The sequence below is a fragment of the Pilimelia anulata genome (assembly GCF_014647895.1).
In the GTDB taxonomy this organism is placed as follows: domain Bacteria; phylum Actinomycetota; class Actinomycetes; order Mycobacteriales; family Micromonosporaceae; genus Pilimelia; species Pilimelia anulata.
Map to the genome: position 1 here is coordinate 344568 of NZ_BMQB01000002.1, position 56268 is coordinate 400835.

The window sequence follows — 56268 nt, forward strand, 5'->3', positions numbered from 1 at the left end:
GAGCCGGTGATCGTCCTGGACCACTCTCGCCCGGCCGCCGGTGTAGTCGGCGGTCGCCCGCGCGGTCCCCGCGTGGATCGCCAGGCCCGCCGGGTTCCCGGCGTCGTCGACCACGTCGACCAGGTGGCCGGGCGGCAGGTGCAGGCGGAGCCACAGCCGGAAGTCCGGCTCGGCCGGGACCGCGGCCGGCACGTCCGTACCGCCGACCCCCGTCGTACCGGTCGGCGGGTCCTCGCCCGTCGGATAGTCGTCGGACAGCGCGCGGTCGGCCGCCCGCAGCGGCATGAACCACGCCTGCTCGGCATGCAGGCGCCCGGTGACGGCGCCGGTACCGTCACCGTCCAGGACGGCCAGCGCGCCGCCGAAGGTGAACGGCGCCACGATCCGGCCCGCCGGGGCGAGCTGCTCGATCCAGGCCGCCGGCACCCGCGCCGCCGCGCCCGTGGCGATGATCCGGTCGAACGGCGCCGCGCCGGCCACCCCCGCCGCGCCGTCGCCGGTGTCGATCCGCGGGTGCAGGTCCAGCGCCGCGAGGCGCTGCGCCGCCGCGGCGGTCAGGTCGGGGTCGATGTCGACGCTGACCACGTTCGCGGCGCCGAGGCGGTGGCAGAGCAGGGCGGTGTGGTACCCGCTGCCGGTGCCGATCTCCAGCACGCGCTGCCCGTCGGCCACCGCCAGGGCGGTCAGCATGACCGCCACCAGCGACGGCAGGGACACCGAACTCGTGATGATCCGGTCCCCGGCCGGGCCCGGCCGCCAGTGGGTCGCCAGGAAGCGGTCGGCGTAGCAGGCGTCGAGCCACGCGCCGCGCTGCGCCGGATCGGCCCCGTCGACGAGCCGGGCCGGGCGGTTGTACCCGTCCAGCTCCCAGAACCGGGGGACGAAGTGGTGCCGGGCACCCCGGCGAACGCGGCCCGCCAGCGGGGATCCGGGAGTACCCCCGCGACGCCGAGGTCGGCGGCGAAGCGCGCCGCGCGCGGGCCCGGCTCGGTCATGCGCCGCCCTCCATCAGCGTGTCGGCGATCGCGGACGTGATGGGCAGGCCGGTCGCGTCCTCGATGAACCCCACCTGGCCGGCGGGGTTGCACTCCAGGAACCACCATCGCCCGCGCCGGTCCACCGCGAAGTCCAACGCGCCGAAGGCGAGCCCGAAGTGGGCGAGGAACGCGGCCACCCCGGCGGCCACCTCCGGCGGGGTCGGCACCACCCGGTACGTCAGGCTGGCGTAGTCGGCCCGGAAGTCCACCCGGCCGGCGTCGCTGCCGGCACTGACCGCATCGGCGGCTCACCCGGCGGCGGACGCCGGCGGCTGACCCCGAAACGCCGAGGACCGCCGCCGGCGGCGTCACTCCTCGGCGTCGGCGGCGTCCATCCGGGCGGCCTCGTCGGGGGTCGGTGCGGTGCCGTCCAGGTGGGCCGGCTGCCACCACCGCTCGCCCGGCTCCGCCGGCTGGTCGGCGTACTCGCGCTGCGCCCGGTCCAGCAGCGCCGTCATCCGCGCCCGCAGCTCCGCCGTGACCGCGTCCGGGGCGTCCCGGCGGCCGACCGCCATCGGCTCGCCGACGAGGATCGAGATCGGCACGTGGCGCTGGACGAGGCGGCGGGGGCGGCCCTTCGTCCAGAGGCGCTGGGTGCCCCAGACCGCCATCGGGATCAGCGGCACCCCGGTACCGGCGGCGAGCCGGGACGCGCCGATCTTCAGGTCCTTGATCGTGAAGGAGCGGCTGATCGTCGCCTCGGGGAAGACGCCGATGACCTCGCCGGCGCGCAGCGCCTGGAGGGCCGCCCGGAACGAGGCCGCGCCCGCCCGGCGGTCGACCGGGATGTGGTGCATGCCACGCATGAGCGGGCCGCCGATCGGGTGGGCGAAAACTTCCTGTTTCGCCATGAACCGTACGCGGCGTCCGGCCGGGCGGGCACCGTACCCGCTGAAGATGAAATCGAGGTAGCTCACGTGGTTGCACGCCAGCACCGCCCCGCCCGCGGCGGGTATGTGCTCGCTGCCGTCCACCCGAATGCGCAGGTCCAGCGCGCGGAACAGCAGGTTCGCGGCGGCGATCACGGGCGGGTACACCAGCTCTGGCATGCCCGCACGCTAGCCGCTGCGTCGCTGCCCGCACCGCCCGGGGCGGTAGCCTCACCGGTGTGAGGACGCTCGTGGTGGAGAACGACCCGACCGACGGACCCGGCCGGCTCGGCGGCTGGCTGGCCGAGGCCGGCCTCGAACCGGTGCTCTGCCGGCCGCACGCCGGCGAGGCGCTGCCCGCCGACCTCGACGGGTACGGCGCCCTGGTGGTGCTCGGCGGCGGCCAGCACGCCTACCCGGCGGCCGACGGCACCCCCGGCGCGCCCTGGTTCCCGGTGCTGGAGTCGCTGCTGCGCAAGGCCGTCCGGCACCGCGTCCCGACGCTCGCGATCTGCCTCGGCGGGCAGCTCCTGGCTACCGCCCACGGCGGCCTCGTCGCCCGCAGCAGCAGCGGGCCGGAGATCGGGCCGGCGCTGGTCGGCCGGCGGGACGCCTGCGACGACGACCCGCTGTGCGCGCCGTTGCCGTTCGCGCCGGACGTGCTCCAGTGGCACCACGACGAGATCGTCGAGCTGCCCGCCGGGGCGACGCTGATCGCCGCCTCGCCGCGGTACCCGCACCAGGCGTTCCGGCTCGGCCCGCGGGCCTGGGGCACCCAGTTCCACATCGAGTGCGACACCGCGATGTTCGCCGGCTGGGTCGACGACAACCGGCCGCTGCTGGCCGACCTCGGGCTGGACCCGGCGGAGCTGGTCGCGGCCGCCGACGCCACGATGGCCGACCTGGCCGACGTGTGGCAGCCGTTCGCCGCCCGGTTCGCCGCGCTCGCCCTCGGCGGCGACGCGACGCCGGTCCGGGACCGGCGCTCGCTGCCCATCGTCGGCCAGTAGCGGCGCCGCCGATGACCCGGACGCAGACGGGGCGGCTCACCCGGTACGGCTTCGACCCGGCCGGCGACGACCCGCGCGCCGCGGCCGCCGACCTGCTCGGGCCGGACGGCCTCGGCTGGTGGGACCCCGCGCGCCAGGCCCCCGTCGACGACCGGGCCGGCGCGCTGCTGGCCGCGCTCGGCCGCGCCGCCGACCCGGACCGGGCGCTGCGCCAGCTCCACCGCGTCGACGCCGCCGCCCGGCGGGCCGGGCTCGGGCCGCCGCCGCTGGCCGACGAGCGGCTGCGCGACCGGCTGTTCGCCGTCCTCGGGGCGTCCTCCGCCCTCGGCGACCACCTCGCCGCCCACCCGGACGACCTGGCCGCCCTCGACGGCGGGGTTGTCCGGCTGGACGGGGCGGCCGCGCGGCTCGGGCCGCCGACGACCGTCGCGGGGCTGCGCCGGGCGTACCGGTGCGCGCTGCTCGGCATCGCCGCCGACGACCTCACCGGCGAGCGGTCGGTCGAGCCGACCATGGCCGCGCTGTCGGCGCTCGCCGACCACACCCTCGGCGCGGCGTACCGGATCGCGGCCGGCGAGCAGGGCGGCGAGCCGCCGCGGCTGGCCGTGATCGCGATGGGCAAGTGCGGCGGCGGCGAGCTGAACTACGTCTCCGACGTGGACGTCGTGTTCGTCGCCGACGGCGACGCCGACCTGGCCGCCGGGACCCGGCTGGCCGTCCGGCTGATGGAGATCTGCGGGCTGGTGGCCTGGCCGGTCGACGCCGCGCTGCGGCCCGAGGGGGCGCGCGGGCCGCTGGTGCGGACGCTGGCCGGGTACGGCGCGTACTACGAGCGGTGGGCCCGCACCTGGGAGTTCCAGGCGCTGCTCAAGGCCCGGTACGCCGCCGGCGACGCCGACGTGGCCGCCCGCTGGCAGGCAGCCGTCGCGCCGCTGGTCTGGTGCGCGGCCGAGCGGCCGGAGGCCGTCGCCGACGTGCGGGCGATGCGCCGCCGGATCCTCGCCAACGTGCCGGCCGGCGAGGCCGACCGGGAGATCAAGCGCGGGCCCGGCGGGCTGCGCGACATCGAGTTCGCGGTGCAGCTCCTCCAGCTCGTGCACGGGCGGGCGGACGCGTCGCTGCGGGTGCCCGGCACGATGCCGGCGCTGCGCGCGCTGGTCGCCGGCGGGTACGTCGCCCGGACCGACGGCGAGGCGCTGCTGGCCGGGTACGGGTTCCTGCGCCGGGTCGAGCACCGGCTCCAACTCCAGGCGCTGCGCCGCACGCACACCGTCCCCGACGCCGACACCCCGGACGGCGCCGCGGCGCTGCGCCGGCTCGCGCACGCCCTCGGCTATCGGGCCGGGCCGGCGCGCAGCGCCGCCGGCGCGTTCCACGCCGACTGGCGGGCGCACGCCGCCGAGGTGCGCCGGCTGCACGCCAAGCTGCTGTACCGGCCGCTGCTGGAGGCCGTCGCCCGGGTGCCCGCCGCGGAGCTGCGGCTCACCCCGGCGGCCGCCGGGCGGCGGCTGGAGCTGCTCGGGTTCGCCGACCCGGCCGGCGCGCTGCGGCACATCGAGGCGCTGACCGGCGGGCTGTCCCGGCGGGCAGCGATCCAGCGCACGCTGCTGCCGGTCCTGCTCGGCGAGTTCGCCGACGCGCCCGAGCCGGACCGCGGGCTGCTCGCGTACCGCCAGGTGTCCGACGCGCTCGGCGCCACCGCCTGGTACCTGCGGCTGCTCCGCGACGGCGGCCCGATCGCGCAGCGGCTGGCCCGGCTGCTCGGCCTGGCCCGGTACGCCGTCGACCTGCTCACCCGCGACCCGGAGGCGCTGCGCCTGCTCGCCGACGACGCCGAGCTGCGCCCCCGCCCGGCCGCCGCGCTCGCCGAGAGCATGCTGGCCGCCGCCGGCCGGCACCTCGACGGCGCCGCCGGCGACCCGGTCGCCGCCGTCCGGGCGGTGCGGGCGCTGCGCCGCCGCGAGCTGTTCCGGGTCGCCGGCGCGGACGTGCTCGCCCACGCCGGCCCGCTCGCCCCCGCCGAGCCGCTGACCGCCGACGCGGTCGCCGCGGCGCTCACCGACATCGCCGACGCCACCCTGGCCGCCGCGCTGGCCGTCGCCCGCCGCGCCGCCGGGGCGCCGCCCGGCCTGCGGCTGGCCGTGATCGGGATGGGCCGGCTCGGCGGCCGGGAGCTGAGCTATCCGTCGGACGCCGACGTGCTGTTCGTCTACGAGGCGGCCCCGGACGTCCCCGACCCGGCCGCCACCGCGCACGCCGTCGCGCAGCACCTGCGCGACCTGCTCGCCATGCCCGCCCCCGACCCGCCGCTGGGCGTGGACGCCGACCTGCGGCCCGAGGGCCGGCAGGGCCCGCTGGTGCGCAGCCTGGACGCGTACGCCGCGTACTACGCCCGCTGGTCCCGGGTCTGGGAGGCGCAGGCGCTGCTGCGCGCCCGCCCGGTCGCCGGGGACGCCGGGCTGGGGGAGCGGTTCATCGCGCTGGCCGACGGCATCCGGTACCCCGACGGCGGCCTGAGCCCCGAGCAGCTCGTCGAGATCCGCCGGATCAAGGCCCGGGTGGAGACCGAGCGGCTACCCCGCGGCGCCGACCCGGCCACCCACACCAAGCTCGGCCGCGGCGGCCTCGCCGACGTCGAGTGGGCGGTGCAGATCCTGCAACTGCGGCACGGCGCGCGGCATGCCGGGCTGCGCACCACCGGTACGGTCGCCGCGCTCGCCGCCGCCCGCGCCGCCGGCCTGCTCGCCCCGGCCGACGCCGCGGCGCTGACGACCGCCTGGCAGCGGGCCACCGCGGTGCGCAGCGCGCTGACGCTGGTCCGCGGCAAGGCCACCGACCAGCTCCCCCGGCACGGGGTGGACCTGGCCGGGGTGGTCGCGCTGTTCGGCGCCGACGACCCCGGCGAGCTGCTCGACGGGTACCTGCGCACCGCCCGGCACGCCCGCGCCGCCGTCGAGCGGATCATCAATGGCTGACGCCGCGGCGCGGCGGATCCGGTACGGCGGGCTGGCCGGCGCCGCCCTGGTCGCGGCCGCGTCGTGGCTGGTCGGCGCCCTGCCGGCCGCACCGCCGCCGATCACCGCCGGCGCGTTCTGGCGGGACCCGGCCGGGCCGCTCGGGCTGGCCGCCTGGTTCGGCGGGGTGGCGCTGTGGGCGCTGGCGTGGTGGCGCGGGCGGGCGGTGCCGGGCGGGGCGCGGTGGGGCGCGGCGACGCTGGCGCTGTGGGCGGTGCCGCTGCTGCTGGCGGCGCCGCTGGGCAGCCGGGACGTGTACTCGTACGCCTGCCAGGGGGAGCTGGTCGCGCGGGGGCTCGACCCGTACGCGGCCACGCCGGCGACGCTGCCGTGCCGGTGGGTGGGGGCGGTGGCGCCGCTGTGGCGGGACACGCCGGCGCCGTACGGGCCGGTGTTCCTCGCGCTGGCGGGGGCGGCGGCCGTCCTGGGTGGCGGGTCGCTGTGGGTGACGATTCTGCTGCTGCGCCTGGCCGCGCTGCTGCCCCTGCTCCTGGTGGGGGTGTGCCTGGCCCGCCCGCCCGCGGGCGGCGGTTCTTTGCGCGTTGGTGGTCGCGGCTCCGCGTCCGTTGGTGGTGGCGGGTTTTCCTTCCGTACGGCCTGGCTCTTCCTCGGCTGCCCCCTGGTCGGGGCGCACCTGCTGGTCGGGGCGCACAATGACGCGCTGATGATCGGGCTGCTCGTGGCCGGACTGGTGCTGGCCGTGCGCGCCCTGGCGACGGGGGAGCGGGGCGGCTCGCGCCTCGGCTGGCTCGCGGGGGCCGGGGCGCTGGTCGGGGCGGCCGTGGCGGTCAAGGCCACCGCCGCGGTGGCGCTGCCGTTCCTCGCCCTGGGCGTCGTCGCCGCCTCCCGCCCGCCGGCGGGCGGGCCGGTCGGCGGGAAGGCGCTCGGCGCTCCGGATGGTGCGCTCCGTGGTCCGGATGGTGCGCTCGGCGGGTCGGGCGGCGTGTCCGGTGGTCCGGGTGCTGTGCGCGGTGCGGGTGGTCGGTGGTGGGTGGGCGCGGTGGGCGGGGCCGGGCTGCTGGTCGTGGTGGCGGCCGTGGTGCTCTGGGGCGCCGGGGTGGTCAGCGGGTTCGGGGTCGGGTGGGTGGCGGCGCTGCGGCACACCGGGGCGACGACGCAGTGGTCGGCGCCGTTCACCGCCGTCGGGATGGCGCTCGATCACCTGGGCGGGCTGTTCGGCGTGGGGCCGGGGGCGGTGCCGGTGGCCCGCGGCGTCGGGGTGGTGGTGTTCGCGGCGGTCGCCGGGGTGCTCGCCCTGGCGCAGTGGCGGGGGCGGCTCGGGCTGCCCGCCGCGGTCGGCGGGGCGCTGGCCGCCGCGGTGCTGTGCGCGCCGGTGCTCTACCCCTGGTACGTGGCGTGGCCGCTGGCCGCGCTCGCCCTGGCCGGCGGGGTCGCCGCCCGGCGGTGGGCGCTGCTCGGCGCGGCGGCGGCGCTGCTCGCGCTGCCCGACGGGGCCGGCGTGCCGGCGCTGACCAAGCCGCTGGCCGGGGTCGTCGCGGCGGGGCTGCTGGTCGCCGCGGGCCGGTGGCTCCGGCGCGGGTGTCGGAGCCACCGGCCGCGACCGGCCGGCTAGCGCCCCGCGCCAGTGGCCGACGCGGGGCGCGGGCGGGCGGCGTCTCCGGCGCCGCCCCGCGGCCGATGCGGGGCGCGGCGGCGGGCTCGTCCGCCCCGGCGCCGCACCCCGCCTCTCACCGGGTGTTGTTCGCGAGGGCGCGCAGCCGGTCCTCCGCGCCGTTGAACCAGTCGCGGTCCACGTCGGCGTTGATCCCGTCCACCCGGCCCTTGTCGGTGTACTGCCAGAACGAGTACACGCCCGCCCCCGGCGGCAGCGCCCCGGCGGCGTCCGCCCAGCGGGCCACCCACAGCGGGTGGTTGGCCCAGAACGAGCGGTCGTCGCCGGTGCACGTCCGCCACCAGTCGGTCGTGGTGTAGATGACGGCGTACCGGCCGGTGCGCGACCGGTACGTGTTCAGGAAGTCCGCCACCCAGCCGCGCATGGCCGCCTGGCTCAGCCCGTGGCAGCCGGCCTCCAGGTCGACCGCCGCGGGCAGGGTCAGGTTGTCCGCCGACCAGGCCCCGCCGTGGTCGGCGAGGAAGTTGGCCTGCGCCGCCCCGGACGACGCCGCCGGCCGGGCGAAGTGGTACGCCCCGCGCACGATCCCGGCCGCGTGCGCCCGCGGGTAGTTGTTGGTGAACTGCGGGTCCCGGAACGACGTCCCCTCGGTCGCCTTCAGGTACGCGAACCGGATCCCAGCGCCGTGCACCCGCCCCCAGTCGATGACCCCCTGGTGGTGGGAGACGTCGACCCCGGCCGTGCGGGCGGCGGGCGCGCGGGCGGTGGGCACCGGTGCCGCCGCGGCGGGCGCGGTGGCGAGCAGCAGCGGGGCGAGGACGGCGGCGGCGAGCAGCCGGAGCGTCACGGTTTCTCCTCGGGGCGCGGGGCCAGGACGGCCGGGCAGCGGTCGGCGGTGTGCACGTCGACGCCCGCGACCCGCCAGCCGCCGGCGGTGCCGGCCAGCCGGTAGACGAAGACGCTGACGCCGGTGTTGGGGTTCTCGGCGGGCGCGCCGGTGCCCCGGTGGTACATGCTGATCGCGCCCTGCCGGCTGCACGCCCCGACCTCGGCCGTGCGCCGCCCGGCGGCCAGTACGACCGGCGCCGCGGCGATCCGGCCGCGGCCGGCGAGGCCGTCGCGGCGCAGCGTCGCCGCGGTGGCCCGCAGGATGTCCCGCGCTGCCCCCGTGGCCAGCGCGAGACCCGCCCGCAGCGCCCGCTCGTCGGCGGGGTCGTGCAGGACGTCCTCGTAGGCCCGTTGGTAGGCCAGCGCGGCCCGGCCGAGCGCCGCCCCCGCGGCGGGCGACACCGCCGCGGGGGCCGACGGCCACGCCCGGTCGCCGGCGAGCCGGCGCTGGGTGCCGGGCTGCTGGCGGAACGCGCGGTCGGCAGCCGCCGCGTTCGGGTCGGGCTGCGGCGCCGCCGTACCGGTCGTTCCCCCGGACGCGCAGCCGGCCAGTCCCATCGCCACCAGCAGCCCGAGCACCACCGGGCCGCCCCCGCGGGGGCCACCGCGGCAGCGGCGACCCCCCGGGATCCGTACGGTCAGCACCAGCCCGCGGCGTCGGTCCGGTCGTTGGCGCCGTCGCCCGGCCAGCCGACGTTCTGGCCCGGGCCGAGGTTGCCGAGGATGATCCGGCTGCCGTTGACCCAGTCGAAGATGCACTCGCGCTGGTTCACGTTCTTGTTGGCCCAGCTACTGCCCTTGTCGTGCATCCAGCCCGGCACGTCGCTGTACTGGGTGTAGCCGCTCTTGGCCCAGTGCCCGCCGTTGAAGTTGGCGTCCACCCAGATGCAGGTGTGCCGGGCCGGGCAGTCGCCCAGCCCGGCGGCGGCCGGGGCGGCGGTGGCGAGGAGCGTCGCGGCGCCGAGGCCCAGCGCGGCGAGTCCGGTTGCGGCGATACGTCGCAGAGACATCGGTGTTCCCCTTCGGTGTGTCGCCCGTTCGCGGCTCTCCGCGATCGGCAGGGGCGACGCACTCAGAATCACCTCCGATGTGGACCCGCGCAGCATCCTTCGGCCGACGCCGAAGTGACGTACTTCTCTGCCGTCCGGCCGGGTCCGCCGGCCCGCCCGGCGCCCGCCCCCGGCCACCCGGCCGTCCCCGGCGGCCCGGCCGGGTCGCGCCCGCCGGCCGGTCAGGCCAGCGGCACCGCCGCCCCGGTCACCGCGACCCCGCCCGCGGCCGGCACGTCCACGGTGAGCCGGCTCGGCCGCCCCAGCTCGGCGCCCTGGTGCACGGTCAGCCGCGCGGGCGCCGCGACCAGCCCCGCCGCCCGCAGGTACCCGCCGAGCGCCGCGGCCGCCGCCCCCGTCGCCGGGTCCTCGTACACGCCGCCGGGCGGGAACGGGTTGCGCGCGTGCAGCACGTCCGGGCCGGCGCGGTGCACGAGGTTCACCGTCGTCCAGCCGCGGTCGGCCATCAGCGCACCCAGCCCCGCCACGTCGTAGCGCAGGTCGGCCAGCCGCTCCCGCCGGGCGGCGGCGAGGATCGGGTGCCAGGCGCCGGCGTACGCCAGCCCCGGCGGCAGGCCGGGGTCCAGCTCGCCGGGCGCCCAGCCGAGCAGCCCGCACAGCGCCGCCAGGTCGGCCGGGTCCAGTTCCGCCGTCCGCGGCTCGATGCTGGTCAGCGTCGCGGTGAGCACGCCGTCGGCGGCCGCGGTCCGCACCGGCACCGCCCCGGCGGCGGTGTCCAGCACCAGCGGGCCCGGGCCGTGCCGGTCGGCGTACGCGACGGCGGTGGCGATGGTCGCGTGCCCGCAGAACGGCACCTCGGCCAGCGGGCTGAAGTACCGCACCCGGTGCCGGCGCTCGGGGCCGGGCAGGAGGAACGCGGTCTCGGAGTAGCCGACGTCGGCGGCGACCCGCTGCATGGTCGCGTCGTCGGCACCGGTGGCGTCGAGGACGACGCCGGCGGGGTTGCCGCCGGCGGGGTCGGTGCTGAACGCGGTGTACCGCAGGATCTCCATGCCCCCCATGCTGGACCCTGCGCGGCCGCGGTGCCGAGAGCCAATCGGGAACGGGTGGAACGACGACGGCGGCGGGCCCGAACCGGGCCCGCCGCCACCACCAGAGGTGGGTTGCCTATCTCAATGGTCAGCAGTCGAAGTACATGGCGAACTCGTGCGGCGTCGGCCGCAGCCGGACCGGGTCCACCTCGTTCTCCCGCTTCCAGTCGATCCACGTCTCGATCAGGTCCGGGGTGAACACCCCGCCCTCCAGCAGGTACTCGTTGTCGGCCTCCAGCGCCGTCAGCACCTCGGGCAGCGAGCCCGGCACCTGGGCCACGTCGCCGAACTCGTCCGGCGGCAGGTCGTACAGGTCCTTGTCGATCGGCTGCGGCGGCTCCACCTTGTTCTTGATGCCGTCCAGGCCGGCCATCATCATCGCGGAGAACGCCAGGTACGGGTTGCACGACGGGTCCGGCACCCGGAACTCGACCCGCTTGGCCTTGGCGTTGCTGCCGGTGACCGGGATGCGGGTGCAGGCCGAGCGGTTGCGCTGCGAGTACACCAGGTTGACCGGGGCCTCGTAGCCGGGCACGAGCCGGCGGTACGAGTTGACGGTCGGGTTGGTGAAGGCCAGCAGCGACGGGGCGTGCTGGAGCAGGCCGCCGATGTACCAGCGGGCGGTGTCGGACAGGCCGGCGTAGCCGGTCTCGTCGTAGAACAGCGGCTCGCCGCCCAGCCACAGGCTCTGGTGGGTGTGCATGCCGGAGCCGTTGTCGCCGAAGATCGGCTTGGGCATGAACGTCGCCGTCTTGCCGGCCGCCCACGCGGTGTTCTTGATGATGTACTTGAAGAGCTGGAGCTGGTCGCCGGCGTGCAGCAGCGTGGAGAACCGGTAGTTGATCTCGGCCTGGCCGGCGGTGCCGACCTCGTGGTGGGCCCGCTCGACCGAGAAGCCGGTCTCGATCAGCTTGCGGCTCATCTCGTCGCGCAGGTCGGCGAAGTGGTCGACCGGCGGTACGGGGAAGTACCCGCCCTTGTACGCGGTCTTGTAGCCGCGGTTGCCGCCCGGCTCCTCGCGCCCGGAGTTCCAGGCGCCCTCGACGGAGTCGATGTAGTAGTACGCCCGGTGCGCGCTCGTCTCGTGCCGGATCGAGTCGAACACGTAGAACTCGGCCTCGGCCCCGAAGTACGCCGTGTCGGCGATGCCGGTGCTGGCCAGGTACGCCTCGGCCTTCTTCGCCACGTTGCGCGGGTCCCGGCTGTAGGCCTCGCGGGTGAACGGGTCGTGGATGAAGAAGTTCAGCGCCAGCGTCTTCTGCGCCCGGAACGGGTCGATGAACGCGGTGGCGACGTCCGGCAGCAGCAGCATGTCCGACTCGTGGATCGCCTGGAAGCCGCGGATCGACGAACCGTCGAAAGCCAGCCCCTCGGTGAAGAAGCTGTCGTCCACGCTCTCCACCGGCAGGTTGAAGTGCTGCATGACGCCGGGCAGATCGCAGAACCGGACGTCGACGAAGGCGACATCCTCGTTGCGGATGTACCGCAGCAGCTCGTCGGGGTTGCTGAACACGCGTCCTCCAGGCTCGTTCGTCGGGCGGGCGGCCGGGTACGACGGTATGGCGCCGTCGTTGCCCTCGCATGTCTGCCCTGTTTCACGCGTGTTACGCGTGCGCCGAACGGGCCCCGGGGGTCAGCGGCCGCGCTGGGCGCGGAAGGCGCCCTTGGGCGGGCGCATGTTGCGGGGGATCGCGCCCTTGGGCAGCTGCGGCCGCGCGGTCAGCGCCTTGAGCCGCTGGTCGAGCGCCCGGACGTCGCGGGCGGTGAGGTTGCGCGGCAGCCGGGTCAGGGTGAGCCGCAGCTTGCGCAGCGGCAGCTCGCCCTCGCCGCGGCCGACCAGGTAGTCGTAGATCGGGGCGCTGCCGACGACCTTGCCGAGCCGCTTCTTCTCCTGGCTGATCAGGCTGCGCACCCGGGCCGCGTCGCCCTCGCCGAGCAGGATCACGCCCGGCCGCCCGATCACCAGGTGGACCATGTCGAACTGGGTGGTCGAGCTGACCGCGGGCTTGACCCGCCAGTCGCCGCGCATGGTGTCGATGACGCTCGCGGCGGCGCCGGGCTGGCCCTCGGCGGCGCTGAGCATCGCGGTGCCGGCGCGCAGGTTGAGCACGACCAGGACCGCGAGGACCGTGACGAGCAGGCCGATCGGCAGCGCCAGCCAGTTCCAGGCGAGGCAGACGACGATCGTCACGGCGAGCGGCAGCAGGACCGCGGCAGCCACCAGTGGCAGGAACCATTTGTCCTGCTTAGCGGTGAAAGTGAACACCTGGCCGAGCTGCTTCAGCTTGGTGGTGAACGGAACCTTCTCCTGCGCCTTCGCCATGCGACGGAGTCTAGTCCAGCCGCCCGGGACCGCCGCGGGTGCGCACCGGGGGCGTCAGGGCGTGAAGACCAGCACGAGATTGATGACCAGGTACGCCGCGCCGCCGCACAGCACCAGCACGATCCCGGCCGAGAAGTGGATCATCCCGCTGGTCATCAGGCCGCCCGCCGGGCCGTCCGAGCCGGCGGTCAGCACCTCGGCCGCGGGCTCCGGGCCGGCGTCGTACGCGACGGTGACCAGGTCGCCGACCTGCAGGGGCTGGACCACCGGCCGGCGGGTCAGCGGCAGGTCCGCCAGCAGCGTCTGCCGGGCCCCGCCGGCGTCGGTGAACCGGACGACCGGCCGCAGGTCGGCCAGCCGGGAGCCGACCGTACCGGGCTCCCGCCCGACCACGACCGCGTGCGCCCGCTGGCGGTCGGCCAGCAGGACGGCGGTGTGCCGGCGGGCCAGCCAGCCGCGGCGCAGCAGCCGCAGCCCGCGGTACCCGAGGACGATGCCGAGCAGCGTGAGGGCGCCGCCGAGCAGGGCGGGCAGCGGGGCGATCGAGCCGATCATCGCCGGTGAGTACGCACCCGCGGGCCGCGGGGTTCAGCGGCGCGGCGGCGGGACGCGGCGGCGCGCCGGCGGAGCGCGGCGGGGGCGCGGCCGGCGGCCGCGGGGCGGGCCGGCCGGGCCGGGGCGGCGGTGGGCGCCGGGTCAGGCGGGGACGGCGGAGCGGGCATCGACGGCCTGCCGGTACAGCCGGCCGGCGCGGTACGACGAGCGGACCAGCGGGCCGCTCATCACCCCGGCGAAGCCGATCCGCTCGGCCTCGGCGGCCAGCCCGACGAACTCGTCCGGCTTGACCCAGCGGGCCACCGGCAGGTGCCGGGGCGAGGGGCGCAGGTACTGGGTGATGGTGATCAGCTCACAGCCGGCCGCGTGCAGGTCGCGCAGCGCGGTGGCCACCTCGGCGGGCTCCTCGCCCATGCCCAGGATCAGGTTGGACTTGGTGACCAGGCCGGCCGACCGGGCCCGGGTGATGACCTCGAGCGAGCGCTCGTACCGGAACGCCGGGCGGATCCGCTTGAAGATCCGCGGCACGGTCTCGACGTTGTGCGCCAGCACCTCGGGCCGGGACGAGAACACCTCGGCGAGCTGCCCGGGGTCGGCGTTGAAGTCGGGGATGAGCAGCTCGACGCCGCAGCCGGGCTGCGCGGCGTGGATCTGCCGGACCGTCTCGGCGTACAGCCAGGCGCCGCCGTCGGGCAGGTCGTCGCGGGCCACGCCGGTCACGGTGGCGTACCGCAGGCCCATGCTGGCGACGGACTCGGCGACCCGGCGCGGCTCGTCGGCGTCGAACGCGGCCGGCTTGCCGGTGTCGATGTTGCAGAAGTCGCACCGGCGGGTGCACTGGTCGCCGCCGATGAGGAAGGTGGCCTCCCGGTCCTCCCAACACTCGTAGATGTTGGGGCAGCCCGCCTCCTGACAGACGGTGTGCAGGCCCTCCCGGGTGACCAGGCCGCGCAGCGCCGTGTACTCGGGGCCCATCTTCGCCTTGACCTTGATCCAGTCGGGCTTGCGCTCGATGGGGGTCTCGGCGTTGCGGGCCTCGATGCGGAGCATCCGGCGGCCTTCGGGAGCTACGGTCACCCCGCCAGGTTACGCCCCCGATCACGGACCGCGAACGGCGAGCGACGCGGCTCACGCGGGTGCCGTGACCCGGGTCACGTTCGCCCGGATGTCCCGACCCGACCCCGCTGTCCGACCCGGCCGCTACGGTGCGGGCATGACGACACCGGCCGCGGCGCTGCGCGCCGCCCACCGCCCCGGCGACCCCCTCCTGCTGCCCAACGTCTGGGACGTCGCGGCCGCTCGCGCGGTCGCCGCGGCCGGCTTCCCGGCGGTCGCCACCGGCAGCGCCGCCGTCGCCGCCGCGCTGGGGTACGACGACGGCGAGGACGCGCCGGCGGGGGAGATGCTCGCCGCCGCGGCCCGGATCGCCCGGGCGGTCGACGTGCCGGTCACGGTCGACGCCGAGCGCGGGTACGGCCTGCCGCCGGCCGAGCTGGCCGAGCGGCTGCTGGCCGCCGGCGCCGCCGGGCTCAACCTGGAGGACTCCGACCCGGCCACGGGCGCGCTGGTGCCGGTCGCCGAGCAGGCGGCCTACCTGGCGGGCCTGCGCGCCGCGGCCGGCGACGCGCTGGTGGTCAACGCCCGGGTCGACGTGGCGATCCGGGAGGCCGGCGACCCGGCCGGGCGGCCCGCCGTGATCGCCGAGCGGGCGGCGGCGTACCTGGCGGCGGGCGCGGACTGCGTGTACCCGATCTGGGTGGCCGACCACGACGAGGTGGCCGCGCTGGTCGCGGGCATCGACGGCCCGGTCAACATCCTCTGCCGGCCCGGCTCGCCGGACCCGGCCGGGCTGGCCCGGCTGGGCGTGGCCAGGGTCAGCTTCGGGCCGTTCCTGCACCGGCGGGCGCTGGCCGCGTTCGACGCCGACCTGGCCCGGATCCGGGCGGGCGCCGCCCCGTACGGGGACTGATCGGGCGCTCTGTCCGGTACGTCCGGCCGATCCTCGCGTGATCAACACTGACCGATATGCTGCACGGTGGAGTGCGCCCCGGTGCGGTTCCGCGCATCCACGACGGCGCTCGGGTACCGCTGGGAGGTCGCGCACGTGCCCCACCGCGTCGTCGCCCGCCCGTCGCCCCTGCTCGGGGTCGCGGCGCTGCTGGCGCTGGCCAGCACGCTGTGGGTGTTCACCAGCCTCGACGGGCCGTGGGCGCCGCCGCTGCTGGGCTGGATCTGCCCGGCCGCCGGCACGATCGTCGCCGCGCTCGCCTGCTGGCGCACCGCCGTCGGCGCCGGCCTCGCCCCGCCCGCGCGGCTGTTCTGGAACCGGGTCGGCGTCGCGATGGCCGTCATCGGCTGCGCCGGCGTGGCCAGCGCCGCCGACTGGCTGACCGCCGGCAACGCCCCCGCCCCGCACAACCGGCCGCTGACGCTGTGCCTGTACCTGGCGGGCGTGCTGACGTTCCTGTTCGCGCTGCTGCGGCTGCCGGGCAAGACCTCGCTCACCCGGTCCCAGCGGCACCGCTTCCTGCTGGACATGCTCATCGTGATGACGACGACCGGGCTGTTCGTCTGGTACCTGTCGTTCCGCCGGGTGGACCGCTGGGCGACGCTCAGCGGGTGGACCGCCGCGGCGCTGGCGATCGTCCTGCTCGGCTTCGCCGCGACGCTGGCGTTCAGCCGGATCGCGCTCACCGGGCGCGGCCCGGCCGACCCGCGGGCGCTGCGCATCCTCGGCATGACCGCCGCGGTGGGCGCGCTGGTCGGGGCGCTGGCGCCGCTGATGCAGCGGCAGCCGCACATCAACAACGCGATGCTGTCGCTGCCGTACACGTCGCTGGTGATGGTCGCCGCGGCGGACCGGCAGCGCCGCGCGGCGGCGATCGCCACCCGGGAGCGGCCGCCGCGCACCTACAGCGTCGTGCCGTACCTCGCCGTGGCCGCCACGCACGTGCTGCTGCTGTCCACCACGTACCAGCGGACGCGCGAGGCGGTGATCGTCGCGCTGGGCGCCGTGGTGATCACCGGGGTGGTGGTGTACCGGCAGATCACCGTCCTGGCCGACAACGCCCGGCTGCTGCGCCGGGTCGACGCGAGCATGCGCGACCTGCGCCGGGTCCAGCACCAGCTCGCCCACCAGGCGCACCACGACAGCCTGACCGGGCTGGCCAACCGGCGGCTGTTCGAGCGGCGGGTCCGGGCGGCGCTGGCGGCCGGCGACCCGTTCAGCGTGACGCTCATCGACCTGGACGACTTCAAGATCATCAACGACCGGCTGGGCCACGGCGCGGGGGACGCCCTGCTGGCCACCGTCGCCCAGCGGCTGCGCGCCGTCCTCGGGCAGCGGCACATCGTGGCCCGGCTCGGCGGCGACGAGTTCGCCGCGCTGCTCACCGGCGTGGCCACCGCCACCGCGCCGGCCACCCTGAGCCGGATCGCGGCCGCGCTGCGCGCCCCGGTCCGGCTGGCCGGGCAGGAGGTGGTGATCGAGTCCAGCATCGGGCTGGCCGAGGGCGCAAGGGAGACGAGCTGCACCGAGCTGATGCGCCGGGCGGACCTCGCGATGTACGCCGCCAAGGCCCGCGGCAAGGGCAACTACGCCTGCTACGACGGCGAGATCGAGCGGGAGGCGCACCGCGAGGCGCGGCTGGCCGCCGACCTGCGCCGGGCGCTGGAGCGGGACGAGTTCTCGCTGGTCTTCCAGCCGGTCGTCGCCCTGCCCGGCGGGCGGCCGGTCGGCAGCGAGGCGCTGGTGCGCTGGCAGCACCCCGAGCGCGGGACGGTGTCGCCGGTGGAGTTCATCGCCGTCGCCGAGCGGACCGGGGTGATCGTCCCGCTCGGCGCCTGGATCCTGCGCGAGGCGTGCCGCCGCGGTGCCGCCTGGCTGGCCGCCGGCGCCGGGCACCGGCCGTGGCGGCTGAGCGTGAACGTCTCGGCCCGGCAGCTCCGCGAGCCGGCGTTCGCCGACGAGGTCGCCGCGGTGCTGCGCGAGACCGGGCTGCCGCACCAGCGGCTGACCGTCGAGGTGACCGAGACGGCGGTGTTCGACAACGAGACCGCGCTGGACGCGCTCAAGGCCATCCGCGCGCTCGGCGTCGCCGTGGCGCTGGACGACTTCGGTACCGGGCACTCGTCGCTGGGCCTGCTGCGCACCGCCCCGGCGACCGTGCTCAAGGTGGACAAGTCCTTCATCGACAACATCGCCGGGGCGGAGGAGGAGGTCATCGCGACCGCGATGATCCAGCTCGCCCGCGGCCTGCGGCTGGACGCGGTGGCCGAGGGGGTGGAGACGCCGGCGCAGGCGCGCCGGCTGCACGACCTGGGGTACCGGCTCGCCCAGGGCTTCCACTTCTGGCCGCCGCTGAGCGCGGACGAGATGGGCGCGCTGCTGGCCACGGCCGACTCGACCACCCCCGCGCGGAGCTGACCGTGCGGCCGGTCGGGCGGCGGCACGCGGGCCCGGCTGCGGGTGCGCGCGTCGCGCCGGCGGGTCCGGCTGCGGCCGCGCGCGTCGCGGCGGCGGGTCCGGCCGGCGGGCGGTCAGCGCAGCAGGGTCGGCAGGTGGCGTTCGAGGACCGGCAGCACCTCGGCGACGGTGACCCGGCGGCCCAGCTCGACCGACAGCGACGTCACGCCCGCGTCGGCGATCCCGCACGGGACGATCTTGTCGAACGCCCGCAGGTCCGCGTCGCAGTTCAGCGCCCAGCCGTGCAGCCCGACGCCGCGGGCGACCCGGATGCCGATCGCGGCGACCTTGCGGTCCGGCCCGCGCCCGTCGGCCCGGACCCAGACGCCGCTGCGGCCGTCCACCCGGTCGGTGGCCAGGCCGAACTCCGCGCACACGTCGATCAGGAGCTGCTCCACCCGGCGCACGTGCGCGACCACGTCGGCCGGCTGCCCGCGGCGGACCTCCGGCAGCGTGATGATCGGGTACCCGACGACCTGCCCCGGCCCGTGCCAGGTGATCCGGCCGCCGCGGTCGACGTCGATGACCTCGGTGCCGTCGGTCGGGCGGTCCCAGGTGTTGGTCCGCTTGCCCGCCGTGTAGACGCTCGGGTGCTCCAGCAGCAGCACGGTGTCCGGCGCCGCCCCGTCCGCGACCAGCGCGTGCAGCCGGCGCTGCTCGGCCAGCGCCTCGCGGTAGTCGACGAGGCCGAGCCGGGTGCTGGCGGGTGCTTCGAGCGCGCTGGTCACCCGACCAGGGTAGACCGCGCGCGGGGCGTCGCCGAGGGGAGGAGATCGGGCTCACCCCGGCCGAAGAGAGTTGCAAACGGTAACGGAAACCGCTACCAATATCAGGACGTGACGTTTGTCCCGAGTGCGAAGGACCCATCGTGAAGATCGCTTTCGTCGGAAAAGGCGGTAGCGGGAAGACCACCCTGGCGGCGCTGTTCGCCCGATCCGTGGCCGACGCCCGCCTGCTGGCCCTCGACGCGGACATCAACCAGCACCTCGCCGTCGCCCTCGGCGCGACCGAGGAGCAGGCCGCGCACCTGCCGGCGCTCGGCGCCCACCTGGACGCCATCAAGGAGTACCTGCGCGGCGACAACCCGCGCATCGCCTCGGCCGCCGCGATGGTGAAGACGACCCCGCCCGGCCGCGGCTCCCGGCTGCTGCCGGTGGACGAGCCCGGCAACCCGCTGTACGCGCGGCTGGTCACCGAGGTCGGCGGCGTCCGGCTGGCCGTCACCGGCCCGTTCGCCGAGGCGGACCTGGGCGTCGCCTGCTACCACTCCAAGGTCGGCGCGGTCGAGCTGCTGCTCAACCACCTGGTCGACGGGCCGCGCGAGTACGTCGTCGTGGACATGACCGCCGGCGCCGACTCGTTCGCCTCCGGCCTGTTCAGCCGGTTCGACGTGACGTTCCTGGTCTGCGAGCCGACCGTCCGCAGCGTCGGCGTGTACCGGCAGTACGTCGGCTACGCCCGCGAGTACGGCCTGACCATCAAGGTGATCGGCAACAAGGTCGAGGACGACGCCGACGTCGCGTTCCTGCGCGCCCACGTCGGCGACGACCTGCTCGCCCGGGTGGGCCGCTCGCCGTACGTGCGCGCCGCCGAGAAGGGGACCGTAGCCCCGCTGGACCGGCTGGAGCCGGCCAACCGCGCCGCGCTCGCCGCCATGCGCGACACCGTGGACGCCGCCGGGCAGGACTGGGACCGGCTCACCCGGCACGCCCGGGAGTTCCACCGGCGCAACGCGCTGGCCTGGGCCAACGACCGGGCGGGCACCGACCTGTGCGACCAGATCGACCCCGAGTTCGTCCTCCGACCGGCGGTTCCCGTCGGCTGACCCAGAAGGAGAATGCCATGTCCCTGGACGTACCCACCGCACTGCTGGAGCGCGCCGAGCGCGGCGAGGTCACCGACGCCGAGTTCGTCGCCTGCGTGCGCGAGTCGCTGCCGTACGCCTGGACCGTCGTGTCCGACGTCGCGGGCCGGGCCGGCGGCGGCTTCGCCGACCACGAGGTCCCGCCGCCGAGCGAGGCCGAGCGCGGGCAGCTCCTGCGCGCGCTGGCCAGCGACGCGATCCGCGGCGGGCTGGAGCGGCACTTCGGCGTGAAGCTCGCGTTCCAGAACTGCCACCGGGTCGCGGCGTTCGCGCCGGCCGCGGTCGACAGTGACCGGTACCGCGCGTTCATCTCGCCGCGCGGCCAGCTCCTCAACCAGTCGCCGGAGCTGCGCGACTGCTGACCCGCCCCGCCGGCCGGGCGCGGGACCCGCCGCGGCGCGCGTACTCCTCGTCCACGCGCCGCGGCGGGCCACCGGCCGCCGCAAGCATCCGATCAGCGGCGGTCCAGCGGCACGGGCGCCGCGGTCGACCCCCGCCGCACGCCCCGGGCCAGGTGCGCCTCGACCCACGGCACGGCCACCTCCGCCAGACCGCCGGGTACGTCGAGCACGGGGTGGACGTTCACCTCGAACACGGCGCCGCCGCTCTCGGTGACGAGGTCGACGCCGCCGAAGTCCAGCCCGAGCGCCCCGGTCGCCCCGATGGCCAGGTCGGCCAGCCCGGCGGGCACGTCCGCCACGGCGACCCGCAGCGAACGGGCGCCCCGGGCCTCGTTGCACGGCGCGTCGGGATCGTCCTGCACGTGCTCGCAGCACCGCAGCACCCGCCCGCCCAGGACGACGACCCGGAACTGGTGGCGCCGGCCGTCGGTACCGAAGTTCCGCGCGTCCCGGCCCAGCACCCACCCGGAGCCGGCGCGCCGGTAGTGCCCGCGGGCGGCGAGGACGTCGGCCGCGCCGCGCAGGTGGAACACGTCGCTGCCGCCGGCGCCGATGGCCGGGCGGCTCCAGGCGTCGCCGCCGAGCTGCGCCAGCGCGGCGAGCGCCCGCTCCGGGCTGGGGTCGCGCAGCGCGACCGAGGGCATCTGCCGGATCCCGCTCCGGTCGAACACCTCGATCATCCGGGCCTTGTCGGTGGCGTCGCGCCAGGCCCGCGGCGGCGATCCGCCGGCCACCCCGGCGGCCAGCAGCGCGCGGTGCGCCGGGGCGAAGTCGGCGCGCAGGTCGGGTGCGATGTCGTAGATGAGGACGGGCACCCCCCGCGCGGCGACCTGCTCCGGCCGGACGGAGCCGTCGACCAGGCTCCGGGCGTCGACCAGCGTCGGTGCCGCGCCGGTGACGGACTCCAGCGCCCGCTCCAGCACGCCTCGGCTTCCCTCACGTGACGAATGATCCGTAACAAGGACGACCAAGGACATGGCCGAACTGTTGCACGGCCCGCAGCCGCGGACAAGCCCTGTTGCCCGGCGGCCGTCAGGGCTCGTACCCGGCCGGCTCGTGCAGGGCCGCCGCCAGGGCGGCGGGCAGGTCCGGGTGCCGGAAGGCGAAGCCGGCGGCGGCGAGCACGCCGGGCACCGCCCGGACGCTGCGCAGCGGCTCGGCCGCGAACCCGCCCAGCAGTACCCGCAGCGCCGCCGCCGGGATCGGCCAGAACGCCGGCCGGTGCAGCGCCGCGCCCAGCTCCCGGGCGAAGTCGCGGTTGCGGGCCGGCGCCGGCCCGACCACGTTCACCGGACCGGCCAGCGCCGGGTCGGCCAGCAGCCGGTCGACGGCGCGCAGCCAGTCGTGCAGCGAGATCCACGGCTGCCACTGCCGGCCGCTGCCGAACCGCCCGCCCAGCCCGAGCCGGAACGGCAGCAACTGCGGGGCGAGCAGCCCGCCGGAGCGGTGCAGCGGCAGGCCCGTGCGCAGCAGGCAGGTCCGCACCCCCGCCTCGACGGCGGGGGCGGTCGCCGCCTCCCAGTCGCGGCAGACGTCGGCCAGGAAGTCGTCGCCGCGGGGCGCGGACTCGTCGGCGACCGCGTCGCCGGTGTCGCCGTACCAGCCGATCGCCGACGCGTTCAGCAGCACGCCCGGGCGGTCGGCGGCGGGCAGGGCGGCCAGGGCGGCGGCGACGGTCCGGGTCGGGTCGACCCGGCTGGCGCGGATCGTCGCCCGGTACCCGTCGGTCCAGCGGCGGTCGCCGACGCCGGCGCCGGCGAGGTTGACCACGGCGTCGGCGCCGCGCAGGACGGCCGGGTCGACCCGGCCGCCGGCCGGGTCCCAGCGCACCTCCGCCGGGTCGGCCGGGGCGCGGCGGACCAGCCGGGTCAGGGTGTGGCCGCCGCGGCGGAGCTGGTCGGCCAGGGCGGTACCGAGGAAGCCGGACGCCCCGGCCAGCACGATGCGCATACCGCCATCCTCGCGCAGTCGGGCCCGCTCCGCCCGCCGGGCCCGCGGGTCGGGCGACGGCTACGCCGGGGTGCCGACCAGCAGGCGCCAGGAGCCGACGTACTCCGGCTGGCGGCGCAGGTGGCCGTACCGGGCGTCCCACGAGCCGTCGGCCAGCGCCGCCCGTAGCCGGGCCACCGCCGCCGCCTCCGCGCCCGGCTCGGCGATGTGCGCCCACGCCGACTGCGCCCGCCGGACCGGCTCCTCCAGCAGCCGCTCGGGCCGCCCGTAGTACGCCTCGGTCACCCCGTCGGTGCAGTCCAGCGGGATCCGGATGTCGGTGACCGCGCACCGGGCGCCGATCGCCGCGCCGACCACGTCCAGCGGCGGGTACCGGCGCCGCTCGGCGGCGATCAGCTCGGGCGCGTACGCCGCCAGCCAGAACCGGTCCAGCGCGGCGGGGTCGAAGGTGAGCACCAGTACCGGGCCGCGGGCGACCCGGCGCAGCTCGCGCAGCCCGGCGACCGGGTCCGGCCACTGGTGCGCGGTGACCAGCGCCATCGCCGCGTCGAAACTGCCGTCGTCGTACGGCAGCTCCGCCGCCACCGCGTCCACCGCCGGGGCGAGGTGCGCCGGCCGCTGCGCCCGCATGGTGGGGGAGGGCTCGACCGGGACGACGTACCGGTCGGCCGGCTCGTACGAGCCCGCGCCGGCGCCGACGTTGAGCACGGTCCGGGCGTCGCCCAGCGCGGCGTGCAGCACCGCGGCGATCCGCGGGTCCGGCCGGCGCATCCGGGCGTACCCGGCGCCGCGCGCGGCGTAGTCGGTGTCACCGCTGGTTCCGTCCATCCGCCCTCCCCGCCTCGCTGTCCGCCGGACACCGCGCCGCCGCCGGCGGCGGCCCGGGTATGCCGCAGGGGCGCCCCGGACCGGGACGCCCCTGCGGTTCACGTGCTCGCCGTCGTCAGGCCAGGCCCAGCTCGCCCTCGAACTGCGCGGCCTCCAGCCGCTCCTTGACCGTGGTCAGGAAGCGGGCGGCGTCGGCGCCGTCGACGATCCGGTGGTCGTACGACAGGGCCAGGTAGACCATCGACCGCGGCGCGACGATCTCGCCCAGCTCGGGGTCGGCCACGACGACCGCGCGCTTGACCACCGCGCCGGTGCCGAGGATCGCCACCTGCGGCTGGTTGATGATCGGCGTGTCGAACAGCGCGCCCCGGCTGCCGGTGTTGGTCAGCGTGAACGTGCCGCCGGACAGCTCGTCCGGGCTGATCTTGTTGGTCCGGGTGCGGTCGGCGACGTCGGCGATCCGCTTGGCCAGGCCGGCCAGGTTCAGGTCGCCGGCGTCGTGGATCACCGGGACGAGCAGGCCGCGCTCGGTGTCCACCGCCATGCCCAGGTGCTCGGCCGCGTGGTACGTGACCGTGCCCGCCTCCATGTCCAGCGAGGCGTTGACGTTCGGGTGCACCCGCAGCGCCTCGACGGCCGCGACCGCGAAGAACGGCAGGAACGACAGCTTCGCGCCGTGCCGCTGCTGGAACGCGTCCTTGGCCCGCTGGCGCAGCTTGGCGATCCGGGTGACGTCCACCTCGACGACCGTGGTGAGCTGCGCGGAGACCTGGAGCGACTCGACCATCCGGCGGGCGATCAGCGCCCGCATCCGGGACAGCTTCTCGGTCCGGCCGCGCAGCGGGCTCGGCGTCGCCTTCGCCGGGGCCGCGGGGGCACCGGCGGGCGGGGCGGCCGGCGCCGCCGCGGGGGCCGCCTCGACCCGGGCCGCGGCGTCGAGCACGTCCTGCCGGCGGATCCGGCCGCCGACGCCGGTGCCGGTCACCGCGCCGAGGTCCACGCCCTGCTCGGCGGCGAGCTTGCGGACCAGCGGCGTGACGTACCCGCCGCCGCCGTTGCTGGCCGCCCGGCCGGCGCCCGCGGGCGCGGCCTCGGCCGCGTCGCCGGACACCCGCGGGGCGGGCGCCGACTCCACGCCGGCCGGGGTACCGGTGCCCGGCGCGGCGCCCTTGCCCGGCGGCGGGGGCGGCGGCGTGGCCCGGCCGATCGCGGGCTGCGCCGGCGCGGCCGGCTGCGGCGCGCTCGCCGCCGGGGCCGGCGGCGCCGGGGTCTCGGCCGGCGCGGCGGCGGGCGCGGCCGCGCCGCTGCCGACGACGGCCAGGACCGCGCCGACGTCGGCGGTCTCGTCCTCGGCCACCCGGATCTCCAGCAGCGTGCCGGCGACCGGGGACGGGATCTCGGTGTCGACCTTGTCGGTGGAGACCTCCAGCAGCGGCTCGTCCATCGCGACGCTCTCGCCGACCTGCTTCAGCCAGCGGGTGACCGTACCCTCGGTGACGCTCTCGCCGAGAGCGGGCATCGCGACCGGCGTGCCGGCGGCGGACCCGCCGGCACCCGCGGCGGCGGGAGCGGCCGCGGGCGCCGGCGCCGGCGCGGCGGCAGCGGCGGGGGCCGGCTCGGGCGCGGGGGCCGCGGCCGGCGCCGCCGGGGCGGCGGCCGGCGCGGCGTCGCCCGCGGCGTCGCTGATCACGGCCAGCTCGGAGCCGACGTCGGCCGTCTCGTCCTCGCCCACCACGATGCGCGCCAGCACGCCCGCGGCCGGCGACGGGATCTCCGTGTCCACCTTGTCGGTGGAGACTTCCAGCAGCGGCTCGTCGACCTCGACCCGCTCACCCTCGGCCTTGAGCCAGCGGGTGACGGTGCCCTCGGTGACGCTCTCGCCGAGTCGCGGCATGGTGACCGATACCGGCATCTCTAGTCGACTCCTTCGTGGCGCTGTGCTACCTGGTGTGGTGGTGCTAGGCGTGCGCGTGCAGCGGCTTCCCGGCCAGCGCCAGGAACGCCTCGCCCATGGCCTCGTTCTGCGTCGGGTGCGCGTGGATCAGCGGGGTCACGTCCTCCGGGAACGCCTCCCAGTTGTAGACGAGCTGGGCCTCGCCGATCAGCTCGCCGACCCGGGCGCCGACCATGTGTACCCCGACGACCGGCCCGTCCACCACCCGGACCAGCTTGATGAAGCCGGCCGTCTTGAGGATCTGGCTCTTGCCGTTGCCGCCGAGGTTGTAGTTGTACGACTGCACCTTCGCGGCGCCGTACTGCTCCTTGGCCTTCTCCTCGGTCAACCCGATCGAGGCGATCTCCGGGTCGGAGTAGGTCACCCGCGGGATGCCGTTCTCGTCGATGACGGCCGGGTTCCGGCCGGCGATCTCCTCGGCGACGAAGATGCCCTGCTGGAAGCCGCGGTGGGCGAGCTGCAGGCCGGGCACGATGTCGCCGACGGCGTAGATGCCGGGGACGTTGGTGCGCAGCCGCTCGTCGGTGAGCACGAAGCCGCGGTCCAGCTTGATGCCCTGCTCCTCGTACCCGAGGCCGGCGGTGCTCGGCCCGCGGCCGACGGCGACCAGCAGCAGCTCGGCCTCGACGACCTCGCCGCCGGCGATGGTGACCCGGACGCCCTTGCCGGCCTTCTCCACCTTCTCGAACGGCTTGCCGACCTTGAAGGCGATCTTCCGCTTGCGGAACGCCCGCTCGACGGCCTTGGAGCAGTCGGCGTCCTCGGCCGGGACCAGCCGCGGCGCGGCCTCCACGATCGTCACCTCGGCGCCGAACGAGCGCCAGACGCTGGCGAACTCGACGCCGATGACGCCGCCGCCCAGCACGACCACCGACTCGGGCACCCGGTCCAGGGTGAGCGCGTGCTCGCTGGTGATGATCTTCTCGCCGTCCACGTCCAGGCCGGGCAGGCTGCGCGAGTACGAGCCGGAGGCCAGCAGGACGTTGCGGCCGGTGATCCGCTTGCCGTCGACCTCGACCGTGTCCCGGCCGACGAGCTTGCCGGCGCCCTGCACGATCGTGATGTTCGGGCTGCCGTTGAGCAGGCCGGTCAGGCCCTTGTACAGCCGGCCGACGACGCCGTCCTTGTACGAGTTGACGCCCTTCATGTCGATGCCGGTCAGCTCGGCCTGCACGCCGAACTCGGCGGACTCCCGGGTCTGGTCCGCGACCTCGGCGGCGTGCAGCAGCGCCTTGGTCGGGATGCAGCCGCGGTGCAGGCAGGTGCCGCCCAGCTCGCCCTTCTCCACCAGCGCCACCTTGAGGTCGAGCTGGGCCGCGCGCAGCGCGGCGGCGTACCCGCCGCTTCCCGCGCCGAGGATCACGAGGTCGAAGGTGTTGGGGTCGCTCACGCTCTACTCCCGGGGTACAGGCGCTGCCGGCGTGGTGGTCGGCGCTGCTATCGGTCACGACTATCGGTGGCGGTTGCCGCCCGGATCGGTGGCGGTGCGCGCCCGGCGGACGGACGCCGCCCCGGCCATCTTGTCACTTGTGGAGCGGGTTCGGGCAGGCAGGTGCCCAAGGACACGTTGCGCCGCCGCCCCTGACGCTACGTGGTTGTTGCCGCCCGGGCGTACCCTTGTCCGCACTTCGGGGGTACAGCGGGAGGGCGCGGTCGAATGGGCTGGTTCCGGTGGCGAAAGCCCAGGTCGGGCTCGTCTGCGACGCAGGATGCGGCAATGGAGCACCTCGTCGCTTTTGTCCGGAGCAGGTACGGCGTCGAGGCGTTCCTGGAGCCGCGGACCGTGATGACCGAGACCACCGTGCTGCTGATCGCCCACGACGGCGAGTGGACCCGCCGGCGGGTCGCCGACCCGGAGGCGGCGGGCCGGTTCGCACGAAAGATGAACATCCCGCTGTACGACGTCCAGCTCGTCGGCTACCCGCAGCGCATGCGCGACTTCAACGCCCGCCGCAAGCTGCGCCCGGACCGGCCGAGCCCCCGGCCCGGCACCGACCGGCCGCGCCCCTGACCGGCCGCCCCCGGCCCCGCCGGACGGCGGCGGGACCCGGGGCGGCGGCGGTTCAGCGCTTGGCGGCCAGGTCGTCGACCAGCGCCAGCAGCGTGCGGACCGGGATGCCCGTGCCGCCCTTGGCCAGGTACCCGGTCGGCTCGCCGGTGTGGAAGCTCGGCCCGGCGATGTCCAGGTGCGCCCACGGCACGCCCTCGCCGATGAACTCCGACAGGAACGCCCCGCCCTGCAGCATGTGCGCGGACCGGTCGCCCGAGGAGTTGATCTGACAGATGTCGGCGATGTCGGAGTCCATGCCCTTGCGCACCTCGGCCGGCAGCGGCATCGGCCACATCGGCTCGCCCACGGCCTCGCCGGCCGCCCGGACCCGCTCGGTCAGCTCGGGCGTGCCCATCACGCCGGCGATCCGCTTGCCCAGCGCGGTCACCTGGCCGCCGGTCAGCGTGGCGGTCTCGACCAGGTAGTCGCAGCCGTCCTCGCAGGCCCGGACGATCGCGTCGGCCAGGATCATCCGGCCCTCGGCGTCGGTGTTGTGCACCTCGACCCGCTTGCCGCCGTACATGGTGATCACGTCGCCCGGCCGGTACGCCGTCGCCGACGGCATGTTCTCCGCCATCGGCACGTACGCGGTCACCGCCAGCGCCGGCTTCAGCGCGGCGATGGCGAGCATCGTCGCGGCGACCGCGGCGGCGCCGGCCATGTCCGACTTCATCTCCCACATGCCGGCCGACGGCTTGATCGAGACGCCGCCGCTGTCGAAGGTGATGCCCTTGCCGACCAGGGCCAGCCGGGCGACCTTCTTCTTCGTCGGGGTGTAGCTGATCTTCACCAGGCGCGGGGCGGCGGACGAGCCCATGCCGACGGCGAGGATGCCGCCGTACCCGCCCTTCTTCAGCGCCTTCTCGTCCAGCACCTCGACGGTCAGGCCGGCCTCGGTGGCGGCGGCGTCGACCGCGTCGGCGAAGGCCGGCGGGCGCAGGTCGTTCGGGGCGGTGTTGACCAGGTCGCGGGCCCGGCTCACCGCGGCGACCACGACCGCCGCGCGGCTGACCTCGGCCTTGGCGGCCTTGTCCTTGGCGTCCGGCACGTGGATCTGGATCGTCGGGACCGCCGGGCGGCGCTTGGCCCGCTCGCCGGTCTTGTAGCCGGCGAACCGGTACGCCCCCAGCAGCGCCCCCTCGGCCACGCCGCGCAGCGCGGCGGGCGCGTCGGCGTCGTCGGGCAGCGGCAGGGCGAGGGCGACCTTGGATGTGCCGGCCAGCGACCGGACCGCGGTCGCGGCGGCGCGGCGCAGCGCCTCGGGGGCCGGCGCGGCGCCGGTCGGCTCGGCGCCGAGGCCGACGGCCACGACGACGGGGGCGCTGACCGTGCCGAGCGTGGCGAGCTTGGTGATCTCGCCCGCGGCGCCGGTCGCGCCGAGCAGGCGCAGGGTCTCGGTCAGCTTGCCGTCGAACGCGGCGGCGATGCTCTCGCCGCCGGTGGCCAGCAGCAGGCCGTCGGCCCGGCTGTGCAGGCCGATGACGACGGCGTCGACGCCGAGTTCGGCGGGGTCGTTGTCGACCAGCGAGAGCGTGGTCGCGGAGGGGTTCTGGGCGCGCTTCTTGGCGGGCGGGGTCACGCGGGTACTCCGGCGGGTCTACGGGTCGCGCACGCGACCGGGCGTCGATTGGGTACGCGCCGCAAGGGGGGATGGGCGATCGCCGACTCCCCGTGCGGTTCGGGCAGGATCGTGCGGTACGGGCATGATCGCCTGCCCACGTTACCGGCCGGCGGAAATCATGTCCCGCCGATGCTAGCCCCCCGCGGGCCGGGTACCGGCGCGCGGAGTCCCGCCGATCGCCCCGGCCGCCCCCGCGGGCGGTAAGTTGCCAGCCATGACTGAACCCCTGTCCGGCGCCGACCGCCGATCCCCCCTGCACGCCCGGCACGACGCGGCCGGCGCCAAGTTCGCGCCGTTCGGCGGCTGGCTGATGCCCCTGGAGTACGCCGGCGGCGGCGTGGTCGCCGAGCACACCGCCGTCCGCGACGGCGTGGGCGTCTTCGACGTCTCGCACCTGGGCAAGGCCCGGATCACCGGGCCGGGCGCGGCCGACTTCGTCAACCGCTGCCTGAGCAACGACCTGGGCCGGATCAAGCCGGGCAAGGCGCAGTACACGCTGTGCTGCGACGCCTCCGGCGGCGTGGTCGACGACATCATCGCGTACCTGCACGACGACGCGCACGTCTTCCTCATCCCGAACGCCGCCAACACCGCCGAGGTGGTGCGCCGGCTGGTCGCCGCGGCGCCGGCCGGGGTGCGGGTCACCGACGAGCACGAGGGGTACGCCGTCCTCGCCGTCCAGGGGCCGAAGTCGGCCGACGTGCTGGCCGCGCTGGGGCTGCCGACCGAGCACGAGTACATGTCGTTCGAGACCGCCGCCCTGGACGGGGTCGAGCTGACCGTCTGCCGGACCGGGTACACCGGCGAGCACGGGTACGAGCTGGTCGTCCCCGCCGACGGCGCGGTCGCGGTGTGGGACGCGGTGTTCGCGGCGGGGGAGCCGTTCGGCATCCGCGCCTGCGGGCTGGGCGCCCGGGACACGCTGCGCACCGAGATGGGGTACCCGCTGCACGGCCAGGACCTGTCGCTGGAGATCAGCCCGGTGCAGGCCCGGTCCGGCTGGGCCGTCGGCTGGTCGAAGCCCGAGTTCTGGGGCCGGGACGCGCTCGCCGCCGAGAAGGCCGCCGGCCCGCGCCGCACGCTGTGGGGCCTGCGCGCCACCGACCGGGGCATCCCGCGGGCGCACATGGCGGTGCGGTCCGGCGACGCGGTCGTCGGGGAGATCACCAGCGGGACGTTCTCGCCGACGCTCAAGCAGGGCATCGCGCTGGCGCTGCTGGACACCGCCGCCGGGCTCGGCGAGGGCGACACGGTGACGGTGGACGTCCGCGGCCGGCAGTGCGCGATGACGGTGACCAAGCCGCCGTTCGTGACCCCGTCGGTGCGCTGACCGCCGGGGGTGCGCCGGTCCTGAGCGCACCGCCGGCGGGCCCGCGCCGCGGCACCGCACGCCGCGGCGCGGGTCAGCCGAGGAGGAGGGCGACCAGGGTCGCCGCGGTGGTGACCTCGACGGCGGCGCCCAGCACGTCGCCGGTCACCCCGCCGAACCGGCGCACCGCGTGCCGGACCAGCAGCAGCCCGAGCGCCAGCGCCGCCGCCGCCGCGGCCGGCCCCTGCCACCACCGCCCCGGTACCGCCGGCACCGCCGCGGCCAGCACCGCGAGCGTGCCCGCGGCCAGGGCGAGCGGGCCGACCGTACCGGCGACCAGCGCCCCGAGCCCGGCCGGCCGGGCCGCCGGCACGCCCCGCCGGCACGCGTACGCCACCGCCAGCCGGCCCGCGCCGTGCGCGGCGGCGACACCGGCCAGCAGCGGGACCGCCGGCCGGTCGGCCAGCGCCCCGAGCGCGGCGGCCTGCACCAGCAGCGTCCCCGCCAGCGCCGCCACCCCGAACGGCCCGATGTCGGCCCGCTTCATCACCGCCAGGCCCGCGTCGCCGCGCCGGTACGAGCCGAGCGCGTCCACGGTGTCGGCCAGCCCGTCCAGGTGCAGCCCGCGGGTGAGCAGCGCCGCGAGCGCCCATACCAGCGCGCCGACCAGCAGCGGGGACGGCAGCGCGGCGCGCAGGCCGAGTGCCGCGGCGCCGAGCAGCGCGCCGAGCGCGAGGCCGAGCCAGGGCGCGGCGGCCATCGCCACGGCGGCCGCGGACCGGTCGGCCGGGCCGGCCCGCACGGGCAGGACGGTGAACGTACCGGCGGCCAGCCGCAGCCCGCGGGCGAGCCGGGCGTCGCTCACCCGTCCCCGAGCAGCGCCGCCGCGAGGTCCACGCCCGCGTTGAGCACGCCGAGCGCGACCAGCGCCGCGCAGCCCTCGCCCAGCTCCAGCCCGAGCCGGGTGGCGGCGGTGGTGCCGAGCTGCCGGGCGGCGGCCCGGACCAGCGGGCCCTCGCCCTCGTCCGGGACCAGGCACCAGTGCCGGACGTCCGCGGCCAGCTCCACCGCGGCGACCGCGCCGGCCGTGCCGACGGGCCCGTCGAGCAGGACCGGCACCCGGGCGCCCGCGGCGGCCAGCACCGCGCCCGCGGCGGCGGCGACGTCGGCGCCGCCGACCTGCGCGAGCACGGCCACGGGGTCGTCCTCGCGCCGGACCCGGTACACCGCGCCGCGGATGGCGGCGCACCGCTGCATCCAGGACGCGTCGTCGATCAGCCCCTCGCTGTCGACCAGCCGGGGCAGGATCGCGGCCGGCTCGACCCGCCCGATCGCCCCGACGACCGCGGCGCCGGCGCTGGCCGTGCCGGCGCCGGTGGCGGCGAGGATCAGCGTGTCCGCGCCCTCCTCGATCACCCGGCGGGTGGCGTGGTACCCGGCGGCCAGCGCGGCCCGGGCGGCGGTCTCGGTCAGCGCCGGGCCGTCCTCGATCGGGGCGGCGTCCGGCCCGGACCACACCCAGACCGGCGCGCCGGCCCGCGCGGCCAGCGCGGCGAGCGGGCCGCGCCCGGCGAGCAGCTCGGCCCGGCCGGCGCCGCCGGGCAGCTCGCCGACGGCGGCGGCGCCGGGGTGGTCGGCGTGCAGGGCGAGCACCGCGGGGCGGCGGAACGCCGGCGGGGGCAGCGCGCCGCGGGCGCCGGCGGCGGCGCCGACCGCGTGGCCGAGCGGGCCGAGGCCGGGCAGCAGCGCGGCCAGCTCGGCCCGGGCCTGCCCGGCGAGCACCTCGTCCGGCAGCGGCGGGTCGAGCAGGGTCGGCAGCCGGGCGCCGGGCGGCGCGTCGATCTCGCGGACGCCGGCCGCGCCCGGCGGGATCGGCGCCGCGCCGCCGGACTTGAGCGGGGTGGCCTGCCCGGCGACGACCAGCGCGACGCTGTCGCAGGCGTCGGCGACGGCCTGGTTGAGCGCGCCGAGCGCGTCGGTGAAGGCCCGGCCGAGCGGGTTGTCGGCGACGAGCGTGAGCCCGACCTCCGGGCTGACCAGGACGACCCGGGCCGGGCAGGCGGCCACGGCCTTGGCCAGCGCGGCGCCGGCGGCCGCGGGGTCGGCGCCCGCGTCGGCGAGCAGCGCGGCCACCCAGTTGCCGAGGTCGTCGACGAGCAGCACCTCGTCGGCAGCGGCGCCGGTCAGCAGGTCGGCCAGCGCGGCCGGGTCGCCCGGCTCCTCGGTGTGCCAGCTCTCGGGGCGGCGCTGCCGGTGCGCGGCGATGCGCGCCCGCCACTGCGGGTCGTCGTCGGCGGGCGCGGCGGCGGTGGCCACGTACCGGACCCGCGGGGCGCCGGCGACGAGCCGTTCGGCGTACGCGGACTTGCCGGACCGGATCCCGCCGAGCACCAGGAGGCTGCGCCAGCGGCCAGTGGACGTGGACATGCCCGTACCCTAGTGCAGCCCGGTGACGCCCGGAGGGCGCGCGCGTGGCCGGCGGGGGACGTGGCCCGGGCCGGGGTGCCGCCGTAGGCTGGACCGGTCCCACCCGGACCGGTCGGCGACCGGCGGTACGCGAAGGAGCGCGCGATGGCGTGGACGTGGCGGTACGAGGACGCGGCGGGCCGACCGGTGGACGGTCCGCAGGAGACATTCCCCAACCAGGCCGACGCCGAGTCGTGGATCGGCCAGGCGTGGCGCGACCTCGCGGCGGCCGGCATCGACGCGGTCACCCTGCGCGAGGACGACCGCGTCGAGTACACGATGAGCCTGGCGTCCGCCGGCTAGCCGGCGCCGCCGGCCGGCGCTAGGGGCGGGACCGCGGCGACACCGTCTTCGCCGGGTCCCGCTCGACCACCGGGTCGAGCGCCTCGTCGATGGCCTTGAGCACATCCGGCTCCAGCGTGACGCCGGCGGCGCGCACGTTGTCCCGGACCTGCTCGGGCCGGCTGGCCCCGATGATCGCCGCGGAGACGTTCGGGTGCTGGAGCACCCAGGCCAGCGCGAGCTGGGCCATCGTCAGACCGGCCTGCTCGGCGATCGGCTTGAGCTGCTGTACCGCGGTCAGCACCTCGACGTTGAGCAACTGCGCGATGAACGCCGCCCCCGACTTGTCGTCGGTCGCCCGGGAGCCGGCCGGCGGCGCCTGGTCGGGCAGGTACTTGCCGGTGAGCACGCCCTGCGCCAGCGGCGACCAGACGATCTGGCCGAGCCCCAGCTCGGTGCAGGTGGGGATCACCTCGGCCTCGATCACCCGCCACAGTGCCGAGTACTGCGGCTGGTTGGACACCAGCGGGATGCGCAGCTCGTGGGCGAGCGCGTGCGCCGCCCGGATCTGGTCGGCCGTCCACTCGGAGACGCCGATGTAGAGCACCTTGCCGTTGTGCACCAGGTCGGCGAAGGTCGTCATGGTCTCCTCCAGCGGGGTGCTGAAGTCGTACCGGTGCGCCTGGTACAGGTCGAGGTAGTCGGTGCCGAGCCGGCGCAGCGAGCCGTGCACGGACTCCACGATGTGCTTGCGGGACAGCCCCCGGTCGTTGGGGCCGGGCCCGGTCGGCCAGTAGACCTTGGTGCAGATCTCCAGCCCCTCCCGCCGTACGCCGCGCAGCGCCCGGCCGAGTACCTCCTCGGCCCGGGTGCCGGCGTACACGTCGGCGGTGTCGAAGGTGGTGATTCCCTCGTCGAGCGCCGCGCGCACGCAGGCGGTGGCGGCGTCCTCCTCGACCTGGGAGCCGTGGGTGATCCAGTTGCCGTACGCGATCTCGCTGACCAGCAGACCCGAGCGGCCCAAGTGTCGAAACTGCATGCCCCGACCCTATCCGCCCGCGCGGGGGCGCCGCCCGCGATCCCGCCCGCTGTGGAGCCGGCGGGGGAGCGGGCCGGCCTACAGGACGGGCGCGTCCACCCGCAGCCGCCGGCCGAGCGCGGCGTCGAGCGCCCGCCGGTCGCTGTGGGTGGGGGTGATCAGCGGCCGGCCGCGCCGGTCCAGCGCGCCCCACCGGCCCCGGCCGTCGACGATGAGGAAGGCGAGCGGGTGGATGACCACCGACCGGTACCGCGGCTCGACGAGCTGCCGCCCGGTCCGGTCGAGCACCCCGCGCCGGTCGCCGGTGTCGACCACGGCCAGGCCCTCCTCGGAGAAGCCGTCGAGGTACCGGCCGTCGGCCAGCGCGGTGGTGAAGCCGCGGTACCGCAGCGGCACGACCACCCGGCCGGCGATGTCGATCGCGCCCCAGCCCTCCCGCCGGACCGCGGCCACGCCGTGCCGGAACGGCCGCACGTCCTCGTACAGCGCCGGGGTCCGCGGCGTGCCGGTGGCGTCGATGAGCTGCCAGCCGCCGGAGTCGTCCGGCTGCACCCAGGCCATCCCGTCGCCGAACGGCTGGGCCTGCCGGAACGCCGCCGGCAGCAGCGGCCGCCCGGCCGCGTCGGCGTAGCCCCAGGCGCCGGTGCGGGCGTCCCGGGTCGGCACCGGCGCCGGCGGTACGCCGAGCAGCGCCGTCCGCAGCCGCGGGCGCGGCCCGAACCCGTGCCGCCCGGCCCGCTCGGCGATCGCGGCGAGCGCCAGCTCGATCCGCGCCATGATCGGCGCCCGGACGCCCGGGCACAGCGCGACGGCCTCGTCGAAGTGTTGCAGCGCCTCGACCAGCCGGCCCTGCTCGTAGCAGGAGCGCCCGGCCTGCTCGTGCACGCCGGCCCGCAGCGCGTCGGGCAGCTCGGCCGAGGCGGCGAGCGCCAGCAGCCGGTCGGCGGTGCCGAAGTCGCCCCGCCACTGGTGCACGTGGGCCAGCCGGGCGCGGACGACCGCGAGCTGACGCAGCTCGGCGGCGGCCCGGGCGTGGTCGAGCGCCCACTCGCCGTCGCGCAGCGCCTCGCCGAGGTCGCCGAGCAGCCGGGACGCGACCGCGCGCAGGCTGAGCAGCCGGGCCCGGTGCTCGTCGTGCGGCGCCCGGGTGAGCGCGCGGCCGAGGTCATCGCGCAGCGCCCGGACCCGGCCGGGCTGGGTGACGACCTCGCGCAGCGTGCGCGGGTCGAGGTGGCCGCGGCAGGCGGCGAGCCGGGCCTCGATGTCGTCGCCGTCCCGGTCGTCGGCGGTCAGCGCGTCGGCCCGGACGGTCGCCGGCGGCGCGCTCGGCGCGGGCGGGCGGCGGCCGGGGTACTGGCGCCGGACGGCGCCCGCGGGCGGCGTCGGCACCGGCGCGGCGCCGCGGTACACGCCGGGCCGGCCGGGCGGGGCCGCGCGGCGGTCGGCGTCGGCGCTCGGGTGCTCGGCGCGCGGCCAGCAGCCGGTGTCGCGCAGGGCCCACTCGGGCGCGGTCGCCGGCCGCGCGGAGAACGGGTTCACGGTCACGTCGTCACCTCGCCACCCACGCATTACCTCCACCGGGCTCGTCCGTTGGCCCGCGGCGGGTGCCCCGGGCGCTGCCGTCCGCGGTGCGGCCGCGGCGGCGACTTGCGACTCCCCGATCCCCCGGCGAGCCGGGGGCCGCCACGCGCGCGGGGTGGCCCGCTTGGTGGGAATTAGTCAGGAGCGTATAGGTGTGACCCACCTCACCGCCAGTGCCGCGCCGGTTGATCTGCGCCATTCACCGCGGGTTATGTGTCGGGCGTGTCCCGGTTCACCGATTTGTCGTCGACGCCGCTCCCGTACCGGCCCGGCGCAATGGTCGCGATCGGGGTTACGGGCGGTCCTCCCGCGGAGTGAAACCCGAGGTGCCGGGCCTCACAGATCTCCTCCGGGTCCGGCCGTAACCACTGCGGACTGTCCGGTCTCGACTGCTTCCGCGGGGAGCTGCGCTATCACGCGAATGCGGCGACCCATCCTAAATGGGTCGGGACCCATGGTTGCATACCCACGGAATAAGTGGAAATCGGATTGATCCGACCGGGGAGCCGCGGTCCCCGAATGGGCCGGACACCCGCCGCGCTATCACAGAGCGATGGCCAGTACACCACCGCTGCACAGCCGGGACGGGGAGCGTGGGGCGCCGGGGGGCGACGCGCCGGTGAACAACGGACCGCCCGCGGTACCGCCGGACCGGCTCTCCACCACCACGACGATGCTGCTCACCGGCCTGATCCCGAAGCCGGTGTTCGTGGACCCGAGCGGCCGGCGGCGGCGGTTCGCCGGGATCGCGCTGGCGGTGGCGGGCGGCGGCGCCCTGCTGTACGCGGCCACCCTCGGCGCCAGCGTCCTCGGCGGGGACGTGCTGCCCACCTCGGTCCTGCCCCGGGCCTTCCCGTTCGGCGGCAAGCCGGCCCCGGCCGCCACCGCGACGGCGAGCCCGCGGCCGGCGCCCGGCACCGCCGCCGGCACCGGCGTGCTGCCGACCCGGGCCGAGCCGTGGCCCGCCCGCCCGCGGGCGACCGCCACCCGCGCGCCCCGGGCCGGGACCACCCCGCGCGCGACCGCCCGGCCGCGGCCCACCCGCACCGCGTCGCCCCCGGCGGCCACGCCCCGGCCGAGCGCCACCGCGCCCACGACCGCGCCGTCGCCCACCGCCACCGGCCGGCCGGGCCGCCGCGGCGGGCGCTCGTGAGCCGCCGCGCCGGCCGCCGGCCGGGCGCCGGCTCCGCGGCGGCCGTGGTCCTGCTGCTCGGCCTGGTCAGCATCCTGCTGGCGCAGGCGTACGTCAGCAACAGCTTCAGCCCCGACCACGCCTCGGTCGCGGGGGTGAGCGACGCCGTCCCGGCGCAGATCCGCGCCGGCGGGCCGCTGGTCGACGCGTCCGGCACGCCGCGGGCGTTCCCGATGCCGCCGCGCACGCTCAGCCTCACCTTCGACGACGGGCCGGACCCCACCTGGACGCCGCCGATCGCCGACGTGCTGCGCAGGCACGGCGTCCGGGCGACGTTCTTCGTCGTCGGCTCGATGGTGGCCGAGGACCCCGCCCTGCTGCGCCGGCTGCGCGCCGACGGGCACGAGATCGGCATCCACACGTTCACCCACCCGGACCTGGGCGCGATGCCGCGGTGGGGGCGGCGGCTCCAGTACAGCCTCACCCAGCTCAGCATCGCCGGGGCGACCGGCGTGACGTCCGGGCTGTTCCGGCCGCCGTACTCGTCCGGCAACGGCGCGATCGACAACACCACCTGGGAGGTGCTGCGCGACGGCGGCGCCGCCGGCTACCTGTCGGTCCTGAGCTCGATCGACAGCCGGGACTGGGCCCGGCCCGGCGTCGACCGGATCGTCGCCAACGCCACCCCGCCCGGCGGCGGCAGCGGCATCGTGCTCATGCACGACGCCGGCGGCGACCGGTCGCAGACGGTGGCGGCGCTGGACCGGTACCTCACGGCGATGACCGCGGCCGGGTACCGGTTCGTCACCGTCGAGGAGGCGCTCGCCGCGACCACCCACGCCCGCCCCGGCGCGGCGGCGTTCGTCAGCAACCCCGCCGCCGACCGGACGACCCGGTGGCGCGGGCAGGCGCTCATCCGGGCGGTGCAGTTCGCCGACTGGACGGTCCGGACGCTGATGATCCTGTTCCTGGTCATCGGCGTGCTGACCGCGGTGCGACTGGCGCTCATGGTCGTCGGCGCGCTGCGGCACGCCCGGCAGCGCCGGGCGCCCGCCTGGCGCTGGGGCCCGCCGGTGACCGCGCCGGTGTCGGTGATCGTGCCGGCGTACAACGAGTCGGCCGGGATCGCCCAGACCGTCCGGTCGCTGGCCGGCGGCGACCACCCGGGCATCGAGGTGGTGGTCGTCGACGACGGCTCCACCGACGACACCGCGGCCGTGGTCCGCGGGCTCGGGCTGCCCAACGTCCGGCTGGTCACCATCCCGAACGGCGGCAAGGCCAACGCGCTCAACGTCGGCGTCCGGCACGCCGCGCACGACCTGATCGTCATGGTCGACGGGGACACGGTGTTCGAGTCCGACGCGGTCCGGCACCTCGTCCAGCCGTTCGGCGACCCGCGGGTCGGGGCGGTCGCCGGCAACGTCAAGGTCGGCAACCGGGCCAACCTCCTCGCCCGCTGGCAGCACCTGGAGTACGTGATCGGGTTCAACCTCGACCGCCGGGTGTACGACCTGCTCGGCTGCATGCCGACCGTGCCCGGCGCGATCGGCGCGTACCGCCGGCAGGCCCTGCTGGACACCGGCGGGCTGTCCGAGGACACCCTCGCCGAGGACACCGACCTCACCATCGCGCTGCTGCGCGCCGGCTGGCGGGTGGTGTACGAGGAGCGGGCCCGGTCCTGGACCGAGGTGCCGACGACCATGCGCCAGCTCTGGGCGCAGCGGCACCGCTGGTGCTACGGGACCATCCAGGCGCTGTGGAAGCACCGCGCCTCGATCCGGGAGCGCGGGGCGTCCGGCCGGTTCGGCCGGCTCGGCCTGCCGCTGCTCGCGTTCTTCCAGGTGGTGCTGCCGCTGCTCGCGGTGCTCATCGACGTGCTGGCCGTGGCGGGCTTCCTGCTGTACGACCGGCGGGAGACCGCGATCGCCTGGCTGGCCATGCTCGCCGTGCAGGTCGTCACCGCCGCGGTCGCGCTGCGGCTGGACCGGGAGCCGATGCGCGCGCTGTGGGCGCTGCCGTTGCAGCAGGTCGCGTACCGGCAGCTCACCTACCTGGTGGTCATCCGGTCGGTGACGACCGCGATCAGCGGCGCCCGGCTGCGCTGGCAGACGCTGCGCCGGGCGGGCAGCGCGGCGATGTCGGCGGGCGACGGGGCGAGCATCCCCGGCCAGCGCCCCGCCCCGGCCGCCGACCCGCTCGCCGGTCCGCCGCACGGCGGACCGCCGGCCGGGCGGGCGTACGAGGGGCCGCCGGCCGGTCCGGCGTACGGAGCCGGGCCGACGTACGACCGGCCCGTCGCGGGGCGGGCGGCGGCCCGGGTCGGGCTGCCGCCGGGGCACCGGGCCGTGGGCGGGACCGCGCGGGTCGGCGGGCACCGGGCGGCCGCGCCCGGCCCGGGCGAGCACGCCCCGCCGGCCCGCCACCGCTGACCGCCGCGCCACCGCCACCGCGCGGGCGGCTCGGTGATCACCGGCGGGGGCGGGCCGCTACCGTGGGGCCGTGACCAGCGCCGCCGCCGACCGCGCCCTCCGCCGGGACGCCCTCGCCCTCGCCGGCGCGGTCACCGTCATCGGGGTGTCGTTCGGCGCGATCGCCGTCGCCAACGGCCTGCCGGGCTGGCTCGCCTGCCTGATGTCGGCGACGGTGTTCGCCGGCGGGGCGCAGTTCATGGCGGTCGGGCTGCTCGGCGCGGGCAGCCCGGTGGCCGCGGTCCTCGCCGGGCTGCTGCTCAACGCCCGGCACCTGCCGTTCGGCCTGGCCATCGGCGGGGTGATCGGCGCCGGCCGGGGCCGCCGGCTGCTCGGCAGCCACCTGCTGCTGGACGAGTCGGTCGCGTTCGCCCTCGCCCGGCCGGACCCGGCCGCGCGGCGGCGGGCGTACTGGCTGGTCGGCGGGCTGCTGTTCGCCGGCTGGAACCTCGGCACGCTGGCCGGCGTGCTGCTCGGCGGCGCCACCGGCGACCCGGCCGCGCTCGGCCTGGACGCCGCGTTCCCGGCCGGGCTGCTGGCGCTGCTGCTGCCCGCGCTGACCGACCGGGCCACCCGGCTCGTCGCCGGGGCCGGCGCGGCGCTCGCGGTGGTGGCGACGCCGTGGCTGCCCGCCGGCCTGCCGGTGCTGCTCGCGCTGGTCGCCCTCGCCGCCTGGCCGTGGCTGCGCCGCCGCGCGCTGCCCGCCGCGGACGGGGAGGCCGGGTGATCGCGCTCGCGGTGGTGCTGGCGCTGGCCGCCGGCACGTACGGGTTCCGGCTCGCCGGGGTGCTGCTGCGCGACCGGCTGGACCTGCCGGAGCCGGCCCGGCGGCTGCTGCCGGTCGCGGCGGCGGTGCTGCTCGCGGCGCTGGCGGCGACGGCGGCGCTCACCGAGGGCGGCGCGCTGGCCGGCGCGGCCCGGCCGGCCGGGGTGCTGGTGGGGCTGCTGCTGGCGTGGCGGCGGGCGCCGTTCGTGCTGGTCGTGGTCGCCGCGGCGGCCACCGCGGCCCTGCTCCGCCTGGCCGGCGTGCCCTAGCCCGGTGGCCTGGCCCGGCGCTCCCGGCGCGGCCAGCCGACCGGGGCGGCCCCGGGCCCGGCGGGTGCGCACCCGCCGGAGCGGGTCAGACGTGCTCGCCGAGGTCCACCCGCGGGGACGGCATCCGCATCCGGCGGAACGTCAGCCCGCGCATGATGCCGTAGAACATCAGGCCGCCGACCCGCTGCGTGGTCTGGGGGAACTCCGCCCGCACCCGCTTGCCGATCCGGCGGGCGATCAGGACGCTGTCCAGCACGACCGCGAGCGCCAGCGCCAGCCAGACGTAGTTGGCGATGACCTGGACGATCAGCGGCATCTGCGTGGACGAGCCGATCAGCACCAGCAGCGCGCCGCCGAAGAACCAGGTGCCGGCCGTCCGCCGGGCGTCGACCAGGTCGCGGACCAGGGCCCGCTCGGGGCCGCGGTCGCGGGCGGTGAGGTACCGGTCGTCGCCGCGCCGCATCCCGGCCATCGCCTCGGCGCGCTGCTCCTTGCGCCGCTCCCGGGAGCGGCGCAAGGCCTCCTTGCGGTCGCCGGGCGGGGGCTCGGCGGGCCGGCGCTTCTGCGCCTCGGCCCGCTTCGGCGTGGCCACCCCCAGCTCCCGCTTGCTCGGCGTGTACCCCTTGGGCGCGGGGCCGCCGTCGGCCGGCGCCGCCTCGGCGGCGGGCTCGGCGTCCGGGGCGGGGGACGGGCGGCGAAACAGTGACGGCACGCGAAGAAGGGTAGCCGGGGCGGGCCCGCCCCGGCCAACCGGCTACGGGCGCTCGGCCGCCGCGCCGAGCGCGGCGAGCTTGGCCTCGAAGTCCTCGTACCCGCGGTTGATCAGATCCACCCCGTACACCCGGGAGGTGCCCTCGGCCGCGAGCGCGGCGATGAGGTGGCTGAACCCGGCCCGCAGGTCCGGGATGACCAGGTCGGCGGCGTACAGCTTGCTCGGCCCGGCGATCACCGCGGAGTGGTGGAAGTTGCGCCGCCCGAACCGGCACGGGGTGCCGCCGAGGCAGTTGCGGTACGTCTGGATCGTCGCGCCCATCGTGTTCAGCGCGGTGGTGTAGCCGAGCCGCTGCTCGTACACGGTCTCGTGCACGATCGACAGCCCGCGGGCCTGGGTCAGCGCGACCACCAGCGGCTGCTGCCAGTCGGTCATGAAGCCCGGGTGCACGCCGGTCTCCAGCGCCACCGCGCGCAGCTCGTCGCCGGGGTGCCAGAACCGGATGCCGCCCTCGTGGCCGGGCCGCCCGTCCCGGGCGGGGGCGGGGTCGGTGATCTCGAACGCGCCGCCGACCGAGCGGAAGATGTTCAGGAAGGTGCCCATGTCGGCCTGGCGGGCGCCGACCACCTCGACCTCGCCGCCGGTGGCGAGCGCGGCGGCGCCCCAGCTCGCGGCCTCGATCCGGTCGGGGATGGGCCGGTGGGCGTACCCGGCCAGCCGCGGCACGCCCTCGATCTCGATCACCCGCGAGGTGTGCACGTTGATGATCGCGCCCATCTTCTGCAGCACGCAGATGAGGTCGATGATCTCCGGCTCGACGGCCGCGTTGCGCAGCTCGGTCACGCCCTCGGCGCGGACCGCGGTCAGCAGCACCTGCTCGGTGGCGCCGACGCTCGGGTACGGCAGCTCCAGCTTCGTGCCGCGCAGCCCGTCCGGCGCGGCCAGGTGCAGGCCGCCGGGGGTCTTCTCGATCACCGCGCCGAACTGGCGCAGCGCGTGCAGGTGGAAGTCGATCGGCCGCGGCCCGATGTGGCAGCCGCCCAGGTCGGGGATGAACGCGTGGCCGAGCCGGTGCAGCAGCGGCCCACAGAACAGGATCGGGATCCGGCTGGACCCGGCGTGCACGTTGATCTCGTCGACGTGCGCGCTCTCCACGTTCGCCGGGTCGAAGACCAGCTCGCCGGGCTCGATGCCGTCGCTGACCCGGACGCCGTGCAGCTCCAGCAGCCCGCGGACCACCTCGACGTCGCGGATGGCCGGGACGTCGTACAGCCGGCTGACGCCCTCGCCGAGCAGCGTCGCCACCATCGCCTTGGAGACGAGGTTCTTGGCGCCGCGGACCCGGATCGTGCCCTGCAGCGGCGTGCCGCCGCGGACGACGAGGACATCGGTCTCGGAGGTCGGCTGGACGGGCTCGCTCACGCGGGTCACCTCACTGGTATGGCCCGGGTACGGCCGGGCCGGGGGGAGCCGCCGCGGGCGTCGGGGAGGCGCCGCCGCGGGGATCGGGGGAAGCTGTCCACTTCAACGCGGACATTGGCTTCAACCCGGAATCGGCCATATCCACGCTCACGGCAGCATAGCCCCGCCCCGCCGCACCCGCAGGTGCCGGACGGCCCGATTGCGCTGGTCAGTCGGGTCGGCCGGGGCGGCGGGCGCACCCGGCCGGGGTCGTTCACCCGGCTCGACTACGGGAGGGCAAGCATCCGATCCAGGGCAAGCCTGGCATTACGGGCGGTGTCCGGGTCGACTGTGATCTGGTTCACCACCCGGCCGGCGACCAGCTCCTCCAGCGCCCAGACCAGGTGCGGCAGGTCGATCCGGTTCATCGTCGAGCAGTAGCAGACCGCCCGGTCCAGGAACATGACCCGCTTGTCGGGGTGCGCGTTCGCCAGCCGCCGGACCAGGTTCAGCTCGGTGCCGACCGCCCAGGCCGAGCCCGCCGGCGCCGCCTCGATCGTCCGGATGATGAACTCCGTCGAGCCGACCAGGTCGGCCGCGCGGACCACCTCGTGCCGGCACTCGGGGTGGACCAGCACGTTCACGCCGGGCACCCGGTCCCGGACCTCGCGCACGCTGTCCAGGGTGAACCGCCCGTGCACCGAGCAGTGCCCGCGCCACAGGATCATCCGCGCGCCGCGCAGCTCGCCGGGCGTCCGCCCGCCGCCGGGCTTGTGCGGGTCGTACAGCACGCAGTCGTCCAGCCCGAAGCCCAGTTCCAGCACCGCGGTGTTGCGGCCGAGGTGCTGGTCGGGCAGGAACAGCACCCGCTCGCCCCGCTCGTACGCCCAGTCCAGCGCGCGCTTCGCGTTCGAGCTGGTGCACACCACGCCGCCGTGCCGGCCGACGAAGCCCTTGATGTCGGCGGAGGAGTTCATGTACGTCACCGGGACCAGCCCGTCGGTCAGCCCGGCGTCGGCCAGCGTCTCCCACGCCGTCTCGACCTGCCCCAGCCCGGCCATGTCGGCCATCGAGCAGCCGGCGGCCAGGTCCGGCAGCACGACCTTCTGCTCGGGCCCGGTGAGGATGTCGGCGCTCTCGGCCATGAAGTGCACGCCGCAGAACACGATGTACTCCGCGGCCGGGCGGGCCGCCGCGTCCCGGGCCAGCTTGAACGAGTCGCCGGTCACGTCCGCGAACCGGATCACCTCGTCCCGCTGGTAGTGGTGGCCCAGGATGAACGCGCGGTCGCCCAGCGCCGCCCGGGCCGCCGTGGCCCGGGCCACCAGGTCGGGGTCGCTCGGCGGCGGCAGCTCGCCGGGGCAGTCGACGCCGCGCTCGCTGGCCGGGTCGGCGCCGCGGCCGAGCAGCAGCAGGGCGAGCGGGGTCGCGGCCGGCTCGGCCCAGCCGGCCGGGCGCGCGGTGGCGGTCGCCGTGGCGGCGGTACCGGCGGTCGACGCGGCGGCGGCCGGGGCGGCGGCGACCGGGCTGGCGGTGGCCGCCGGGGTGCCGCCGGCGGTGGGGGCGCTGGGGGTGGGCGTCACGCGATCCATCGTCGCACGCGCCCGGGGGCACCGACCACGTGCCGTGGCGCACCCCGACCGGACGGCCGACGGCAACCCCGCCCGCCCCCGATCCCCACCCGGCGGCGGGCACGCCCGGGCGGCCGGCGGCGGGTCGGCGGCATGATGGGGTCGGCCGGAAGCGGGTGGCGGCGCCGCGGGCGCCGGGGGAGGGGTGGCGCGTGCGCGTCCTGGTCTGTCCGGACAAGTTCTCCGGCACCCTGACCGCCGCCGCGGCGGCCGCCGCCATCGCCGCCGGCTGGGCCGCCGCCCGCCCCGGCGACGCGGTCGCCGTGGCGCCGCTGGCCGACGGCGGGCCGGGCTTCGTCGACGCGCTCGCCCCGGCGGTGGGCGGGCGGCGGCTGCCCGTACCGACGGTCGACCCGCTCGGGCGGCCGGTCACCGGTGAGATCCTCGTCACCGGCGCGACCGCGTACGTGGAGAGCGCGCACGCCTGCGGCCGGCACCTGCTGCGGTACCGCGAGCGCGACCCGGCCGCCGCCTCGACGTACGGCGTCGGGGCCCTGCTGGCCGCGGCCGTGACCGCCGGCGCCCGGCGGGTCGTCGTCGGCCTCGGCGGCTCGGGCACCCACGACGTCGGCGCCGGCCTGCTCGCCGCGCTCGGCGCCGGCCCGCGCGACGCCGCGGGCGCCCCGCTGCCGCCCGGCGGGGCCGCCCTGGCCGCGGCCGCCGCCCTGGCCGGGCCGCCCCGGCTCGCCGGCCGCCCGCTGGCCGGGATCGCGCTGGTCGGCGCGGCCGACGTCGACAACCCGCTGGTCGGGCCGGCGGGCGCCGCCGCGGTGTACGGGCCGCAGAAGGGCCTGCGCCGCCGGGACGTGCCGCGCTTCGACGCCGGGGCCGCCCACCTGGCCGCGCTGCTGGCCGCCGCCCTGCCCGGCTGCCCGCCCGACCTCGCCGACCGGCCCGGCGCGGGCGCGGCCGGCGGCCTCGGCGCGGCGCTGCTCGCCCTCGGCGGCACGCTCACGCCGGGCGCGGCGCTGGTCCGCGAGCGGCTCGGGCTGACCGCCCGGATCGCGGCGGCCGACCTGGTGCTCACCGGCGAGGGCTCGGCGGACGCCCAGACCGGCCGGGGGAAGGTGGTGGCGGACGTGGCGGCCGTCGCCCGGGCGCACGGCGTGCCCTGCGTGGTGCTGGCCGGCCGGGCCGGCGTGTCGGCGGCGGACCTCGGCGTGTCGGCGGTGCACAGCCTCACCGAGCGGCTGGGCTCCGCCCGGCGGGCCCGGGCCGGGGCGCGGGCGGGGCTGACCGCCCTGGCGGGGGAGGTCGCCCTCCGGTGGGCCGGGGTTGGGAATGCGCCCGCGGGCGGCTAGCGTTGAGGAAACCGTTCACGCAGGGCAGCACCGTACAGGGCAGCACCGTACGGTGAGCAGCGCGAACCACCAGGGCAGCAACACGGACGTGGCAGGAGAGCACGCAGTGACCGAGACCGCGGCGACGAACCGAACCGCTGGGGCCGAGCCCAGCGCATCCCCCCAGGCGGGCGGCGGCTGCTGTGGCGGCGGCGGTGGCGCCCCGGCGGCGGTGGCCGCCCCGGCCGGCGCGCCGGCCGACGGCGCGACCGGCATCATCCTGACCGACGTGGCCGCCGAGAAGGTCGGCGCGCTGCTGGAGCAGGAGGGCCGGGACGACCTGCGGCTGCGGGTCGCCGTCCAGCCGGGCGGCTGCTCGGGCCTGCGGTACCAGCTCTTCTTCGACGAGCGCTCGCTCGACGGCGACATCGTCAGCGAGTTCGGCCGGGTCGAGGTCGTGGTCGACCGGATGAGCGCCCCGTACCTGGCCGGCGCCAAGATCGACTTTGCCGACCGGATCGACGCCCAGGGCTTCACGATCGACAACCCGAACGCGGGCGGCTCCTGCGCCTGCGGCGACTCGTTCCACTGAGCCGCACCGCCCCCACCGGACCCCGACCGCGGGCCCGGCGCCCCCGTGCGCCGGGCCCGCGGCGCGTCCGCCCCCGTGCTCCGGCGCCGCGTCGCGGGGCGCCCGGGTCGGGGCGGTTCGACTAGGCTGGCAACCCTCCGCGGCGTGCCGCACACGCGCGCACGCGCGGGCGCCATCCTCCCGTCGACCCGATGAGGGACCGCATGAAGATCGCCGCCACCGGCTCGATCGCCACCGACCACCTGATGCACTTCCCGGGCCGGTTCGCCGAGCAGCTCATCGCCGACCAGCTCGACAAGGTCTCGCTCTCCTTCCTCGTCGACGACCTGGTGGTGCGCCGCGGTGGCGCCGCCGCGAACATCGCCTTCGGCATGGCCCGGCTCGGCCTGCGCCCGCTGCTGGTCGGCGCCGTCGGCAGCGACTTCGCCGACTACCGGGCCTGGCTGGAGCGGCACCACGTCGACTGCGCGTCCGTCCACGTCAGCGAGGTCGCGCACACCGCCCGGTTCGTCTGCACCACCGACGACGACATGTGCCAGATCGCCTCCTTCTACGCCGGCGCGATGAGCGAGGCCCGGCAGATCGAGCTGGCCCCGATCGCCGACCGGGCCGGCGGGCTCGACCTCGTGATCATCTCGCCGAACGACCCCGTCGCCATGACCCGGCACAGCGCCGAGTGCCGCGAGCGGGGGTACGCGTTCGTGGCCGACCCGTCCCAGCAGCTCGCCCGGATGGAGGGCCCGGAGATCCGGGAGCTGATCGACGGCGCGGCGTACCTGTTCACCAACGCGTACGAGCGGGAGCTGCTGGAGACCAAGACCGGCCTGACCGGCGACGAGGTGCTCGACCGGGTCGGCGTGCGGGTCACCACGCTGGGCAAGGAGGGCGCGGAGATCACCGGCCGGGGGATCGACCGGATCGTCGTCCCGGTGGCCCGGGAGATCCAGGCGTACGACCCGACGGGTGTCGGCGACGGCTTCCGGGCCGGGTTCTTCGCCGCCCGCGCCTGGGGCCTCGACCTGGCGGCCAGCGCCCGGGTCGGCGCGCTGCTCGCCACGCTGGTGCTGGAGACGGTCGGCACGCAGGAGTACGAGCTGCACCCGGAGTCGTTCGTCAAGCGCCTGGAGGAGTCGTACGGCCCGGCGGCGGCCGAGGAGGTCCGCCCGCACCTGATCCCCGCCTGACCCGCCCCGCACCCGGTTCGCCGGGGCCGCCCCGCGCGCCCCGGGCAGCCCCGCCCAACCCGGGAGCGCCGCCGCCCCGGGAGCGCCGGCAACCTCAGGACAGGCGGCGGATCGTGAACGCCGGCGGCGCCGCGGCCACCAGCTCCTGCCGGCGCAGCCGGCACCACGCGGCCAGGTCGTTCGCCGCCGCCGGGTCGTCGGCCAGCACCCGGACCAGCCCGCCCACCGGCACCCCCGGCAGCCGCCGGGCCAGCGCGATCACCGGCAGCGGGCACCGCTGCCCGAGACAGTCCAGCACCACCACCGCCTCCGCGCCGGCCGCCCCGGCATCGCCGCCGCCACCGGCCGGCCCGGCATCGCCCGGCCAGGGGTCGGCCGGTCCGGGGTCGGGCGGTCCGGCGGCGCGCGGCCCGGGGTCCGGGGTCACAGGCCGACCGCGCCGGCCTCGGCGCGCAGGTCCGCGACGATCCCCGGCAGCTCGGCCAGGAACCGGTCCACCTCCGCCGCCGTGCTCTCCCGGTGCAGCGACACCCGCACGTTGCCGTGCGACAGCACCCCCATCGCCTCCAGCACGTGGCTCGGCCGCAGCGTCGCCGCCGTGCAGGACGAGCCGGACGACACGGCGAAGCCGCGCCGGTCCAGCGCCAGCAGCAGCGCCTCCCCGTCGACGTACAGGCAGGAGAACGTCACCAGGTGCGGCAGCCGGTCGACCGGGTCGCCGACCACCTCCACGTCCGGTACGGTCGCCGCCACCGCCGCTCGGATCCGGTCCACCAGCGGGCGCAGCCGGCGCGCCTCGCCCGCCGCCTCCGCGGCGCTCGCCCGCAGCGACGCCGCCGCCGCGACGATGCCGGGCAGGTTCAGCGCGCCGGGGGAGCGGCCGCCCTCCCGCCCGTCCTCGGGGTACGGCGAGCGCCACCGCACCCCCTTGCGCACCACCAGCACCCCCACCCCCGGCGGCCCGCCCCACTTGTGCGCGCTGCCGGTCAGCACCGACCAGCCGCCGGGCACCGGCGCCCGGCCGAGCGAGGCGGCGGCGTCCACGTACAGCGGCACCCCCACGTCCGCCGCCGCCCTCGCGGCCGCGGCGACCGGCTGGACCGTGCCCACCTCGTGGCTGGCGCTGATCAGCGCCGCCAGCCCCACGTCGGGCCGGACCACGGCCCGCTCCCAGGCGTCCAGGTCCAGCCGCCCGGCCCGGTCCACCGGCACCGCCTCGGCGTGCCCGTGCGCGGCGGCGGCGTGCAGCACCGCCGAGTGCTCGATCGCCGAGTGGACCAGCCGGTACCCCGCCCGGGACCGCCCGGCCAGCGCCCCGGTGACCGCCGCGTGCGCGGCGACGGTCCCGTTCGCGGTGAACGTGACCTCGTCGGGGCGGACGTCCAGCACCTCGGCGACCGCGGTCCGGGACGCCTCCAGGAGCTGCTGGGCCCGGCGCGCCCCCGCGTACAGCCGGGCCGGGTCGTACCAGCCGTCGGTGTACGCCGCGGCCAGCGCCTGCCGGGCCACGGGGTGCAGCGGGGCGGCGGTCGCCGCATCGAAGTAGGCGGGGTCAATCGCGGTGGGTTGGGCCGGCTCGGTCACGCCTCGACGGTAGCGTGGGGCGCGGGGGGCGGTGCGTTCCCCGGCACCCGGTTCGTCCGCACCCCGTCACGGGTACGGGCGGGGAGGTCGAGTAAGGTGCGACCGTTGGTGACGCGGGCGGGTCGCCCGCCCCGCGGGGAGGCCGGCGGGGCCGCGGGCCGCGGCGGCCGCCGGCGGCGTCGACCCGCGCGGGCCGCGGCCGGGCACGAGCGCAACGAGAGAGGCAGGAGCAGGTGTTCGCAGAGCGTGCGAGGGTCAGCGGACGGGGCGGTCGGCCCCGGGCGACCCGGCTGGCGGGCCTCGGTCTCGGCGCCGTGGCGCTGCTGACCCTGCTGACGGGCTGTGACGTCGGCAAGACGTTCGCCGGCTTCGGCTGGCCGCAGGAGGGCATCACGCCCACCGCCCACCGCATGTACGACCTGTGGATCGGCTCGACGGTGGCGGCGCTCATCGTCGGCTTCATCACCTGGGGCCTGATCTTCTGGTGCGTCATCCGGTACCGCAAGCGGGGCGAGGAGCTGCCGCCGCAGACCCGGTACAACATCCCGATGGAGACCATCTACACGGCCACGCCGTTCCTGGTCATCGCGGTGCTGTTCTACTACACGGCCATCGTCCAGGCGGACGTCGACCGCACCTCGAAGAACCCGGACGTGATCGTCGAGGTCGCCGCGTTCAAGTGGAACTGGCAGTTCAACTACCGCGACGGGATGGGCGTGGAGGCCAACACGGTCGCGTCCACGCTGGGCGACAGCGACTACATCCCGGTGCTGGTCCTGCCGACCCACCGCAAGGTGCGGTTCGAGGAGACCAGCAAGGACGTCATCCACTCCTTCTGGGTACCGGAGCTGCTGTTCAAGCGCGACGTGTTCCCCGGCCCGATCCGCAACGTCTTCGAGGCCACGATCGAGAAGGAGGGGGCGTACGTCGGCCGCTGCGCCGAGCTGTGCGGCACCTACCACTCGATGATGAACTTCGAGCTGCGCGCGGTCACGGCCGAGAAGTACACGCAGTTCCTCGACGCCAAGAAGGCCGGGAAGACGACGCCGGAGGCGCTGACCGCGATCGGCGAGAACCCGTACGCGACGAAGACCACGCCGTTCGAGACCAAGCGTCAGCTCAAGGACCGGAAGGTGTCGCCGTGAAGTCCGAGTACAAACTCTTCACTCTGCTGGCGGTCTTCCTCTTCCTCTGCACCGGCGTGTACGCGTGGTGGACGTCGGTCGCGAGCGACCCGATCAACCCGCCCGGCCACACCGACTGGGTCGGGACGATGGCGCTGCTGCTGTCCGGGCTGCTCTGCCTGATGCTGGGCGGGTACTTCTGGTTCGTCGCCCGCCGCATCGACCTGCGCCCGGAGGACCGGCCGGACGCCGAGATCCACGAGGGCGCCGGCGAGGTCGGCTTCTTCAGCCCCGGCAGCTACTGGCCGTTCGGGCTGGCCCTGTCGGCGGCGACGGCGGCGATCGGCACCGCGTACATGCAGTGGTGGCTGGTCACGGCCGGGATGCTCGCGGTGGTGCTGTCGGCGGCGGCGCTGCTGTTCGAGTACTACAGCGGCACCCGGCGCGCGGTCGAGCACTGACCCGCAACCGTCCGGCGCCCGTCCCCACCGCGGGGCGGGCGCCGTTTCGTACCGCCGCCGCGCAATAGCGCCGATCGCGGAATGGATTGCGCATTCGGCGGAATGGTCGGACGACGTCATCGAGCGGCGCCGTTCTCCGCTATTCCGGTCAAGAATGTCCGGGGTTCCGGCGGATCGCGGCGAGCCATAGACTGCTGCCCATGGATCTGGAGATCCGCCACCTGCGCGCGCTGTGCGCCATCGCCGACGCGGGCAGCGTTTCCGGGGCGGCCACCCGGCTCGGGATTTCGCAGCCCTCGCTGACCACGCTGCTCCAGCGGGTCGAGCGGCACGTCGGGGCGCGGCTGTTCCGCCGCGGCCGGACCGGCGTCGACCCGACCGAGCTGGGCGACCGGCTCGTCCGCCGCGCCCGGCTGCTGCTGCTCGAACTCGACGCGTTCGGCGGCGAGCTGGCCGGCGGCGAGGGCGGCCCGATCCGGTTCGGCTCGGTGCACATGGAGTGCATGGTCCCGCTGTACGAGGGGCTGGAGCGCGCCCTGGGCGGCGCCGAGGTGTCGCTGCACGTCGAGTCGTCCAGCGTGGCGCTCGCGCAGGCGCTGGCCCACGGCCACCTGGACGCGGCGCTGATCGCCATCATCGAGGGCCGGGACATCCCGCTGGCGCCGCACCTCGGCCAGCGGATCATGGTCCCATGGGTCCCGGTGTACGTGTCGCTGTCCGCCCGGCACCGGCTGGCCGGCGCCGCGGAGGTCGCGCTGGCGGACCTGGCCGACGAGGTGTGGATCAGCCCGCCCGGCGGCGACGACGGCGGCCTGGCGGCGCTGCGGGACGCGGCGCGCACGGCCGGGTTCACCCCGCGGATCCGGTTCGAGCTGCCCAGCGGCGGCGGCCGGCCGCTGGTCGCCGCCGGCCGGGCGGTGCAGCTCGTCGAGCCGAACTCGCGCGGCGTGCCCGGCACGGTCATGCGCCCGCTGGCCGGCGAGCCGCTGCGGATGCGGCTGGTGCTGGCCTGGCGGCGCCAGCGGGTGAGCCGGGAGCAGGCCGACCTGATCTACGCCGCCGCCGCGGCGGCGTACGCCGACTACGCGATGTCCAGCCCGGTCTTCCGGCCCTGGTGGGACGCGCACCGCGAGGTCCACCCGCCGGCGGCCTGACCCCGGGCGCGGGGGTGGGGCCCGGCGGGCCTGACGCCCGCCGGGCCCCCGCGGGGGAGTGAGGTCGGTTACGGCAGGGTGCCGCAGTTGCCGCGGGCGCAGGCCGCGAGCCAGGTCGCCCACTCCTTGTCGTACCGGGTGCCGATCGTGCTCTTGAGGTGGCTGCGGGCGGCCGACCAGTTGCCGGTCCGGTAGGCGGCGAGGACCCTGGCCACGTCGTCCGGGTGCGACTGGTTCAGGTACCGGGTGGCGAGGTAGCCCCACCGGTAGACCCGGGTCGAATCGTGCGAGTACGTCGTGTCGAACAGCGCGCTCAGCTTGTACGTGCCCTTTCCGGCCTCGGCGAGCGCTTCCTGGTAGGTGACGTTGCGGTACGAGTAGGCGACGTACTCCGCGAATCCCTCGATCCACCAGACCGTCGGCGTCTGCACGTTGGTCTCGAAATCGCCGTACATGTTGAACCGGCCGTCGAGGTAGTGGGTGTATTCGTGGTTGAGGTTCCAGATCTGGAACGTCGGCCGCTGCCACTCCGCCTCGTAGGCGATGAACCGGGCCTGATTGCCGGCCTTGGCCGGGTCGCCCTCCAGGTACATCCCGCCGTTGTTGGTGTCGATGTCCCACATGGGCCCGGCGTACGTCCGGTAGTCCTTGCTGGAGTCGTAGACCACGACCTCGATCGAGGTGTTCCCGTCGTTGGCCACCGGGCCGCTGTCCTTGGCGATCCGGTGGAAGTACGCGTCCTGATTGGTCAGGCTGCCGCAGGTCCCGGACAGCTCGGCGGCGGTCATCTGCTGCGCCCGGATCCGCAGCGTGGGGCCGCAGGTGTGCCGGATCGGCAGCACGTCGGCCAGCAGCCGCTCGGCCAGGTCGCACACGTCGTAGTCGGCGCAGTTCGCCCGGTCGTACTCGTCGGCCAGGTCGGCCACCCCGACCCACAGCGGCGCGGTCGCCCCGGTGCTCGACGACAGCGCCAGCAGCGCCCGCACCCGCGGCCGCACGTCCGCGCGCAGCGCGTCGTGCTGGAGGAACCGGGCCAGCTCCCGGCCGGCGTTCGCGGTCAGGTACCCGCGGTCGCCGGCGAGCAGGTCGAGGTGGCCGGCGGCGAAGTCCTGCAACGCCGCGGTGACCCGGCCGTCGCGCCGGACGGCGTCGGCGAAGCCGGGCACCCAGTGGCCGCGGTACAGCACGGTGTACCCGCTGTTCACGGCGTTGCTCATCCACCAGGAGGCGGCGTGCGCGGCGTCGAAGCCGGCCAGCAGCCGGCGGACCACGGGCAGGTACCGGATGTTCTCCCCGGCGCTGTCGACCAGCGTGACGACCTCGGTGAGCACCTCCCCGTTGGCGTCGCTGACCGTGAACGCCCGCGGGTGGGCGAAGAACGCGTCCAGCGCGCCGCGGACGGCCGCCCGCAGCTCGGGGCCGTACGCGCCGACCACGTCGGGCAGGGCCCACTGCACGTAGTAGCCGGCGCGCAGGTGCAGCGCGAGCTGCGCCGTGCCGGTGGAGTTGTCGCCGGGGTGGTCCGCCGCGTTCGCCCGCAGGCCCGCGGCGACGCTGGCGAGCTGCGCCTCCCGGAACACGCCCCGCGCGTCCGCGCCGGTGAGCCGGAACAGGCTGCTCAGGCAGGCCGGGTCGGCGGACCGGACGAGCGCGACCAGCGCCGGGCCGGTCCGGTCGGCGAAGTCGGCGACGGCGCACGCGGCCCGGCCGCGCCGGGCCGACGGCCGGGGTACGGGCAGCCGCGGCGCCGCGTCGGGCGTGCGCCGCCCGGCGTCGTTCGAGGCCGGCAGCGGCGGGCGCTCGGCCGCCGGCGTGCTGCCGTGGTGGTGGGCGGTCTCCTCGTTCAGCCCGGCCGCGGGCAGCGGCGCGGGGGCGTGCGGCGGCACGGCGGCGGCGGGCGGCGCGGCGGCCGGCGCGCCCTGCACGCTCTGTCCGGTGAGGACGATAACGGCGGCGAGGAGTGCGGCCGCGGTGGGTCGTACACCACGGGGGAATGGCATGGCGGTGCCCCTTCGAAAATGCGCCGCCGCGAGCGCGGCGACAGGGGGTGAGGGGGGAAGGCGAACCGGTTCGGGTACGCAGTCTCACACGTCCGAAGGGGACGTGGTCATGTCATCCATCGATAGGTCAGCGCTATGGATCGGGTGGGCCGCGCACCGAATTGCCGGTGATCAAAGGCTTTGTCCCGGGCCCCGATCCGCTGGTCGGGCGGGTGCTCCGGTTCCGCGATCAACCGTGCATGTGTGGATTTCCGACCCGGCCACAGCTATCGGAAGCCGTCTATGCTCGCTCACGAATCGGCGTTCCCCGCCCATTCGATTCACCCGCGAATCGCGCCGGCCCGGGAAACGACGCCGTACCCCGGTGGCCCGGCCGCGCCCGTCGAACGGAGCCCGCCATGCGCCTCGCCGCCCTCACGGCCGGACTGCTCGCCGCGGTGGCGGCGGGCGCCGGCCCCGCCCACGCCGCCCCGCCGAGCGGCCCGGCGCCGACCCCGGCCCCGCGGATCGTCGGCGGGAAGCCCGCCGCGGCCGGCGCCTACCCGTGGATGGCGCAGGTCCGGATCGGGTTCGGCGGCTGCGGCGCCTCGCTGGTGTCGCCGGACGTCCTGATCACCGCCTCGCACTGCTGGCTCGGCAGCGGCGGCATCACCGCCCGGATCGGCAGCCTCGACCACGGCAAGGGCGGCGAGCAGCGCACGGGTGTCGCGTTCCGCAGGGGCGACACCGGCGGCCGGTGGGACGACTGGGCCGTGATCAAGCTGGACCGCCCGGTGGCCGTCGCCGCCCACCCCGCGCTGCCGGCGGACGCGTCCACCGACACCGGGCCGCTGTTCCGCACGATGGGCTGGGGCACGATCGCCGAGCAGGGGCCGACGAGCCCGGTGCTGCGCGAGGTCGACGTGCCGTACATCGCCGACGACATCTGCACCCGGCACGGCGACGCGACCACGCTGATCTGCGCCGGCGACTACGAGCGGGGCGGGGTCGACTCGTGCAAGGGCGACTCGGGCGGGCCGCTGGTCAACCGGGTCGGCGACCGCTGGGTGCTGGTCGGGATCGTCAGCAAGGGCAACGGCTGCGCCCGGCCGAAGGAGCCCGGCATGTACACCCGGATCAGCCACTACCGCGAGGCCATCGCCACCGCGATCCGCGAGGTCGGCGGCACTCCGCCGGCGGTCGTCTGACGCCCGCCGGCACCGGGGGCGGGCCCGGCGGTGCCTCGGGTGCGCCGCCGGGCCCGCGCCGTAACCGGGACCCCGCTGCGCCGGGGCGCCGCCCTACCGCGCGGTCGACGCTGCCGCGCTGCCGCGCGGTCGACGCCGCGCTACCACGCGGTCGGCGTCGACGCCGCGCAGCCGAGGCCGGGGCCGGGCCGCCGGTCCGGTCAGGCGGCGGCGCGGCGCTGGTGCGGGGCGGTCCACGGGGCGCGGCGGGCGCCGAACCCCCACACCACCACCGGGGCGATCATGATCGCCGTACCGCAGCCCGCGCACAGCAGCTCCGGGCACTCGTCCCCCGCGGCGGCCACCGCGAACACCATCTCGGTCTCGCAGACCGCGCAGTACATCTCCTCGTTGGCCATCGCTTGCCTCCCTCGGCTGACCGGTTCCGACCGGGCAGGGCACTACCCGGATGTTGTTCACATTGCCACCCGTACCGGTAAAAATCCCGCATCCATCCGGCGTGTCCCGCCCGCCCGGGCGGCCCGGCGTGCTGTACCGGCGGCGAAAACGGCGGCGGGGCGCCGGACCGAAGTCCGCCGCCCCGCCGCCTTGTCGTGCTCGGTGCCGGTCGTGCTCAGTGCCGGTCGTGCTCAGTGCGTGCCGGTGCGCTCCAGCTCGCGCGGGCGCTCCGCCTCGGGCAGCGCCGGCGGGGCCGGCTGCTCGATCGGGTAGAAGAAGCCCTTGATCGCCGGCGCGAGCGCCCCGATCCGGTTCATCTTCTTCGGCACCACCCAGCCCGTGTACGCCAGGTCCGTGTGGCCGTGCGCGTCCGGCGCGGCCAGCGGCTGGTGCACCTCGACGAACTGCCCGTTCGGCAGCCGCTTGATGATGCCGGTCTCGACGCCGTGGGCCAGCACCTCGCGGTCGTGCTGCTGCAACCCGAGGCAGATCCGGTACGCCGCCAGGTAGGCCAGCGGCGGGACCAGCACCAGGCCGATCCGGCCCGCCCAGGTCATCGCGTTCAGGCTGATGTCGAAGGTCTCCGCGATGACATCGTTGCCACCCGACAGCGTCAGGACCAGGTAGAACGCCACGGCCATCGAGCCCAGCGCCGTCCGGCCGGGCACGTCGCGCGGCCGCTGGAGCAGGTTGTGCACGGACGTGTCCTTGGCCCGCCGCGCCTCGATGAACGGCCACAGCATCGGCAGCACGGTCAGCACGCCGGGCAGCACCACCGTCGGGAAGAACAGCGGCGGGAGCGTGTGCCCCAGCGCGCGGATCTCCCACGGCGGCATGAGCCGGGTCGAGCCGTCGAGGAACATGACGTACCAGTCGGGCTGGCTCGCCGCCGACACGGCCGCGGCCTCGTACGGGCCGAACAGCCAGATCGGGTTGATCGAGACCAGGCCGCCGAACAGCGCGATCACGCCGAAGACGATGGCGAAGAAGCCGCCCTGCTTGATCGCGTACCGGGGGAACATCCGCTCGCCGACGACGTTGGTGTTCGTCCGACCCGGGCCCGCCCACTGGGTGTGCTTCTGCTTGAACACCAGCCCCAGGTGCGCGCTGATCAGGCCGAGCAGGATGCCCGGGATCAGCAGCACGTGCGCGATGTACAGCCGGGGGAGGATCGAGCCGTCGCCGGGGAACTCCCCGCCGAACAGCGAGTTCGCCACCCACGAGCCGGCCACCGGGATCGACAGCATGATCGCGTGGGCGATGCGCAGGCCGGTGCCGGACAGGCCGTCGTCCGGCAGCGAGTAGCCGGCGAAGCCCTCGGTGAAGCCGATCCAGAACAGCATCAGGCCGATGATCCAGTTCAGCTCACGCGGCTTGCGGTACGCGCCGGTGAAGAAGATCCGCAGCATGTGCACGACGATCGAGGCCATGAACAGCAGCGCGGCCCAGTGGTGCATCTGCCGCATGATCAGGCCGCCGCGCACGTCGAACGAGAGATTCAGCGTGGTCTCGTACGCCCGGGTCATCTCGACGCCGCGCAGCGGCAGGTAGCTGCCGTTGTACGTGACGTGCGACATGGACGGGTCGAAGAACAGCGTCAGGAACACGCCGGTCAGCAGCAGCACGATGAACGAGAACAGCGCGATCTCGCCCAGCAGGAACGACCAGTGGTCCGGGAAGACCTTGTTGAACAGCGCCCGCAGCG

51 protein-coding genes (2 of these 51 running past the window's edge) are annotated in these 56268 nt (G+C 76.5%); 21 read left to right on the plus strand and 30 right to left on the minus strand.

The window, feature by feature from the left end:
* From IEY94_RS06335 to IEY94_RS06345, 3 genes are all read right to left on the minus strand, one after another.
* Positions 1-717, minus strand: the 5' portion of a protein-coding gene (locus tag IEY94_RS06335) for a methyltransferase domain-containing protein (RefSeq protein WP_229783368.1). The gene continues 150 nt to the left of window position 1, outside the view; 717 of the gene's 867 nt are visible here — the first part of the coding sequence; its start codon is at positions 715-717; the stop codon falls past the left edge of the window.
* A gap of 274 nt (positions 718-991) precedes the next feature.
* On the minus strand, positions 992-1246 hold the full coding sequence (locus IEY94_RS06340; RefSeq protein ID WP_189169097.1) for an MvdC/MvdD family ATP grasp protein: 255 nt from the start codon (positions 1244-1246) through the stop codon (positions 992-994).
* A gap of 99 nt (positions 1247-1345) precedes the next feature.
* Positions 1346-2086 (minus strand): lysophospholipid acyltransferase family protein, encoded by a 741-nt coding sequence (locus IEY94_RS06345; protein ID WP_189169098.1) that lies wholly within the window; start codon positions 2084-2086, stop codon positions 1346-1348.
* Positions 2087-2145: 59 nt separating this feature from the next.
* Here IEY94_RS06345 and IEY94_RS06350 point away from each other — a divergent pair, with 59 nt between their 5' ends.
* Genes IEY94_RS06350 through mptB form a run of 3 tightly spaced genes read left to right on the plus strand, consistent with a single transcriptional unit; the run spans position 2146 to position 7503 of the window.
* The gene (locus IEY94_RS06350) at positions 2146-2916 is read left to right on the plus strand and encodes a type 1 glutamine amidotransferase (protein WP_229783369.1); all 771 of its coding nucleotides are present in this window, start codon (positions 2146-2148) and stop codon (positions 2914-2916) included.
* An 11-nt stretch (positions 2917-2927) separates the two neighbouring features.
* A complete protein-coding gene (locus IEY94_RS06355) occupies positions 2928-5891 on the plus strand; it encodes a bifunctional [glutamine synthetase] adenylyltransferase/[glutamine synthetase]-adenylyl-L-tyrosine phosphorylase (RefSeq protein WP_189169099.1) in 2964 nt (987 codons plus the stop codon).
* Positions 5884-7503 (plus strand): polyprenol phosphomannose-dependent alpha 1,6 mannosyltransferase MptB, encoded by a 1620-nt coding sequence (gene mptB / locus IEY94_RS06360; protein ID WP_189169100.1) that lies wholly within the window; start codon positions 5884-5886, stop codon positions 7501-7503. Before IEY94_RS06355 ends, mptB begins: the two co-directional genes overlap by 8 nt.
* A 115-nt stretch (positions 7504-7618) precedes the next feature.
* On the opposite strand, the gene IEY94_RS06365 is transcribed toward mptB, so the two are convergent.
* The 8 genes from IEY94_RS06365 to lipA form a co-directional block, all read right to left on the minus strand.
* A complete protein-coding gene (locus IEY94_RS06365; RefSeq protein WP_229783370.1) occupies positions 7619-8350 on the minus strand; it encodes a GH25 family lysozyme in 732 nt (243 codons plus the stop codon).
* Positions 8347-8973 carry a hypothetical protein gene (locus IEY94_RS06370; RefSeq protein WP_189169101.1) on the minus strand — a complete coding sequence of 209 codons (627 nt, stop codon included), beginning with the start codon at positions 8971-8973 and terminating at the stop codon, positions 8347-8349. Before IEY94_RS06370 ends, IEY94_RS06365 begins: the two co-directional genes overlap by 4 nt.
* A gap of 56 nt (positions 8974-9029) precedes the next feature.
* A complete protein-coding gene (locus IEY94_RS06375) occupies positions 9030-9401 on the minus strand; it encodes a peptidase inhibitor family I36 protein (RefSeq protein WP_189169102.1) in 372 nt (123 codons plus the stop codon).
* A gap of 221 nt (positions 9402-9622) precedes the next feature.
* Positions 9623-10453 (minus strand): PhzF family phenazine biosynthesis protein, encoded by an 831-nt coding sequence (locus tag IEY94_RS06380; protein ID WP_189169103.1) that lies wholly within the window; start codon positions 10451-10453, stop codon positions 9623-9625.
* A gap of 127 nt (positions 10454-10580) precedes the next feature.
* Positions 10581-12005, minus strand: a complete 1425-nt coding sequence (gene glnA, locus IEY94_RS06385; protein ID WP_189169104.1) for a type I glutamate--ammonia ligase — start codon at positions 12003-12005, stop codon at positions 10581-10583.
* Between the two features lie 120 nt (positions 12006-12125).
* Positions 12126-12815, minus strand: coding sequence for a DUF4191 domain-containing protein (locus IEY94_RS06390; protein ID WP_189169105.1), 690 nt, complete (start codon positions 12813-12815; stop codon positions 12126-12128).
* 54 nt (positions 12816-12869) lie between these two features.
* Positions 12870-13370: a DUF3592 domain-containing protein gene (locus IEY94_RS06395; protein WP_189169106.1), complete on the minus strand. Its 501-nt coding sequence runs from the start codon at positions 13368-13370 to the stop codon at positions 12870-12872.
* A 141-nt stretch (positions 13371-13511) separates the two neighbouring features.
* Complete coding sequence (gene lipA / locus IEY94_RS06400) at positions 13512-14420, minus strand: lipoyl synthase (RefSeq protein WP_229783410.1); 909 nt, start codon at positions 14418-14420, stop codon at positions 13512-13514.
* Between the two features lie 163 nt (positions 14421-14583).
* On the opposite strand from lipA, the gene IEY94_RS06405 reads away from it, so the two are divergent.
* Positions 14584-15339, plus strand: coding sequence for an isocitrate lyase/phosphoenolpyruvate mutase family protein (locus IEY94_RS06405; protein ID WP_189169108.1), 756 nt, complete (start codon positions 14584-14586; stop codon positions 15337-15339).
* 81 nt (positions 15340-15420) lie between these two features.
* On the plus strand, positions 15421-17796 hold the full coding sequence (locus IEY94_RS06410) for a putative bifunctional diguanylate cyclase/phosphodiesterase (protein WP_189169109.1): 2376 nt from the start codon (positions 15421-15423) through the stop codon (positions 17794-17796).
* Positions 17797-17909: 113 nt separating this feature from the next.
* On the opposite strand, the gene lipB is transcribed toward IEY94_RS06410, so the two are convergent.
* Positions 17910-18563: a lipoyl(octanoyl) transferase LipB gene (gene lipB / locus IEY94_RS06415; protein ID WP_189169110.1), complete on the minus strand. Its 654-nt coding sequence runs from the start codon at positions 18561-18563 to the stop codon at positions 17910-17912.
* Between the two features lie 140 nt (positions 18564-18703).
* Here lipB and IEY94_RS06420 point away from each other — a divergent pair, with 140 nt between their 5' ends.
* Both IEY94_RS06420 and IEY94_RS06425 read left to right on the plus strand, forming a co-directional pair.
* Positions 18704-19660 carry an ATP-binding protein gene (locus IEY94_RS06420; RefSeq protein WP_189169111.1) on the plus strand — a complete coding sequence of 319 codons (957 nt, stop codon included), beginning with the start codon at positions 18704-18706 and terminating at the stop codon, positions 19658-19660.
* Between the two features lie 17 nt (positions 19661-19677).
* Positions 19678-20061, plus strand: coding sequence for an SCO5389 family protein (locus tag IEY94_RS06425; RefSeq protein WP_189169112.1), 384 nt, complete (start codon positions 19678-19680; stop codon positions 20059-20061).
* 92 nt (positions 20062-20153) lie between these two features.
* Here IEY94_RS06425 and IEY94_RS06430 read toward each other — a convergent pair whose 3' ends face one another.
* The 5 genes from IEY94_RS06430 to lpdA all read right to left on the minus strand — a co-directional run bounded on the left by IEY94_RS06430 (position 20154) and on the right by lpdA (position 26222).
* Positions 20154-21023, minus strand: coding sequence for an ATP-grasp domain-containing protein (locus IEY94_RS06430; RefSeq protein WP_189169113.1), 870 nt, complete (start codon positions 21021-21023; stop codon positions 20154-20156).
* A gap of 109 nt (positions 21024-21132) precedes the next feature.
* Complete coding sequence (locus IEY94_RS06435; protein ID WP_189169114.1) at positions 21133-22050, minus strand: TIGR01777 family oxidoreductase; 918 nt, start codon at positions 22048-22050, stop codon at positions 21133-21135.
* 60 nt (positions 22051-22110) lie between these two features.
* Entirely contained in the window at positions 22111-22878 is a 768-nt protein-coding gene (locus IEY94_RS06440; RefSeq protein ID WP_189169115.1) for a class I SAM-dependent methyltransferase, read from the minus strand.
* Positions 22879-22993: 115 nt separating this feature from the next.
* Positions 22994-24790, minus strand: a complete 1797-nt coding sequence (gene sucB, locus IEY94_RS06445; protein WP_189169116.1) for a 2-oxoglutarate dehydrogenase, E2 component, dihydrolipoamide succinyltransferase — start codon at positions 24788-24790, stop codon at positions 22994-22996.
* Between the two features lie 46 nt (positions 24791-24836).
* Positions 24837-26222, minus strand: a complete 1386-nt coding sequence (gene lpdA, locus IEY94_RS06450) for a dihydrolipoyl dehydrogenase (protein WP_189169117.1) — start codon at positions 26220-26222, stop codon at positions 24837-24839.
* A gap of 267 nt (positions 26223-26489) precedes the next feature.
* Between lpdA and IEY94_RS06455 the strand changes: the two genes are divergently transcribed.
* Positions 26490-26843 (plus strand): hypothetical protein, encoded by a 354-nt coding sequence (locus IEY94_RS06455; RefSeq protein WP_189169118.1) that lies wholly within the window; start codon positions 26490-26492, stop codon positions 26841-26843.
* Between the two features lie 52 nt (positions 26844-26895).
* On the opposite strand, the gene IEY94_RS06460 is transcribed toward IEY94_RS06455, so the two are convergent.
* Positions 26896-28461 carry a leucyl aminopeptidase gene (locus tag IEY94_RS06460; protein ID WP_189169119.1) on the minus strand — a complete coding sequence of 522 codons (1566 nt, stop codon included), beginning with the start codon at positions 28459-28461 and terminating at the stop codon, positions 26896-26898.
* 256 nt (positions 28462-28717) lie between these two features.
* Here IEY94_RS06460 and gcvT point away from each other — a divergent pair, with 256 nt between their 5' ends.
* On the plus strand, positions 28718-29833 hold the full coding sequence (gene gcvT / locus IEY94_RS06465; RefSeq protein ID WP_189169120.1) for a glycine cleavage system aminomethyltransferase GcvT: 1116 nt from the start codon (positions 28718-28720) through the stop codon (positions 29831-29833).
* A 73-nt stretch (positions 29834-29906) separates the two neighbouring features.
* On the opposite strand, the gene IEY94_RS06470 is transcribed toward gcvT, so the two are convergent.
* The gene (locus tag IEY94_RS06470) at positions 29907-30677 is read right to left on the minus strand and encodes an adenosylcobinamide-GDP ribazoletransferase (RefSeq protein ID WP_189169121.1); all 771 of its coding nucleotides are present in this window, start codon (positions 30675-30677) and stop codon (positions 29907-29909) included.
* Positions 30674-32239, minus strand: a complete 1566-nt coding sequence (locus IEY94_RS06475) for a bifunctional adenosylcobinamide kinase/adenosylcobinamide-phosphate guanylyltransferase (protein WP_189169122.1) — start codon at positions 32237-32239, stop codon at positions 30674-30676. Before IEY94_RS06475 ends, IEY94_RS06470 begins: the two co-directional genes overlap by 4 nt.
* 144 nt (positions 32240-32383) lie before the next feature.
* On the opposite strand from IEY94_RS06475, the gene IEY94_RS06480 reads away from it, so the two are divergent.
* Positions 32384-32581 (plus strand): hypothetical protein, encoded by a 198-nt coding sequence (locus IEY94_RS06480; RefSeq protein ID WP_189169123.1) that lies wholly within the window; start codon positions 32384-32386, stop codon positions 32579-32581.
* A 19-nt stretch (positions 32582-32600) separates the two neighbouring features.
* On the opposite strand, the gene IEY94_RS06485 is transcribed toward IEY94_RS06480, so the two are convergent.
* Both IEY94_RS06485 and IEY94_RS06490 read right to left on the minus strand, forming a co-directional pair.
* Entirely contained in the window at positions 32601-33599 is a 999-nt protein-coding gene (locus IEY94_RS06485) for an aldo/keto reductase family protein (protein WP_189169124.1), read from the minus strand.
* 78 nt (positions 33600-33677) lie between these two features.
* Positions 33678-35144: a WG repeat-containing protein gene (locus IEY94_RS06490; protein WP_189169125.1), complete on the minus strand. Its 1467-nt coding sequence runs from the start codon at positions 35142-35144 to the stop codon at positions 33678-33680.
* Between the two features lie 589 nt (positions 35145-35733).
* Between IEY94_RS06490 and IEY94_RS23330 the strand changes: the two genes are divergently transcribed.
* The 4 genes from IEY94_RS23330 (at position 35734) to IEY94_RS06505 (ending at position 39815) form a co-directional block, all read left to right on the plus strand.
* Entirely contained in the window at positions 35734-36333 is a 600-nt protein-coding gene (locus tag IEY94_RS23330) for a hypothetical protein (RefSeq protein WP_229783371.1), read from the plus strand.
* On the plus strand, positions 36330-38741 hold the full coding sequence (locus tag IEY94_RS23335) for a bifunctional polysaccharide deacetylase/glycosyltransferase family 2 protein (RefSeq protein ID WP_268244820.1): 2412 nt from the start codon (positions 36330-36332) through the stop codon (positions 38739-38741). The genes IEY94_RS23330 and IEY94_RS23335 overlap by 4 nt, the downstream gene beginning before the upstream one ends.
* Before the next feature lie 70 nt (positions 38742-38811).
* Positions 38812-39507: an AzlC family ABC transporter permease gene (locus IEY94_RS06500; RefSeq protein WP_189169127.1), complete on the plus strand. Its 696-nt coding sequence runs from the start codon at positions 38812-38814 to the stop codon at positions 39505-39507.
* Entirely contained in the window at positions 39507-39815 is a 309-nt protein-coding gene (locus IEY94_RS06505; protein ID WP_189169366.1) for an AzlD domain-containing protein, read from the plus strand. The genes IEY94_RS06500 and IEY94_RS06505 overlap by 1 nt, the downstream gene beginning before the upstream one ends.
* An 85-nt stretch (positions 39816-39900) precedes the next feature.
* On the opposite strand, the gene IEY94_RS06510 is transcribed toward IEY94_RS06505, so the two are convergent.
* The 3 genes from IEY94_RS06510 to nadA form a co-directional block, all read right to left on the minus strand.
* Positions 39901-40527 (minus strand): DUF3043 domain-containing protein, encoded by a 627-nt coding sequence (locus tag IEY94_RS06510; protein ID WP_229783372.1) that lies wholly within the window; start codon positions 40525-40527, stop codon positions 39901-39903.
* Positions 40528-40569: 42 nt separating this feature from the next.
* Positions 40570-41949 carry a UDP-N-acetylglucosamine 1-carboxyvinyltransferase gene (gene murA / locus IEY94_RS06515; RefSeq protein WP_229783373.1) on the minus strand — a complete coding sequence of 460 codons (1380 nt, stop codon included), beginning with the start codon at positions 41947-41949 and terminating at the stop codon, positions 40570-40572.
* Positions 41950-42215: 266 nt separating this feature from the next.
* The gene (gene nadA, locus IEY94_RS06520; RefSeq protein ID WP_229783412.1) at positions 42216-43343 is read right to left on the minus strand and encodes a quinolinate synthase NadA; all 1128 of its coding nucleotides are present in this window, start codon (positions 43341-43343) and stop codon (positions 42216-42218) included.
* Positions 43344-43711: 368 nt separating this feature from the next.
* Here nadA and IEY94_RS06525 point away from each other — a divergent pair, with 368 nt between their 5' ends.
* From IEY94_RS06525 to IEY94_RS06535, 3 genes are all read left to right on the plus strand, one after another.
* The gene (locus IEY94_RS06525) at positions 43712-44860 is read left to right on the plus strand and encodes a glycerate kinase (RefSeq protein ID WP_189169130.1); all 1149 of its coding nucleotides are present in this window, start codon (positions 43712-43714) and stop codon (positions 44858-44860) included.
* A gap of 211 nt (positions 44861-45071) precedes the next feature.
* Complete coding sequence (locus tag IEY94_RS06530; protein WP_189169368.1) at positions 45072-45431, plus strand: HesB/IscA family protein; 360 nt, start codon at positions 45072-45074, stop codon at positions 45429-45431.
* 203 nt (positions 45432-45634) lie between these two features.
* Positions 45635-46615: a carbohydrate kinase family protein gene (locus tag IEY94_RS06535; protein WP_189169369.1), complete on the plus strand. Its 981-nt coding sequence runs from the start codon at positions 45635-45637 to the stop codon at positions 46613-46615.
* A gap of 94 nt (positions 46616-46709) precedes the next feature.
* On the opposite strand, the gene IEY94_RS23340 is transcribed toward IEY94_RS06535, so the two are convergent.
* Together IEY94_RS23340 and IEY94_RS06545 are read right to left on the minus strand one after the other, a co-directional pair.
* Positions 46710-46919, minus strand: coding sequence for a sulfurtransferase TusA family protein (locus tag IEY94_RS23340; RefSeq protein WP_229783413.1), 210 nt, complete (start codon positions 46917-46919; stop codon positions 46710-46712).
* A 119-nt stretch (positions 46920-47038) separates the two neighbouring features.
* Positions 47039-48199, minus strand: a complete 1161-nt coding sequence (locus tag IEY94_RS06545) for a cysteine desulfurase family protein (RefSeq protein WP_229783374.1) — start codon at positions 48197-48199, stop codon at positions 47039-47041.
* 233 nt (positions 48200-48432) lie between these two features.
* Here IEY94_RS06545 and ctaC point away from each other — a divergent pair, with 233 nt between their 5' ends.
* From ctaC to IEY94_RS06560, 3 genes are all read left to right on the plus strand, one after another.
* Positions 48433-49344: an aa3-type cytochrome oxidase subunit II gene (gene ctaC / locus IEY94_RS06550; RefSeq protein WP_189169132.1), complete on the plus strand. Its 912-nt coding sequence runs from the start codon at positions 48433-48435 to the stop codon at positions 49342-49344.
* Entirely contained in the window at positions 49341-49784 is a 444-nt protein-coding gene (locus tag IEY94_RS06555; RefSeq protein WP_189169133.1) for a cytochrome c oxidase subunit 4, read from the plus strand. Before ctaC ends, IEY94_RS06555 begins: the two co-directional genes overlap by 4 nt.
* A 200-nt stretch (positions 49785-49984) precedes the next feature.
* Entirely contained in the window at positions 49985-50938 is a 954-nt protein-coding gene (locus tag IEY94_RS06560) for a LysR family transcriptional regulator (protein ID WP_189169134.1), read from the plus strand.
* A gap of 68 nt (positions 50939-51006) precedes the next feature.
* On the opposite strand, the gene IEY94_RS06565 is transcribed toward IEY94_RS06560, so the two are convergent.
* Positions 51007-52938 carry a collagenase gene (locus IEY94_RS06565; RefSeq protein ID WP_189169135.1) on the minus strand — a complete coding sequence of 644 codons (1932 nt, stop codon included), beginning with the start codon at positions 52936-52938 and terminating at the stop codon, positions 51007-51009.
* A gap of 398 nt (positions 52939-53336) precedes the next feature.
* Between IEY94_RS06565 and IEY94_RS06570 the strand changes: the two genes are divergently transcribed.
* Positions 53337-54125 (plus strand): S1 family peptidase, encoded by a 789-nt coding sequence (locus IEY94_RS06570; protein WP_189169136.1) that lies wholly within the window; start codon positions 53337-53339, stop codon positions 54123-54125.
* Between the two features lie 200 nt (positions 54126-54325).
* Here IEY94_RS06570 and IEY94_RS06575 read toward each other — a convergent pair whose 3' ends face one another.
* A complete protein-coding gene (locus IEY94_RS06575; RefSeq protein ID WP_189169137.1) occupies positions 54326-54523 on the minus strand; it encodes a hypothetical protein in 198 nt (65 codons plus the stop codon).
* Positions 54524-54754: 231 nt separating this feature from the next.
* On the minus strand, positions 54755-56268 hold the 3' portion of the coding sequence (gene qcrB / locus IEY94_RS06580) for a cytochrome bc1 complex cytochrome b subunit (protein WP_189169138.1). The gene runs 85 nt beyond the window's last position; 1514 of the gene's 1599 nt are visible here — the last part of the coding sequence; the start codon falls outside the window, past its right edge; the stop codon is at positions 54755-54757.

Coding starts and splice junctions, on each gene's coding strand:
- IEY94_RS06570 (WP_189169136.1), top strand. CDS start 53,337: ATGCGCCTCGCCGCCCTCACGGCCGGACTGCTCGCCGCGGTGGCGGCG.
- IEY94_RS06440 (WP_189169115.1), bottom strand. CDS start 22,878: ATGGACGGAACCAGCGGTGACACCGACTACGCCGCGCGCGGCGCCGGG.
- IEY94_RS06455 (WP_189169118.1), top strand. CDS start 26,490: ATGGGCTGGTTCCGGTGGCGAAAGCCCAGGTCGGGCTCGTCTGCGACG.
- IEY94_RS06380 (WP_189169103.1), bottom strand. CDS start 10,453: ATGGAGATCCTGCGGTACACCGCGTTCAGCACCGACCCCGCCGGCGGC.
- IEY94_RS06405 (WP_189169108.1), top strand. CDS start 14,584: ATGACGACACCGGCCGCGGCGCTGCGCGCCGCCCACCGCCCCGGCGAC.
- IEY94_RS06485 (WP_189169124.1), bottom strand. CDS start 33,599: ATGCAGTTTCGACACTTGGGCCGCTCGGGTCTGCTGGTCAGCGAGATC.
- IEY94_RS06480 (WP_189169123.1), top strand. CDS start 32,384: ATGGCGTGGACGTGGCGGTACGAGGACGCGGCGGGCCGACCGGTGGAC.
- lipA (WP_229783410.1), bottom strand. CDS start 14,420: ATGCTCCGCATCGAGGCCCGCAACGCCGAGACCCCCATCGAGCGCAAG.
- IEY94_RS06560 (WP_189169134.1), top strand. CDS start 49,985: ATGGATCTGGAGATCCGCCACCTGCGCGCGCTGTGCGCCATCGCCGAC.
- IEY94_RS06535 (WP_189169369.1), top strand. CDS start 45,635: ATGAAGATCGCCGCCACCGGCTCGATCGCCACCGACCACCTGATGCAC.
- gcvT (WP_189169120.1), top strand. CDS start 28,718: ATGACTGAACCCCTGTCCGGCGCCGACCGCCGATCCCCCCTGCACGCC.
- IEY94_RS06345 (WP_189169098.1), bottom strand. CDS start 2,086: ATGCCAGAGCTGGTGTACCCGCCCGTGATCGCCGCCGCGAACCTGCTG.
- IEY94_RS06395 (WP_189169106.1), bottom strand. CDS start 13,370: ATGATCGGCTCGATCGCCCCGCTGCCCGCCCTGCTCGGCGGCGCCCTC.
- sucB (WP_189169116.1), bottom strand. CDS start 24,790: ATGCCGGTATCGGTCACCATGCCGCGACTCGGCGAGAGCGTCACCGAG.
- IEY94_RS06475 (WP_189169122.1), bottom strand. CDS start 32,239: ATGTCCACGTCCACTGGCCGCTGGCGCAGCCTCCTGGTGCTCGGCGGG.
- IEY94_RS06390 (WP_189169105.1), bottom strand. CDS start 12,815: ATGGCGAAGGCGCAGGAGAAGGTTCCGTTCACCACCAAGCTGAAGCAG.
- IEY94_RS06375 (WP_189169102.1), bottom strand. CDS start 9,401: ATGTCTCTGCGACGTATCGCCGCAACCGGACTCGCCGCGCTGGGCCTC.
- IEY94_RS06435 (WP_189169114.1), bottom strand. CDS start 22,050: ATGCGCATCGTGCTGGCCGGGGCGTCCGGCTTCCTCGGTACCGCCCTG.
- IEY94_RS06355 (WP_189169099.1), top strand. CDS start 2,928: ATGACCCGGACGCAGACGGGGCGGCTCACCCGGTACGGCTTCGACCCG.
- mptB (WP_189169100.1), top strand. CDS start 5,884: ATGGCTGACGCCGCGGCGCGGCGGATCCGGTACGGCGGGCTGGCCGGC.
- IEY94_RS06425 (WP_189169112.1), top strand. CDS start 19,678: ATGTCCCTGGACGTACCCACCGCACTGCTGGAGCGCGCCGAGCGCGGC.
- IEY94_RS23330 (WP_229783371.1), top strand. CDS start 35,734: ATGGCCAGTACACCACCGCTGCACAGCCGGGACGGGGAGCGTGGGGCG.
- IEY94_RS06575 (WP_189169137.1), bottom strand. CDS start 54,523: ATGGCCAACGAGGAGATGTACTGCGCGGTCTGCGAGACCGAGATGGTG.
- IEY94_RS06565 (WP_189169135.1), bottom strand. CDS start 52,938: ATGCCATTCCCCCGTGGTGTACGACCCACCGCGGCCGCACTCCTCGCC.